Below are 53,105 nucleotides of genomic sequence, written 5' to 3'. Positions count from 1 at the left end.
TATTGCTAATTACTCTTTTGAGAGCTGAAAGCATATTTTTCCTTTCAAGAACTTCTTCGAGTAATCTACTAGTATCAAATGCTTCATCGTTTACGCTTTCCCTATTTGGTAAAACCATAGAATTACTTGGCACCTTTGATTTACCTTGAAGTTCCACTTCTACTTCCATCAACTGGTCTATATATTTAGTTTTCTGCTTTCTTTGTAATTTCTTTGATTTATCCAAAGTTGTAAACCTCCTAACGTTCAGTCCTTCATCCGCTATCGCGATTAGCGTATAAATGCTAAGATAACAATGTACAGAGTTGCTAATATTTTTATGTATAGTATAAAGTAATATTTACCAAAGTATTAACGGTGATGAAAATGTTATTTAAGACAACTATTAATACTGAAATAAATATTAAAGCAGTAAACGACTTACCTAAACTTAAAATTATGATAGAGGTAAATAATTTGGATAGACCTAATTTTAGTGCTATGGCAAGACAATTAGGAGTTGATAGAAGAACAGTTAAAAAGTACTATGATGGAAATATTAACAAGACAAGAAAACCTAAAAAGTCAAAGATAGATGACTTTTATGACATCATTTCGAACCTGCTTTCAGCAGAGACGGATCAAATCTTCTATTATAAAACACATCTATATAGATATTTGGTTCGAGAAAAGGGGTTACAGTGCTCTCGAAGCGATTTTAATTATTATATTTTAAAACATCAAGAATTTGCAGAATATTTTAAACCTAAAACTAAAAAGGATTCTGTAAAATCTGAAACACCATTTGGAAAACAAGCACAATTTGATTGGAAAGAAAAACTTAACTTTACATTCAAAAATGGTGAAAAATTTATCTTTAATGTAGGAAGCTTAGTTTTATCTGCTTCCAGATTTAAATACTGGGCAGTTTGTCCTTCAACATCTCAAGCATATTTATTTGATTTCTTAGTAAATGCCTTCGAAGAACTCGGAGGAGTTCCTAATGAAATAATTATAGATAATGCTTCAACTATGATGGATAAAGCTAGAACTGAACGTTCGGACGGAAAAATTAATCCTAAGTTTCAACAGTTGGCTGATGATTTTGGTTTTAATATCGTTCCTTGCGTTAGAGCAAGACCAAATACCAAGGCTAAAGTTGAAAACCCAATGAGAATTATAGATGAAATAATGACCTATAATGGTCTTTTGGCTGATGAAGAAGAATTATATGAAAAAATGAGAATTATAACAAATGAAGCTAATTCAAGGATATGTCAAGCGACAGGAGTCCCTCCTATATTGGTATTTAAAAAGGAAAAAGAACATCTTTTACCTTTACCAAATAGTAAAATATGCTCTTCTTACAAAAACACAACAATATCAACCAAAGTTAATTCAAATGCCTTATTTAAATATAAGGGAAATCTATATTCCGTTCCTAAAGATTTCATTGATAAAAATATTGTTGTAAAAGTTATAGATAATAATCTATATGTTTATTATGCTCATAAATTAATAACTTTACACACAATTTCGCATAAAAAACTAAATTATCATGAAAATCATCATTTAGAAATGCTAGGATTAACTTTTAAAAACTCATCAGATGAAGAATTAAAAGACTATGCAGCTAAACATTTAGAGGAGATGAGAAAATTCAATGAACAATTATCAACAGTTACAAAAGAATTTGAATAAACTTAAGCTAACACAAATTAGTCTACATTTAGATGATTATATTAACAAAATAAATGATCATAAAATTAGTGTTGTAGACGCTTTATATGAATTAACTACTAAGGAAGTTAAAGTCAAGGATTTTAACGCAGCGAATGCCATGGTTAAAGTGGCAGGATTTCCACACTTAAAGGAATTAAAAGACTTTGATTTTGACTTTCAGCCTAAAATAAATAAGCAACAATTTTTAGATTTTGAAAGTCTAAGATTTTTAGAAAATAACAATAATATTATATTAATCGGAAACAGTGGCGTGGGTAAAACCCACCTTGCGACTTCGATAGGAATTGCAGCAGCCAAAAAAAGAGTTAGCACGTATTTTATAAAGTGTCAAGATTTAATAGAACAGCTAAAGAAGGCATATTTAGAGAATAAACTAGATTCTAGGATAAAACATTTCAGTAAGTATAAACTTCTTATAATCGATGAAATAGGCTATCTTCCTATTGGTGAGCAAGAAGCTAAAATGTTTTTTCAGCTAATAGATAGACGTTATGAAAAGAAAAGTACAATTGTTACTAGCAATATACATTTAGCCGACTGGAATCAAATATTTGTGGATAATTTATTAGCAAGTGCTATTTTAGATAGACTCGTTCATCATTCTACTATTGTAACTATCTTAGGAAACTCTTATAGAACTGCGACTGCACTTTCTAAGATATCTGATAAAAATAACTGAGCAATTGTACATGAAAATATTAGCACAATTGTTCAAAAAAATCTTGACATTAATATTAGCGGAGTTACTATGACATCTGCCGACTTCTGATAGTTCAGCCACATATCACTATGTGGGTTGTAACCTTGAAATTTTATTCATTTGGTACATATCTATCAGACCTCCCCAGGTAAGAACACGTACTTTCACCGATTAGCACGTGCCCATGCTGGGCACACCAATAAAAAAGATACAGACCAACTTAATCTGTATCCTTTGTAAAAAAATCTCATTTCATACTATATAAAATTTTTATTTACAAATACTTCAAATCTATCAAATGCTTCTTTTAATATTTCATCCGAATAACAATATGAAATCCTCATGTATCCCTCCCCAAGTTTTCCAAAAGCACTTCCTGGTACAAATGCTACTTTTCCTTCATTTAGTAACCTTTCACAAAATTCTTCTGATGAAATATTAAATTTCTTTATTGATGGAAATATATAAAATGCACCTTTTGGTTCTGCCACATCTACATTCATCTTTCTAAGCCTTTCCATGCAATAATTTTTTCTTCTTTCAAAGGATTTTTTCATCTTTTCAACATCATCCATTGAATTCTTAAGTCCATTTAATGCACCATACTGTGATATTGATGGAGCACAAGAAACTCCATATTGATGAACCTTCATTATTTCTTTCATATATTTATCTACACATGCAACATATCCTATTCTAAGACCAGTCATAGAAAACATCTTAGAAAATCCACTCACATAAATAACCTTATCCTTTATTTCTTCACATTGTGCTACAGAATAATATTCATCAAATATAATTGATGCATACATTTCATCCGTTATTACTACTATATTATTTTCTTTTATAATCTCTATAAGTTCATCTCTTTGATTTCTACTTAATATTGCACCAGTAGGATTAGATGGAAATGAAAGCATTAAATATTTTATATCATCATTTTTAAGTTTTTCTTTTATAGAATTTATATTTAAAGAAAAATCTTCATTCAATTCATAATTTACTACATCTGCACCAATCATTACTGATATATTTTCATAAGCTGGATACGCGGGACTAGGTATAAGTATTTTATCTCCAGCGTTCATAAGTGCAAATAACACTGAATATAATCCTTCACTTCCTCCAACTGTAACACAAATCTCTTCTTTTATATAATTTATATTAAACGACTTTAAATAATTACATATTTCTTCTCTTAATTCATCTAATCCAGCATTTGAAGTATATGTAGTTTTACCTTCATTTATTGCCCTTATCATACTATCTGATACAGCCTTTGGCACATTAAAATCTGGCTGTCCTAAAGTAAGCGAAACAGCCCCATCTACTTTTTTTACTTTTTCTGCAAATCTTCTTATACCTGAAATCTGTATTTTTTCTAATCTGTTGTTCATCTAGATTACCCCCAATTCATATTCTTATAAAGGTATTATTATTTATATACAATGATATCATACTTATATTAGTAAATTAATAAAAATTTTTTACATGGTTTTATTCATTAGGTTAATGTATACTATTTTTTGATTTTTTCTCTTTTATTTATTATATTTTTTTATTATAATTAAGTAGTCTAAAATGAATATTGAAAGGGTGATATTAATGTCATATAATTTAACAGATCCTTATGAAATCGCTAGATTTATTAAGGAATCAAAAAAATCTACTCCTGTTAAAGTTTATATTAACGGAGATTTAAGCAACGCTGATATGAGCGACGTAGAATGGTACGGAACTAATGGTTTTTACATATTAATGGGAGAATCTGATTCTATAACTAAAATAGTTTTAGACAATAAACATCTTATAAAACATTTTAGAATTGAAAATGACAGAAGAAATTCTGCTATTCCAATGTTAGATTTATTAGAAGTTGATGCTAGAATAGAACCAGGTGCAATCATAAGAGATAAAGTTAAAATCGGTAAAAATGCCGTTGTAATGATGGGTGCAGTAATCAACATAGGTGCTGAAATAGGCGATGGAACTATGGTTGATATGAATGCTGTTGTAGGTGCAAGAGGACAACTTGGTAAAAATGTACATTTAGGTGCAGGTGCTGTTGTTGCTGGTGTATTAGAACCACCAAGCAAAGAACCATGTCAAATAGGTGATAATGCCCTTATTGGAGCTAATTCAGTAATTCTTGAAGGAGTTAAAGTAGGAAAAGGTGCTGTTGTTGCAGCTGGTTCTGTAGTAACTCAAGATGTTCCAGATGGTGTTGTTGTTGCTGGTTCTCCAGCAAAAATAATCAAAGAAGTTGACGATAAGACAAAAGATAAGACTCAGCTTTTAGATGATCTAAGAAAATAATTTATAAGAAATAAAGGTTTCGCATTATTAATATTGCGAAACCTTTTGATTTTCATATTCAAAGATATATTATTAACGATTAATTATTGACCATTATGATAATTATAGCCTTTTCTTAAAGTTATCATTCTTACTGTAATTAATCTAAGTAACGTTTAAAGAATATTATACTGCTCCTTCTTCACCATTACCTTCCTCTTTTTGTGATTTTTCCATCTTTGATATAGACACTTCATATGCAACTTTCTTTACGACTTCATTTTCTGATATCTTCTTTTGATATTCTCTACTTTGAAGTCTACCCCATACTTTAATGTTGTCTCCAACATTTAAAGTTTGGCAAAATCTTGAATTTCTTCCCCATGCAATAGTTGGAATGTAATCTGATTTATTATATGCTCTATTAACAGCAAGTAATACATCAGCAATTTCACGTCCAAAAGGAGTTGTTCTATAAATAGGCTCCTTACAGATGTAGCCATCCAAGAATATTTCATTTGGATTTTTGCTTCTTTCAACGCATGGTTCAATATTTCTAGCAAAAACAGTAAGTATAAGTTTATTAGATCCATCAATAAACTTATTGTAAGATCTTAATTGTCCTTCAACAATTACTTCTGATCCAACCTCAAGCTTCATATTGCTTAATAGCCTTTCTGAAACAGTAATATTAAGCGTATCTACTGAATCACTTAATCTCATTACGTCTAAATTAAAAGTATAAAAGCCTTCCCCATACATTTCATGGCTAAACTCCAATTCAGATGATACTTTACCTTCTAGGTAAATCTTGTTATTTAGCATTAAATTATCCATTGTAATCCCTCTCTCCATCGGAAATTATTTTAAAATAATAAAATATATGCTCCCACTAGCATATATTACCATTATAATACAAATACTAGGTTACTTTCAATAAATTTAATTATTTTTATGTTGAATTCCATCTTTATCCACCTTATACCTATCAAAATATATAACTTCACTGACTGTTTTAAATGTATAGCCCTGACTTTGAAGTTCAGGTATAATTTTTTCTAAATTTCCTGGTGTATATTTAGCATTGTTATGAAATAATAAAATTGCTCCAGGCTTTATACCTTTCATAATTCTGTCATACTCTGTTTTAGCTCCAAGTTCTTTCCAATCTACAGAATCTGAACTCCACTGAATTATACTATATCCCATACCTCTTACTGTCATAAATGAACTTTTATTATAATCACCACTAGGAAATCTAAAAACCTTAGATTTCTTCCCTATATACTTTTCGATTACATCATCTGTTTTCTTAACTTCTTCTCTCATTTTATCTTGAGTTATTTTTGTAAAATTAGGATGCATATAGCTATGATTCCCTATTTCATGACCTTTTTCATCTATTGCTTTTAATTTATTCACGTTATCTTCACTATAATTCACCAATCCTCCCATCACAAAAAATGTTCCTTTAGCATTATATTTATCTAAAATATTTAATATGCTTTCTAAATAATCTTTTTCAGCCCAATTCACATCAAAAGTGAGGCATATATCTTTACACTCTGTATCTACGCAATATATGGGAATCTCTTCTTCAATATTTCCTGCATTAACCTGTGATGGCTTTGTTAATCCCATTGAAACAAGAGATATTATTATTATGATAACTATATCGATTCCTATACGCTTAATCTTCCAGTTCACATTATTTCCTCCTAAATTTATTAATAATATAATATATATTTTCCTTATGAAATATACATTTCTAATAAATTAATCAATATTAATTTATTATTGTTAACTAATTAATTTTTAATATCCCGTTTTGTTATTATCTATATTCACTAAATAGTAATTTATGCTATAATAAAAAAAGAGTTTCATTAGTCATGGAGGTAATTATGTACGAAAATTCATCAGAATTAGCAGAAAATAAACTTTTAATGCTATATGTCTTAAAATCAATAAAAAATCCAATATCAAACACTCAGCTTACAGAAATAATTTTAGAAAACAATTTCATAAATTATTTCACTTTTCAACAGTACTTATCTGAATTAGAAGATTCAAAATTCGTTGAATATCATGAGGCTAATGATAAAAAAGTACTAATGTTGACAAAACAAGGGGAAAATGTACTTTCTATGTTCAAAGACAGGCTTTCACCTTCAAAAATATCAGTTGTTGACGAGTACATAAAAGAAAAAATCGAATCAATAAAAAAAGAACTCACTATTCATGCTGACTATACATTAGGTGATAATGACAGCTTTATAGTAGATTTAAAAGCTGTAGAAAATCAGACCTTATTGATGGAACTTAAGCTTTCTGTTCCTTCAACAAAGCAGGCTTCTTCTATCTGCAGTAAATGGAAAAACAATCCTTCAGATATTTATAATAAAGTTATCAATATATTAATAGACGAAAATTAAACTCAAAAAATTGCTTTAGTTTATTTTTTTCTAGAAGCATAGTATTATATTATTAATTTTCAATAAAAGTCATTGCATTTGGTTCTTTTCCAACTGTTATGGCTTTTATTTCTTTTTCTTTAAGGTTTATTACATTTATAATTCCATTTTGATAATCACCAGAATATATGATTTCATTTATTTTAAGTATACCTCTTGGCATTCCTCCTACAGGAATTTTCTTTATTTCTCTCCCCTTATTCAAGTCCAATATACTTATAGAACCACTACATAAATTAGATATATACAAATATCCATTATCCTCAAATAAATCTACTGGAGAATATCCAACTTTTATTTTTTGAATAAGCTCAAGATTATCTAAAGATATAATTCCTACATAGCCATTTTGGTCATATCCAAGATAACTCATACATACATACAAATAACGTCTATTATTAGAAACTGCAATTTTTAACGGAGTATTTTCTACTTCTATTTTTTGAATTATTTCATTTTTTTTAGCCTCTATTATGGATATACTATTATCACCCATATTGCTTACAAATAGCATATTTTTTTCTTTGTATAATATAATATCATGTGGAAATCTACCTGTAGGTATCTCAAAATCAATCCTTTCATTGTTTAAATTATATACAATTACAGAATCTGACTCTCCACAAGTCACATATAATACTTTATTTATTATGCTAATGTCATTAGGATGAGCTCCTATATATAAATTTTTGAGTTCTTTAAAATCCCATAAATTAATTAAGGATATACTGTTATTGTAATTATTTGCCACAATGATATTTTTATCATATAAAGCTAGACTATGGGGACCAAATGGCTCAGCCCCATTAGATAAATAAAGATTTTCCACCTTTTGATCATAGGTATTAATTCTACTAAGACTGTCAGAACCTGTATTACACAAAATTATATAACTCAATCCCATTTCCCCCCAATATAAACAATCCTATTTTTATTTCAATCTTATTTGTATTTATAATATATTCTTTTCCTCTTTTATTGGTACTACCAATTTGCTGTTATATCTTTATTTATTGACAATTTCCTACTATAATAAGTAGGAGTGTTATTTTTTATTAAGAGGAGAGAAATAAATATATGTTTACTTATAAGACAAATGGTGTATGTGCATCAACAATTAATTTAGATATAGTAGACAATGTAATTCAATCTATTGAATTTGTTGGCGGCTGTAATGGAAATCTTCAAGGCATAGGTCATCTAGTTCAAGGTATGAAGGTAGATGACGTAATAGAAAAACTTAATGGAATTCATTGTGGTAAAAGATCAACATCTTGTCCTGATCAACTTTCATTAGCTTTACTTGCATGGAAAGAAGAAAATAATAATTAAAAATAAGAGGTTTTATGTGTATTTAAAAAAATACACATAAAACCTCTTTATTATTTAAGATTATTGGATATATTGTTCTTTTGTTCTGGATAAAAGTTCTAGTACATTAGCTACTCCATCCTCAACATCTTTATAACTTAAATATAAAGATATACTTATATTATTCAAATCATCACTTATTTGCTTTATAACACCATATATATAACGTTCTGCATATATTAGATTATTTAAGATATCATCAATAGGTTTTGAAATATATCCAATAGCATATCCATTTTCTGTACACACAATTGTAGAAAATCCATTTTCCTCAATAAAATTTTGCATAATATACACAACATCATTTTCCTTAAGTGAATTCTTAACTTTAATTCTATTAAATGCCCCTTGACCTAAAACATTTATATTTAATAGAAATGCATCCTTAGGATGAATTTGAATAATTTCTGGTTGATCAATTACTAACTCTCTATTATCGTTACTTGAATAAGTATTTTCTTTAAGTAATGACTTTAATTTTCTTTTTATACTCGGAATACATTCTTGATCTATATATCTATAAATCAATTTTTTATCATTTTCATTTATAAAATTTTTCATTTTATTAAGATTTTTTATGCATTCATCTCTTAATTCAATTAAAGGACATTGTAATCCTCTCAAATTTATATGTTTATATTCATTAATGTCATCATTAAAATCTTCTATTTCACTATATGTTATTAATATATAAAGGCATATATAATCAATATCATCATATGTTAAATTTTCAAGCCTCATCTCTTTAGACTCCATTGTCATATCATCAATTGGAAGATTAGCAATTCCAAGTTTAAATGCAGTCTTTCTTATTGCTTTACTACCTGAACATAAACCATATTTATATAAAAGTGGGCTACAATAATTTCTTTTTAGTATATTTTCATATTCTTTCTTTTTAAGTTTATAACCTGTTTTTTCTATACATCCTATTAAAACATCAGTTTCTAATTCAGTATTACTTATTTCATCCTTTATTACATCATGCCAATACGGTTCGTTTACTATATCAGTACATAATTCAATTATTCTTTTATATTCTTCAAACTCATCTAATATTTGTATGTTTTTGTTTTCCTTATAATAATCTACTAGCATTCCATCAACTAAATATAATATTGATACTACTGCATATAAAGAATATATGCCACCACTAACTTCATTTATAATTTCTAAAATCTTATTACATACATCTACCTTATTATTAATTGCACCTAATCCATAATCAGATAAAACTGTACAAAAGGCTTTGGTAAACAATTCTATATTATGTGAATCCAATTTAACTCTATTTAAATATTCTAAAATATCAACTGATAAAATACTATACTCTATAATTTCAGGTATTGGATAATTATCAGTGCATCCATATTCAACAAGCCAATTTTCTATTTCATATGTTAATGCCTTTAAGTGAACAAGAGCAAAAAACTTCCCATAATATTCTGCATGTTTAGCGATTTCAAAAATCGTATCATTTTTGTTATTCATATGCGAATAATCATTAATTACATAAAATATAAAGCTATTATGAATAGAGAAAATATTTAATATTTCTTCTAAGTTATCCACTTCAAGTACTTGAGCCATAATTAAGGCCAACTTTACCACTTCTTCATTTTTGCTATTTAAAATCACATTATCTACAAATTGTTTAAGCAATTCTTTACTTTCATCATTATTTTCAATTACTGCACTTAATGTTTGCCTAATGCTCTCATAATAGTAAATAACACGGTTTGAACTTAAATATTCTTCAAGCTCTTCACAATGTTTTCCATTATGAATTACTTCTAATAAAATCTTTACTAATTTAGCCGCTGACTTATTTTGCTCAAATAATTTAAGAGGCTTAATCTTTCTAGTAAATACTCTATATTCATAGCTTCCAGCATTCTCAATGTCTTGAAAGCTGTAAAATTCCCCTTTATTCTTATTATAGAATTCTTTTAATTCTATATAATACGACTTTTCCATTTTATTTTCTGTCATATTGTTCCCGCCCCCTATCTTTTATACCATTTCATTTTACCATTATTTCAAAATTTTAACTAATATTTTTCTCATATCCCCTATCATATATAACGAACCACTTATTAGTATAAGATCATCTTCATCAGCTTCACTTATTGCTTTTGATACGGCCTCTTCATAGCTTTCTATAGCTATTACATTTTTATTATATTTAACTATTTTATTTTTTAATTCCTGGCTAAGTTGAGCTCTATCACTATGTGGAGTAAGAGCATATACTTTTTCTGCAAATGGAACTATTTCCTTTATCATTTCATCCACTTGTTTATCTGCCAAAATACCTAACAGAAGTATCATATTCTTATACTTAAAATACTTATTCACATTATATGTAAGTGATTTTATACCATCAATATTATGTGCTCCATCTATTACAATAAGAGGTTTCTTATTTAATACTTCAAGTCTACCTTTCCACTCAACATCTTCTAAAGATTTTTCAACTAATTTAACATTTAGTTTTTCATTCTGTCCTTCAAAAATAACCTCTATAGTATTTAATACCACTGCTAAGTTAAGCATTTGATGTGCTCCTAAAAGAGGAAGTTTAACTTTATAATCATTCTTCATTGTACTTACCTGTACTTCTTGATATATATCATCTCTATTTATATTTAAAAGCTTTACGCTGTTCTTCTGTACAAGTCTTATTCTTGAATTCATCTCTTCAGTTTTTTTCACAATAACATCCTGAACATTCTTTTCTTCAGGATAAACCACAACTGGTATACCTTCTTTTATTATTCCAGCTTTCTGCTCAGCAATTTCCTCTATAGTATCACCTAAAATATTCATATGATCATAACTTATAGATGTAATAACACTTACAATAGGAGTCAAAACATTTGTAGAATCTAAAGCTCCTCCAAGTCCTACTTCTACCACCCCATAATCAACTTTTTCTCTATAAAAATATAAAAACATTAGTGCTGTAAGAATTTCAAATTGAGTTGGATGATCATACCCTTCTTTTATAACTTTTTCTACAGCTTCTTTAACTTCCACCAATAATGATACTAGTTTTTCTTTAGGAATATTTTCACCATTAATCTGTATTCTCTCTTCAAATTCCTCAATATATGGAGAAGTGTACATGCCTACTTTGTAACCCATTCCTCTTAGAACTTTTGTTATCATTGCAGTTGTTGAACCCTTGCCATTTGTTCCTGCCACATGAATTAATTTAAGTTTTTTATCTGGATTCCCCAGTAATTCTAAAAGCCTAAATGTCCTCTTAAGTCCATAATTAGATCCAAATTTTCCTATACTGCTTATGTACTTCATTGCTTCTTCATAAATCATAATTCTTAACCTCTTTTTCGTAAATATTATTTATTATTAAGTAAATTCTATCTTAATTAGCTTTCTACTTCAACCAAAATATAGGTATTTAATATACAGCAAAAATCAACTTTGTTTATAGTCTAACTTGGCCAATTAAAAGCTCCCAATATCTTATATATCTCAAGAGCTTAATATTACTTAAATTAAGCATTCAATTTTTTTGATTACCCATGCATATGTATACAAAAAAAATTCCATACACATCTGTTTTTAAAAAATGTTGTTTTGTATATTATTCATACTTTGTGGCAATGCTCCAAACGAGGTGAATAAATTGATAGAAAATGATATTGATTATAAAAACTTAGAAAAGCTTATACCCCAATTACTAAAAGTTGATTTATATAAAGCTAAGAAATTTGAATGTTGTCCTCATTGCCAGAATACTGATTTTATTAAACACGGCAAATATAAAGGAATTCAAAGATATATGTGCAAAAAGTGTAGAAGAACATTTTCAAATACAACCAATTCTTTATGGTATTATTCAAAAAAAGTTCCTGAACTTTGGATTAAATATATAGAATTATTCTTACAGAGAAGAACTTTAAGAGCATGTGCTGCTGAATTAAAACTTAATTTATCAACAGCTTTTTACTGGCGCCATAAAATATTAAATATTCTAAAATCAGCTCATCATTATGGAATCAACCCAGAAAAATTATCAGGGAATATATCTGCCGACACAATATGTTTTCAAGAGGGAGCTTATAATTCTACAATAAATTTTAAACCTGACTACTATTTTCAACAAAAACTTATAGTTGCAGTAGCAGTCAGAGATTGCCAAGATACAATGCTAATAGTTCCCTTAAGCAGACACAGTTTTGATAAAATTCAATTTAAAAACAAAGTAATTAGTAGACTAGATGAAAAAGCATTAATTATCACTAATGGATGGAATCGTTTCTTAAGAGCTGTAAGTGAAAGGTATAATAATAAAACTAACAAGAGATGGAGAAGCAAATCTATAGTTATTGACGATAAAATCAACCATATTGGACACAAAGTATCAGCCTGGTTTTGTGATTTTTATGGAATAGCAACTAAATATTTAGAGAACTATTTATCCTATTTTATATTGTTTAATCTTGATTATTGCTTTAAGTCTATGGATATGTCCTACTCCCTAGTAAAATCTTTTGGATTTATAAAAACAAGTAATATTAAAAAATCTGAACTTGTCTTGTAATATATAAATTTTATAACATGTAATTTGTACATATTGACTCATCTTTAATTCCTATATATAACAACATTATTTAAAAACAGCTTTTGATACTATTTTTTAGTAATATATTACATGCGTGAAGCTAAATAATTATAAGAATTTCTTTCAAATATATTCTCTTATACACCATTTCAATAATTTTTATATAACTTAAATCCAGTATTTAAATATTCTATACCTTACTTAATAACATAATAAAAGAATTTGATCTTCTACCTTAAAAACCAAATCCTTTTATTTCTATTATTTATCTATTACCATATTTTCTTCTTCTTGAAAAATCATCAAGTAATAAAGATAATAAAATGCTTGCTAAGAGAATTATCATTATTATTAATACCGAATTCGTAACTGATATTTCTATTCCAAATAATAATATAAATAACTTTAATCCTGTAAACATAAGTATTACACCTACACCATATTTCATAAAAGTAAACTTGTCATTCATTTTTTCTAATATGTAATACATGCTTCTTAAGCCTAATATAGCAAAAATATTAGATGTATATACTATCATTGTATCTGTAGTTATAGAAAATATGGCAGGTATAGAATCTATTGCAAACAGTACATCTGAAAATTCTATTACAACAAGTACTGCCAAAAGTGGTGTTGCATATATTATTTTATTCTTATTTACAAAAAATCTGTTTCCATGAAGAACTGTTGTTACTGGTATAACCTTTCTTAATACTTTTACTGCAAAATTATCTTGAAATTCAATCTTCTCTTCTTTTTTAAATAACATTTTCAAACCACTATATAACAATATTATTCCAAACAATGAGAGTATAGAATGAAATTTATTTATTATACTTACTCCAAGCAAAATAAATATAAGCCTTAATACCATTGCTCCTAATACACCGTATAAGAGAACTCTTTCCTGATAATCCTCTTTTATGCCAAAGCTAGAAAATATCATTAGAAACAAAAATAAATTATCAAGACTAAGAGACATTTCCACTATATATCCACCAAAATATTCTATTGCTGATGTTTCTCCTTTTGTAATATAAATAAAAACATTAAACATTATGGATAATGATACCCAAAATATAAGATTAAATAAATACTTCTTCTCCTTCAAATTAACACCCCACTTATTCAGGTAACAAGTAACAGTTATAATTTCTTTTATAATAAGTAAAAAGTTTATATTTTATAGTTAGTATGCAATAACATACTAGAAACTAATTGAAAACATAATCTTTATTTTGTTTTACTTTTCTTTCTATATATATTATTATGAATTTACTATTATCCATGTTTTTATTATTTTTATATACATTTTATGAAAATCTATAGTAAAACCAAAGCACAAGAAAGTTAATTATCAAACCGATAGTTACTATTCTTGTGCTTATATATTATCTAATATTAATTAAAATTTAAGTCATTAATTTTCTTTACTTTCTACTGCTATTTCATTTTGATTATCAGCATAATACTGTGCCTGAGCACTCCACATTTTTGCATACAATCCATCATAGGCATTTACAAATTCTTCATGACTTCCACGCTGAACTACACTTCCATCATCAAATACTGCAATATCATCACAAAATCTACATGAAGATAATCTATGTGAAATATATATTGCAGTCTTATTTCCTATCATTTTATTAAATCCAGAATATACTTCATACTCTGCTATAGGAGTGTATCTGGTATAAAACGAAAAATTCCAAGAAAAAAATCCCCTTCACAGAATGTAGGCTGCAAATAAAGCCTATTCCTATAAAGGGGTAGAAAATTATTTTCTATATTATTTCAATTTAATTATTTTAGTTTAAAGCATCAATTCTAACTTTTACTGCTTCAAGCATTTCAACGTACTTAACTCTCTTTTCCTTTTCAGCGTTTACTACTGCTTCTGGAGCTTTAGCTACGAAACCTTGGTTTCCAAGCTTCTTATCGATTCTTTCGATTTCTCCTTCAAGCTTCTTAACTTCTTTATTTAATCTTTCAAGTTCCTTATCCTTATCAACTAAGTCTAATAGTGGCATGAATAATTCTCCACCTTTAACTACTAGAGATACTGCATTTGCAGGAACTACAGCTTTATCTTCGATAAATTCAACTTCTGAAGCTGAAGCAAGTTTTTCAATATAAGAAACTCCATTTGTAAATGCTTCTTTAGCATCTGAACTGATATAAGCTATAACTTTAGCTTTTCTTGATGGTGGTACATTCATTTCAGCTCTTACATTTCTTAATCCTTTAATTGCTTCAATAACGTATGCCATATCTTCTTCTGCTTTTGTATCAACTAAAGCTTCATCAAATTCTGGCCATGCAGCATTTACTATTGTTTCTTCATCAGTTAAGTGAGTGAAGATTTCTTCTGTAATAAATGGCATTGCTGGGTGTAATAATTTAAGTCCTGTAACAAGTACAGTATTTAATACATTGTAAACTACTCCCTTAGCCTTTTCATCTTCACCATAGAATACTGGTTTAATTAATTCTATATACCAGTCACAAAATTCTGTCCACATGAAGTCATAAACCTTTGACATAGCAATTCCAAGTTCATATTTTTCCATGTTTTCAGTAACTTCTTTAACTAATGTGTTCATTTTTGATAATATCCACTTATCAGCTAACGAATATTCTTTACAGTCTTTATATTTGTTCATTATGTCCTTATCAAGATTCATCATAACGAATCTTGAAGCATTCCAAATCTTATTAGCGAAGTTTCTTGATGCTTCAACTCTTTCAGGATAGTATCTCATATCATTTCCTGGAGCATTACCAGTAGCTATCATAAATCTTAATGCATCAGCACCATATTGATCTATAACCTCAAGTGGGTCTACACCATTTCCTAAAGACTTACTCATCTTTCTACCTTGGCTATCTCTTATAAGACCATGAATTAATACAGTATGGAATGGAGTTTCTCCCATGCAGTGTAATCCTGAGAATATCATTCTAGCAACCCAGAAGAAGATTATATCATGTCCTGTAACTAAAACGCTGTTTGGATAGAAGTAATCTAAATCTTCTGTCTTGTTTGGCCAACCTAATGTTGAGAAAGGCCATAATGCAGATGAGAACCATGTATCAAGTACATCTGGGTCTTGTTCTATATTAGTGCTTCCACATTTAGTACATTTTGTTGGAGCTTCTTCAAGTACCATCATTTCACCACAGTCTTGACAGTAGTAAACTGGTATTCTGTGTCCCCACCATAATTGTCTTGAAATACACCAATCTTGGATATTTTCCATCCAGTTGAAGTATGTTTTATCAAATCTTTCAGGAACAAATTTAGTCTTACCTTCTCTAACAACTTCTATAGCTGGTTTAGCTAATTCGTCCATCTTAACATACCATTGTTTTGATATGATTGGTTCTACAGTTGTTCCGCATCTATCGTGTGTACCTACATTATGAGCATGGTCTTTAATCTTAACTAATAGTCCAGCTTCTTCTAAGTCTTTAACTATAGCTTTTCTAGCTTCATATCTATCTAAACCTTGATATTTTCCACCATTTTCATTGATTATTCCCTTATCATCCATAACTCTGATGATTTCAAGATTGTGTCTCTTACCTACTTCAAAATCGTTAGGGTCATGAGCTGGAGTCATCTTAACTGCACCAGTACCAAATTCTAAGTCAACGTAATCGTCGCCAACTATTGGAATTTCTCTACCTACTAATGGTAAAATTACAGTTTTACCTATAAGGTGTTTATATCTTTCATCGTTAGGGTTAACAGCTACACCACTATCTCCAAGTAATGTTTCTGGTCTTGTTGTTGCAATTTCTAAGTATCCACTTCCATCAGCTAATGGATAGTTAATATGCCAGAAATGTCCTGCTTGTTCTTCATATTCGATTTCCGCATCAGATAAAGCAGTTTGACAATGTGTACACCAGTTAGTTATTCTGCTTCCTTGATATATTAATCCTTCATTATATAATTTAACAAATACATGCTTAACTGCTGCACTTAAGTTTTCATCCATAGTAAATGCTTCTCTTGTAAAATCAGCAGATACTCCAAGCTTCTTAACTTGGTTTCTTATAGTAGCTCTGTACTTGTCACTCCATTCATATACTTTTTCAAGGAATGCTTCTCTTCCCATTTCCTTTTTGTCATAACCTTCATCTGCAAGCTTATTAGCAACCTTAACTTCTGTTGCAATTGAAGCATGGTCTTCACCTGGAAGCCATAATGTGCAGTAGCCTTGCATTCTCTTGAATCTTATAAGCATATCTTGTAAAGTATCATCAAATGCATGACCTAAGTGAAGCTGTCCTGTTATATTTGGAGGTGGCATCACTATAGTAAATGGCTTTTTACTTCTATCTACTTTTGGTGTAAAGTACCCTTTTTCCTCCCAATGTTTATATATTCTGTCTTCAAATTCTTTTGGATCATATGTTGTTGAAATGTTTTTTATCTCTGACATTGTTTATCCTCCTATATTAAATAAAAAAAGAGTCTTCAATCCGTAAAAGGACGAAGACTCGCGTTACCACCTTTATTTCCACGTAGCACATATAATTGCTCTAATGGACTCTTAATTCAAATAACGGTTTAGAAAAACCGTCTTTAGCTACTATTAAATTCACTAAAGAAACTCAAAAGCTACCTTCAGAACTTTCCATATAAGGGTTTCCAGCTACTCCCTCTCTCTTTCTTTACTCAAACAAAAACAAATAAGTTTGAATTAGTTTATACTTATTTAAAGCATAAATCTTTTAATACTTTCAGTTCTTACTCCTCTTTATCAATGTTTTTAAAATATTAATTTACTTTATAATATATTAACAACTTTTATTTGTCAATATTAATTTATTACTTCTAATTCCATATTATATTCAAACAGTTTCATTAATTTACAATATTCTTAATGTAACAAGAATAAGTGATAAGATTACAAGCCCTACAAAATTATATATACTAAATATTTTAATATACTCTTTGCTTCTTTCAGGGTTTTCATTGACATAAAGTTTATATGAAATAACACTAGCAAGAGATGCTATTAATGTTCCTAACCCTCCTACATTAACCCCAAGAAGTAATTCTTTGTAATAATTTGTGAATCCAGACAAAAGCATTGTTGCTGGTACATTACTTATGAATTGGCTTGCAATAAGTCCACTATAATATGTGCTTTTAGGTGTTGATAATAAACCTTCTAATAAATTTTTTATATATGACATATTAGATATATTACCAATAAAAATAAAAAATCCTGCAAATGTAAGTAGTAATGAATAATCTACTCTCTTAAACAATCCTTTATCCAATAAAAAAACACCAACTAATGTAACTATAAATGCTATTCTATAATCTAAAACTTTAAATACTGAACAAAGTATAATTACTAATATCACTGAATATATAAGTGCTTTATTTTTTTCTTTTATAGTATTTTTCTCAAGACTTATAACATTTATATTTTTATTTTTCATTATATATATCACCAACATAAGCAATACACACGAAATAACAGTAAGTGGCAGTGTTATTTTTAAAAACTCATATGGTGAAAGATTATAAAAACTATATATAAATAAGTTTTGAGGATTTCCCATAGGAGTTAGTGCACTTCCTAAATTTGCCCCTATAGTCTGCAAAATAACTAATTTCATTACGTCTATATTTAACTTTCTTCCTACAATCAATGTAATAGGCACAAATGTAATAAGTGCTACATCATTTGTAACAATCATTGCACCCACAAATGTTATAAATACTAATGTATAAGTCACTCCTCTAATACTAGTGCACCTCTGAACAAGATGAGCTGCTACATAATCTAATATCTTAAGTTCTTTAAACGCAGCTACAATTATCATAAGATTAAATAAAAGTATAATAACTTTAAAATCTATATATTCTAATTTGGGTACTGAAATAAATGATGTTATAAGTGCTAGAAGGAGTGCTATTACCATTACGCACTCCTTTTTTAAATATTCTATAATTCTCTCTCTTTTTAATAAATGCTCCTGTATTCCTGTCTCCATACCAATGAACAGTAAATGTTCAATTCACCTTCCCTACTTTTTATTCTTATCTATGTAAACTTATTTTTCTACCTATTACAATGCATTTAGAATCTTTTCCATGGCCTATTTCACTTGTTTTTACAATAGGCATAGATTCATTATCAACTATATTTTTTACTATTTCAACTATATCTGGAGTATATTTTTCTCTTTCCATCTCTGTATAGCTTCCAAGTATTATACCCTTTATCTTTTTAAATACTCCCATTTGCTTATATTGATTCAAATAAGTTATCATTTTATATACATTTCCACTAAAGCTTTCTAAAAATAATATTTTATCACTGAAATCTGGTATATATTCAGTTCCTGCCAATTTTAAAAAGCAACGTATATTTCCTCCAATAACAATTCCCTCAATACAGTTTCCTTGTATCCATTCATAATTAAAATCCACAAGTTCATTACCATGACCCATGATAGTACTAAAGAAATTCTCTTTTTGAACTTTTTTATACTCATCAATTATATTTCTAATCTGATACAAATAAGTTTCCATACCAGTCTTAGAATTAAGAGCATTAAGAACAACTGATAAATCACTATATCCGAAGAAAGGTTTCTTGTTTTTCTTTATTATGCTGTAATCTAGATATTCTAGAATTTCATTGCATAAATCTCCACCTGAAACATCAAATATAGCTTTTATTTTATCATCCTTAAAGAAATTCATTAAAGCTTCAGCCTTTTTTCTTCCTTCATCCTTAGGAAATGATTTATCTATATAAATTTTACTGCTTAGCTTTACATTAAGTCCTAATGATTCTAATTCAGATTTTAATAATTCTATTTTTCCACTAGAACTATCTATTAATCCATTAGAACATGCAACTATTCCTACTGTATCACCTTTATTTAGTAATTTCATTTTTCCCCTCCGTTTATTAGTAAAATAATATCACATCTATTTATATATTATTTTCTTCATATAATCAATTGGCATGATTACTTATTCTTAATAAATCATCCAAATAAATTCCCTAAATATCTTAAATCCTTTTAACTTAGTGAAAAGCATGATTCATCCATTACTTTTAACTCATTATCTATTATAGGAATAAAATCCATTAATCTTATCACATCATTTTCCACGTCAACTCCTGGTGCAATTTCAATAAGATGAAGTCCATCTTCAAATAATTTAAATACACATCTCTCTGTTATATACAACACATCTTTGCTATTTTGTGAGGCAAATTCACCACTAAAGGTCACTTGAGATACATTATTTACAAACTTTATATTTTTACCTTCAGATATAATTTCAAGCTTTCCATCCTGTACATTTATATCTAAACCACCAGCAGTAAATGTTCCACAAAATACAGTTCTTTTTGAATTTTGAGTAATGTTTATAAATCCACCACATCCAGGTATTTTATTTCCAAACCTGCTTACATTTATATTTCCATGCTTATCACACTCTGCCATTCCTAAAAAACTTATATCAAGACCTCCTCCATCATAAAAATCAAATTGTGTCAGCTGATCTATTATACATTCAGGATTATATGATGAACCAAATTTTATTCCACTTTGAGGTATTCCCCCTATGGCTCCAGGCTCTACTGTAAGAGTTATAAACTGATTAAAATTATTTTTCTTTGCTTCTTTTGCAACCTCTTCTGGAACTCCTATTCCAATATTTACAACATCACCTTTTTTAAGTTCCATAAATGCTCGCTTTCCTATAATTTCTCTTGCACTTATTTTATTATTTCTATTAATAATATTTACACTGTTATTCTTTTCTTTAGATTGTTCTCCTTTAATTCGTGGAGTCCCGCACAGGCCTTCGTCATACTTTAATCCAAGGATCTGACTCTTTTCATTATCATCAACTTTTACAACATAATCTACATAAATTCTTGGTATTTTAACTTTATTACATGGCATTTTATCCTCTTCTAAAATATCATCTACCTGTACTATTACAATTCCACCACAATTTTTAACTGCTTGTGCTATAACAAACGCTTCTGAATAAGTTGCTTCATGTTCCATAGAGATGTTACCACTTTTATCACTAAAAGTTCCTTTTATAAATGCAACATCTATATTTTCATTCTTAAACAAAAGAAATTCTTCACTATTTATGTTTACAAGTTCTACATAATCCTCTCTAGTTATATCATTTGCTTTTCCTCCTTCATTTCTGGGATCAACAAATGTTCCAAGTCCAACTCTGCTTAACGTATATCCAGACTTTCTAGCAATATCTCTAAATATATTACACATTACTCCTTGGGGAAGATTATATGCCTGTACTTTATTATTAAGTATTAAATTACCCAGTTTAGGTGCAAGATTAAAATGAGCTCCAACCACCCTTTTTATAAGCCCCTCATATGCTATATGATTAAGCCCCTTTTCCTTTCCATCTCCCTGTCCAGCTGCAAACATAAGTGTAATATCTCTTGGCTCATTTTCTTTTATATATCTTAATCCTAATTCTTTCAAAAGATCTTCTGGTACTGCTACTCCTGCAAAACCTGAAACGGCAAGAGTGTCACAGGACTTTATTAATTTAACAGCATCTTTAGAATCAATTATTTTCATAGATAACTCCTTAAAAATTACTATTTACTATAAATTTGTTCTACCAATGCTTATTATTTTCTGCTCTTCTTGTTATTTTATTAACACTCAAATGTATGCTTTTACTAATTCTTATTAAAAATTTCTCTTAAAGAAAAAACGAATGAAAGTATTTTACTTAATCATTCGTTTCATTATTTTTAACACTACTTCGTATTAGGCATTTTAATTGTCATATGATTCTTGTGATCATGATGATGGTCATGGTCATGACTGCATACAACATTTTTATCTTGTAATTGCCCATTTATATATGAAGAAATTATATCATCTATATTTCCAGAAGCACCTCTTATAACTTCAAGATTCTGACTCTTAAGGCCATCTATTGCTCCTTGTCCTATACCTCCTGTAATTACCACAGATACACCTTCATCTTTTAACAATGCAGCTAATCCACCATGATTATGCTGTAAAGCTTCAGCACTAACCACCTTTTTATCTGTAACCTTATTATCTTCAACAGTTACTATTTCAAAGCTTTTACTCTTCCCAAAATGTTGATTTATTTCATTTTCATTTTTAGGTAATGCTATTTTCATAATATCCTCCTTATATACTGATATATTTATAGTATTTAAACTCACCTTAAATACTAATAGCACTACTATTTTACCACATAATTATTATTTTTATAATATTTTACTCTCACCTAAGTAATTATTTCTTTATGTGTTCTTTAAGCTCTTCTGAATTTAATCTCTGTGGTTCTTTAAACTGATTTAGTACAAGAACTTTATAATATATTTCAGCCACATCTTCAACATACCTAGCCTTTGTCACCACATCATCTATATTTTCACTTATTATTACAATCCCATGACGTTCTAATAAACATGCATCATTCTTAATTAGAGGTTCTATAACACTTTTAGCTAATTCTATAGTCTGCGCTTTTTCATATGGTGCTACATATATATATCCTCCATAGTGCCTTGAATCTGATACTATAGGAGGAATAACCTTATTTGCTACCGCAAAAATAGTAGCATAAAGAGAATGAGTGTACATAACAGCTCGTATATTTTCCTTATTCTTATATATTTCTAAATGAAGTAATTTTTCTCTACTTGGCTGCATTTCTTTGTGAACTTCAATTTCATTTCCTTCACTATCCAGTATACATATACTTTCTGGCTTTAAATCTTCTCTACTTACTTGGGAAGGTGTTATTAGAATATATCCAGTACTTTTATCCCTTAAACTAAAACTTCCTGTTTTTTCTTTACATAGACCATACTTCTCTGCATCTTTTGCTATCTTAACTAATTTAATTCTAAGATTATCTAACAAATCAATCACTCCTATACTTATTCATATTTATATTTTTAAATTATTATTCTTATTTGTAATATATAAGTTCATGTAATCATTGTTAATTTTTTATCAAATATATCTGCAGTTTTCTTATAAAAAACAAAATATATTTAATAATAATATATTCAACCCAAACTAAATTGTTACAAAAAAATCCCACAGAAATCTGTGAGATTTATATATTTATATATTCATTAATCAAATAAATTTGTACAACTTAGTCAATATCCCTTTTACTATATAAATTTGAACATATTATATATGAAATTACAGTTAATAATATTCCAATTATTAAGACTGAAACCTGCATACTATGAAGTGATATATTTATAATTGAATTTGGTGCTTGTGGTATTATTTTCACTATTGTCTTTGAAAAACATACTGGAAGTACAAATAGAAATACTAAAATTAGTCTTGCTTTATTAAATCCAAATACAAGGGCAATTGGAGAAACTATTACTACAACTACAATTCCTATTATATATATTGATAAATTTACTGCTTCTAATGGTATTGTTTCAGAAGTAACCATATTGAACGCTTTTAAAATAATAAATATAAAATCAGCAAACAATACTGAAATAAATATATTAATTACACCATAAATATATTTAGATAAAATATATTTCTTTGGTTCAACAGGAAGAGAATACACTAAATAATTTACTTTACTCTTATTTTCATATGCAAGAGTACTATAATTTAAAAGCATTAATAAAAGCGCTGCACCAAATGGAAGCATAGAACCATCATTGTTTGTTACTGTGATAAAAACAGCCAGTAAAATCATTACTGCGCCTGATTTTTTTAATGCTAAAACTGAAGTATAGTGAAGCTTTATTAAATTAATCATATTATCCATATTCTCTACTCTCCTTATCCTACATAATAAATTAAAATATCATCTAATGAACATTTTTCATAAACTGCTTCATTTCCAAAAATCTCACGAGCTTTTAATTTATCATCCATAAGACCTTCATATCCAAATCTATTTTCTTTTAATGAAACAAATTGACTTTTTATATTCTCATCATACAAATCTTTTTTAAATTTTACCAATATATGATTTTCTAATATTTCGTCCTTTTCACCTTGTAAAAATATCTTTCCATCATTTATAAACACAATATAATCTGCACATTTTTCAATATCCGTTGTTATATGAGATGAATAAAACACCGTTACTTCTTCATTAACCATATGATTATTTATAATATCTAATATTTCATTTCTAACAATTGGATCAAGATTAGCTGTAGGTTCATCCATAATCAATAATTTAGGATGATGTGAAAATGCCATAACAAGCTGAAATTGCTTTTGTTGTCCTTTTGATAAATCCTTAAATGATTTATTTTCATCAAGGTTAAATTTATTCATATATTTTTTGTATACTTTCTCATCCCAATTAGAGTAAAATCTGCAAATACCATTCTTTATATACTTTAGTTTATTTTCTTCAAGAAATCCTGAAATATCACCTATATATCCAATATTATTTTTAATGTTACCATTATTGACTACGCTTTCACCAAATACTTTCACTTCACCACCATCTGGTTTTAACATACCCATTATCAAATTTATAGTAGTGGTTTTTCCACTCCCATTCCTCCCAATGAATCCAGTGATAAATCCTGTTTTCACATCTAGCTTATCTATATCAAGAGAAAAATCTGCATAATTCTTTTTCAAATTTCTTAGTTTAATTGCTTCCATAATTAAATTAAACCTCCTCATAAATATTCTTTAAAATCTCAATACATTCATTAAGTCCTAATCCAAGTGATTTGGCCGTGACTATTACTTCTTCAAATCTACTTTCCATTTCCCACATTGCCGCTTCCTTTAATCTTTCAGAACTTGCTCCTGCAACAAAGGTTCCTTTACCTACCACAGTTTCAATAAACCCTTCTTTTTCGAGTTCTTCATAAGCTCTCTTTGTAGTGATTATGCTTACTTTTAATTCTTTTGCAAGCATTCTGATTGACGGAAGCATTTCACCTGATTTTAAGCTGCCATTCAATATTTGATTTTTAATTTGATTTTCTATCTGCTCATATAACTTAACTGGTGAATCATTACTAATTAAAATATCCAATTGTATACCTCCGTATCTAAATGTGTATATCATCTATACACACATATTATCACCATTTTTTATTTTTGTAAATATATTACACGTAAAATTATTTCATTTTTCAGATTTATATTTTTATAAACTTTTAACTTATCTCAATTACCTCAAAACTTAACTTGAACAAAATAAATCCCATAAAAATACTTCATCATTTTTATGGGATAGATACTTTTTATAATTTTACATTCTACAATAAGCTTTATCTTCTGTAACTTCAACTTCAACTTCGTTTATAAATACTTTTCTATTATTTAAATTAAACATTTCAAAAATAACTGAATCATACTTTTTAAAACCACCATCATATCTAATTGATATTTCAATATCTACTTTTTCTTGTTTCTCATTAATATCTATTTTGTAGATATTATAAACTCCATTTTTATATTCAAAGCTTTCCCCATCATCAACATAATGTTCATATGATGATTCAGCTTCTTCAGCGCCTAAAAATAGCTGTATAAATAATTTTTCATTTGGCTTCTCATTAACAAAATTCTGAATTTCATAATTAGGAATAATACTTCCCTGTTTTACATATATAGGACATGTGTCTAATGGAGTTTGCCTTACTATATACTGTCCACCTTTATATTCTTCTTTTGTCCAATAATCAACCCATGAATTTCCTTCTGGAAGATATACCAGTCTTGCTTTTACTCCTTGTTCAACTACAGGAGCAACTAAAATATTCTCTCCACACAAAAACTCATCATTTATTTCATAAGTGTTTATATCATCTTGATAATTAAATAATAATGGTCTTATCATAGGTGCACCAGTTATTGCAGCCTTGTACATAGTATCATATATATATGGCATAAATTGATATCTTAGTTTAATATATTTTTTATTTATTTCTTCTGTTTCTTCATCAAATGCCCATGGTTCCTGATCTCTTGTTCCCATAGCAGAATGATTTCTAAAAAGTGGTGTAAATGCTCCAACTTGAACCCATCTGCTTAAAAGTTCACTACTACAGTCATGTCCAAATCCACCTACATCAGTTCCGCAGAAGGCCATACCACTTAATCCTAAGTTCATAAGCATTGGTAAAGACATTCTTAAATGCTCCCAAGTACTTTGATTATCACCTGTCCAAACAGTAGAATACTTCTGAGTTCCAGCATAACATGCTCTTGTAACTATAAATGGTCTCTTATTTGTATATTTTTTTATTCCTTCATAAGTAGCCTTTGCCATAAAATGACCATAGATATTATGAGCTTCCTTATGACAAACTTTTACTCCATCATTATCAAACATAACATCATCTGGTAGGGGGCCTTTAAAACTTGCTGGTTCATTCATATCATTCCATATTCCACTTACCCCTAAATCTATCATAATTTTTTGATTTTCTGCCCACCATGCTCTTGTTTTTGAGTTTAAGAAATCTGGATATACTGATTTTCCAGGCCATACTTCATTTGTATATATAATTCCGTCTTTGTCTGTTGCATAATACCCATGTTTAAGCCCTTCATCATAAATCTTATATCCTTGATCTACTTTAACACCAGGGTCTATTATTGTTACCACCTTAAATCCCATATTATTCAATTCTTTAATCATTTCTTCTGGATTCTCAAACTTTTTATTATCCCAAGTAAATACTCTATATCCATCCATATAATCAATATCAAGATATATTGTGTCACAAGGTATATCTTTTTCTCTGAAATTATGTGCAATTTCCATAACTCTTTCATAATTTCCATAAGACCATCTACATTGCTGATAGCCAAGTGTCCATTTTTGTGGCAGTGGCATTCTTCCAGTAATAAATGTATATCCTTCTACTACTTTTTTAATTTCTGGTCCATATATAAAGTAATAATCAAGATTTCCATCTACTGCTGAAAAATAATAATATTCAGAATTATCTCTTCCCATATCAAAATGCGTTTCAAAATGATTATCAAAGAAAATACCAAATGACTTCTTATCTTTAACTCCTATGAAAAATGGAATTGATTTATAAAGTCTGTCAAAGGTTTCTCCATGTGGCTGAGGATTATCAGTATTCCAATTTACATAGTGATATCCTTTTTTATTTAACGGACCAGTTTTTTCTCCAAAACCATAAAAGAACATATCATCTTCCATAGCTTTTATTATCTTAACCTTATCTTCCACATGGTCTTTTACATCATGCCCCTCTTCTTTTGCAAGTTCATAATCACCATATCTTCGTGCAAACGCTTTTTCTTTACCTCTATAGTCTGCACATAAAAGCTCACCATTTATATTATAAATATCAATTTTCATATTATCGTTTACATTTATGATTAAAAATTTAGTTCTTATAACTATCTTTTCTTCTAATCTCTCTACTTTTACAGTAAAATTAGTATTTTTATTATTAATACTTTCTACTGCTTTAGAATTTCTTTCTTCCCTAAAACAAGGTACAAAAAAGTTTATAATATCATCTCTTATTATAGTTATAAATAATTCTACATTTTCAAATTCTACATTTATAATGTTATTTTCTAAAGTAAAATTTTTTATAACTCCAGCATTATCAAAATTAGTTTTTTTACTGTTCATATAAGTACTTCTCCTTCAAAATAAAATTTATATATTAAAGCGTTTGCATAAAAAATTATCAAGGTTCAAATAAAGAGGGGTACAACTCTACCTGATCCTTGAAATTCATAAGGGTTCAAATAAAATTTACAATGATATTTTCTTACTATCATTATAATATTATTATATAATGGTAATATATATAATTCTAACAAAATATAGCTTATTTATAATACAATACTGCTATTTGGAGGTAGTAATGATGAATAATCTCTTAAATCTTAAAGAAAATACGCACCACGGTGACTTTATACTTCCATTTACAACATATCATTGTGAATTTTCAGATTCATTTAGTTTTGTTCCTATTCACTGGCATAAAGAAATGGAAATTACATTAATTAAAAAAGGACAAGGAATCCACAAAATAGATTTAAATCCATTAAATGTTGAAGAAGGTGATATCGTTTTTGTAAAACCATCTCTCCTCCATTCTATTGAACAAACTGCTAACAAAGATATTATGATATGGAGTACTATGGTTTTTAATTTAAATATGTTAAATTCAGCCCTTACAGATGGATGTCTTATAAAGTTTTTCGCTCCAATATTCAACAGCCAAAATGAACTTCCTATGATTATAAGAAAAGATTCTCCTGGGTATGATGATGTTCTTCTAACTATAAAAAGAATATTTGAATGCTATGATAAAAAAATATATGGTTTTGAATTAGAATTAAAATCTCTTCTATATCATTTATTTTATATTATCTACTCCAACAAGCTTGTTAAAGAGAAAAAAGTCTCTACAATCACTAAAGAAGTAAGTGATACAATTAAATTAATCTTGAAATTTATACATGAGAATTATGAAAAAGACCTTTCTGTTGAAGAAATAGCACTAAAATGTAACTTTAGTGAGTATCATTTTATGAGATTTTTTAAGAAACACATAGGTATGACATGCATAGAATACATAAATAATTACAGACTTGAAACAGCATCATCTCTATTGAGTAATACCAACAAATCTATATTAGATATTTCATTTAAAGTAGGATTTAACAATGTCTCTTATTTTAATAAGCTATTTAAAAAGAAATACAACATCACTCCCAAAGAATTCAGAAAATCAAAAAGAATGTGTAAATAATTACACATTCTTTCTAATTACCAGACCATCGAACCACTTGGCCCTAAATAATAACCATCTATATAAGTATTTGAAGCCATTTCTCCACTTTCATATAAATAGTACCATGTTCCATTATCATTAATCCAGCCAGTCTGCATTATGCCACTAGAATTCATATAATACCACTTTCCATTTACCAGCTTCCATCCCATTTGTGGTACTCCATCATTTAGAAGCATCCAGCTTTTATCTGCCATTCTAGCCCAGCATAGTCCACTATTCCCCCAAGTAGTCTGAACTACATTTTCAGGAAGTTGATTAATCTGTTCAAAAGCTATAGTAGTCTCTTCATCCTTTTTCTCTTCCTTAACTATAGGTTCTATACTAGAAAAAGTATTTTTATATGAATTAACTCTATAATTACTTTTATCTTTGTCAATCCAAGACCATCCCGGCTGAAGGTTATCAAGCTCTTCTTTTCCATATCCTTCTGATGAACTTGCTGCCAATGCACATGTACCCTGCATTATTAATCCTGCAAAAACTAAAGATACTACCTTTAATTTATCTATTTTCACTTTATCTAATCCTCCTAATATTTCATAGAATTATAACTTCATTAGTAGATTATTTTATTATCGTTATAATTCTATAAATCTTAAGAAAAATCAACCTAAATTTCAAAAGTTGTCTTATCAATTCTATTATATTGAGGTTTTATTTCTTGTATTTCATCTGCAAGCTTAAATAAAGCATCATCTTTCTGTTTACATTCAAGCATTATATCAAAATCCCTATCTAACTTTTTAGCTATTTCTAAAAATTTAACAAAATCATATGGATTTATATAATCTGCATGTTTTCTATCTCTCTCGTGCTCTCTTGGACTAGAAAAATGAATTTTAGGTGGAAGTTCTTCATTATTCCAAGTATTAAAAATTGATTCAAGCATATCTTCTAATGACTCCCCATTATTATTACAGTTGTGGTGATGGACATCAAGAACCATTGGAATCCTTAGGGTTTCACATAAATTAAGTACTTCTTTAGCTGTATACGTTTTATCATCATTTTCAATAATAATTCTTGAAGTAATTTCATATGGATACTCATTAAAATTCTTTATAAATCTCTTTATTCCTTCTTCTTTTCCTCCAGTTGCACCACCTACATGTATAACCATCTTTCCTTCATTATAATTCATATCTTGAAACCATTCTGTCTGGCATATTAAATTGGTTTTTGTATTGAGAACCACTCTAGGATTAGTACTATTTATTACATTGAATTCATCTGGATGAGTATCAACTCTCATATTATATTTCTTTATTATATTTCCAATATAACTAAAATCCTTTTGAAAAATCTCTCTATGCCCCCAATAACCTACTTCTGGATGAGTCACTAAGGGAACTAGAGCAGATGTAATTCTATAAAAATGTATATCATTTTCTCCATTATACTCTAAAATTTTTCCCAAATCCGTTAAATTTGATAATGCTACCGATTTTAATTTTTCAGCTTTTTTTTCTGGTGTATTTAATTTACTATAATTTGCATATGTCAAAGTGCTTGAACCAGTTACTTTCTTACCAAGTCTCTTAGATATTGCTACATAACCAAGTCTTATTCTCATTTATTTCACCTGTTTCTTTTGGTTTAATATTATTTTTCTCACTTTACTGCAAATACATACTTGTATTTTAAATATATAATTAATATAAATATAAAGTGTTAAAAACAATAGAAATTTAAATTAATTATTAATACAGTAAATGTTATTATTTCTCCAGACAATCTAGCATGAAAATAAAAATATCGTATTTATCTACAACTAATAAATACGATAATATACTTCTTTAATTAATATAATCATTGATTTTGTTTGTTTTGAACCATGCCTATTGGATTTCTAGTTTGTATCCATACTTCACCTGGCCCTTTAAACTTACATACTATACCTTCTCCTCCTGTTATAGACGTAAATAATCCAGAGGCTGTTTCTATAGTATAATTCATTCTACTGTCCCATAAAACTAAATGATTAGTATCAACTATATATTCTTCATCAATTGAGAGAAATTTTTTGTGTATAGCTCCATAAGCACTTATAAACAGAGTTCCTTCACCACTTGCCTCCATTTGAATAAGACCTTCACCAGATAGTAAACCATTAATACCTCCAGATTTTGTATTTATTTCTATTTCAGAAGTAGAAGCTAAAAAACTTGACCTTCCGAGTCTGTAAGTCTTGGTCCCATCCATATCTATTATTTCTATATCACCTAAATACTCAGGTGCAAGTAATAATTCTCCCTGACTTTCTGCAATAAATTTCTGAACAAATAAGCTTTCTCCTGAAAACAACCTTCCTATGGTTTTTCCGAGACCTCCAGTTTTCGCTTGTATTTTAAAAACATTACTCATAGCAACCATAGCTTTAGCTTCAACTATATAACACTCTCCCTTCTGGGCATTAATTTTTAGTACCTTATTTGTATTTCCGTATAGCAACTCATATTTAGTGTTCATACATTTCTCGATCCCCTTTATATTTTCTTATCTCTTCATTTCTTAATGTATATAGTAAATTATATAAAAACTATCCTTTCTATTATGTATACATTTGTATTTATTAAAATATTCTATGTAAGAGAAAAAAGCTTCACAAATTTATGAAGCTTTTCTAACACTTTTTTATCTCTATATTTCGGCTAACTTTTCTATATTTTTAATATTCTCTTTAATTGTAAAGATAATATTTTCATCAATTCTTAACTTAGTTATATCATTGTTTGTCTTTACCATGTTTAAAGATAAATTATTAGGTGATAATTCTCTATATTTTGTAGGTGCAATATTTACAGAAAATTTTTTATTGCTTGCGCCTGTAATTTTTACTGGAATACTTTCTTCAATATCTTTTTTAATAATAATATCAATTATATTATCCTTATTCCCTCCACATTTAGATATTGAATTGTCAGGAATCTTAGCAATAGCTGCTGGACCAGTAATTGTCATCCATCCACCACTAAGGTTTAATTTAATAAGCACTTCCAATTCGTATTTTTCCTCTATTCTTTTTAATAAATTTCCCAACTCATAAACTGTCAATTGTAAATCCATTTTTCTACTCCTATTTATCTATGATTTATAAAATCGTATAACATAATAATTATAATACTAAAATCCAGTATGGTCTACCTTTACAATATAACCAAAAGCAGATAGTATATTATATAAATACCATCTGCTTTTTCTCTACTTTAACCGAAAGTATGAGGTGTGAACTCATTATCCTTTGCTTTTGGTTCTCCAAATACAGCCTTTACACTTTCAGCTTGTGGATTATGATGTATGCCCTTCTTTTTATCTATGTTTTTACCTTTCATTTTATTTCCCATTAATATCACCTCATAATCAAATTATGCATATTAAGAAAATAGTATTATAAATGATCCTTTTCTTTATGTGGTGGAGCTCCAATCTTCTTTCCATCAATTATTCCCAAATCACTATTACCTTTTGGATCCATTTTTCTTCGTTCTGCATTTGACCTTGGTCTTTCTTTCATTCTAGATTTATTATTATCCATTTTAAACACCTCATTAGTATGATGTACAACTAATGAGGTGTTTATTCAAATTTTTAATTGCTAATTTTTTATTAATCTAGTATCATTTATTTCATTTTTCAATAATTTATTTCCTAATCGAGAAATTACCCCTTTTGAATAAATTTGTACATAATCACCTTCGTACTTAACTGACTGTCCGCTAGTAAGTTCATTTACAATTTTGCTTTCAGAATCATTTACAAATATTCTTCCTGTATAATCTATAGAAATATCTTCTTTATTAACAGGTTTAGACAAAGTAAGATTCTTCCACTGACTCTTTGGATCATTTAGTACACAATAATAAATCTTTGTAATCTTTCCATCTACTTCTTCACCAAAATATACATTATCATTTATATCAGTACCTAATATTCTAGTTATATTTACATTAGGTATTTGTATATTATCATTACTATTTAATACAGTTGCATAATTTCCCATTTCCATTACACATTTTGTTGTCGTTGGTGGTACTATTATATCTCCTATATCCTTATTCTTTCTTACTAACTCAAGCTGATTCATTATATTTAAATAATATAAATCACTCTTTCCTGAAGGTTTTTTAATCTTAATATATAAACTACTTGTTGCTGTTGAGAAAATTACGTTTTCCACTTTTTCTTCATCACTAGTTATATTTATTTTTATTTCAGATATATCAAAGTCAGTAAGACTTCTTGTTTCATTCTTTTTAGCATAATATGTTATTGGCTCAAAGTATGAACCTCGTCCACTTTTAACCTTCTTTATTATTATCATATTATCTTCATTTGTAAGCCATTCATAATACGCTATTGTTTCATTGCTTTTTGTTGCAACTTCCTTTTCTGTTCCATCATTACTATCTAAAACCTTTAATTTATCATCCTGTAGATAAGCAATATATCTGCCATCATCTGATAAACTAATATCTCCAACATTAGCACTTAACTGAACTTCTTCTTTTTTTGAAGTTTCTTCTTCTACATTTTCATCAACTTTTTCTACAGTAATTTCAGCATTAGTATCAAGATATACATTCTCTACATACATGAATATACCCTGCTGAATAATTATTGCAACTAATGTACATACGATTATCCTTATAAAAGTTTTCATTAATGATTAATCCTTTCTTTCATATTCTTTTAAAATGAAAATTTTAATTTATCTTTTTCATATATTAATTTCAATATTACTCAACATAAAAAGCTGTGGCAACGCTACGTTCACCATTCCATGCATTAGGAGAATTAATTACCTCTCCTTTATAATACATAGTAGAAGAATATCCTCCATCCAATGCTCCAGCATTTATAGCTCCTCTGTCCATCATAATTTCTTGAACATCGTATAGTGTAGCTCCTACCTTATTTATTTTTCTACCATCTATAACTAAGAATATCACTGTCCCATCAGCTTTCTGACCTACAGCTGTTCTTGGATTAAAACCTTCTGACATCTTGTCCTTAACTTGTCTTTTACCATTTATAATTATATTAGGCTTTCTAAAACACATCGCCTCTTTTACATTCAATGCTTGCAATTCCTTTAATGAATGGTCTCCTACAATAAGTTTTCCTTCCGCAGTAAATGCAACAACATTTTCTACCTTATTCATGTCAACATTAGATGTAGGATAAATTATTCTACCTTCTGAAATAACAAATCCTCCTGGCTCTGCTCCAGTTCCTGCATAAACAGTACCATCACTTGATTTATCTATAAAGGCACCTCCATTTATTGCTGCAACTGCATTATGTTCCTCAGCCATTTCACTTGTCTTTTGTCCTAATTTACCTAAATACTTAGTCATAGCAACTTTTATACTTAATGGATTTTTTATCTCAAGTATATATGCATCATATTTTTCAGTACGCACATTATATCTGGAAATTTCTGTACTACTATTATATTTTATATCTATTTTATCTGTATCAAGTTTTTCTTCAGGTTCACTTGCCAATGCTGTTACATTATTTTCAATGCCAAGTAATTCATTTATAGTATCCTGTGAAAAGTTATCTGTAACTAAGTAAGCGTGCCTAGTTGCCAATAGTGTCTGCAAAAATGCTTTTCTAGTATTTTCATAAGGTCCAAAAAATAAAACCAAAGGTGTTGTTACTCCTAGAAAAACAGCTATGTACAATAAATAACCTATATATCTTAAGGGTTTAAACTTCTTCTTCTTTTTTTCTTTCTGTCTTTTTTCCTTCTTTTTTGTTTTCATCAATTCCTCCACTTTCTCTAATATTCTCAAATACTACCATAATAAAAATCATAATTTAAATAGGTCGTTTTACTAATTGTATAGGTTTAAACGGCTTCAATTAAATATTATAACATAATTATTAAAATTATAATATTATTTATAATTAAATCACATTTTTGTATCATATATCGATTTAATAATAAAAACCTAAAAATTTGCAAAAATAAAGCCATGCTTTAAATAGCATGACTTTATTTTATTATTTATATTTAGTTACCTAAGAAATATACTTTTTCTTCTTTTTTCCTCTTTTCTTCTTTTCCAATAGCAACTTCAGCTTCTTTATAATTTATTCCTGCTTCTTCCTTCTTTAAATTCTTAAATGCTACTGAAAGCATAAGCTTAATTCTATTTAACTGGTTAACATTTGATGCACCTGGATCGTAGTCTATTGCTACAATGTTTGAACCTGGGTATCTTTCCTTAAGAGTCTTAATTACACCCTTTCCAGTAATATGATTAGGAAGACATGCAAAAGGTTGTAAACATATTACATTAGGCGCACCACTTTCTATTAGTTCCACCATTTCTGCTGTTAGGAACCACCCTTCTCCAGTTTGGTTTCCTAAAGAAACAATAGATTCTACCATTTTTTGTAGTTCTTTAATATGCTTTGGTCTATGGAATCTATTACTTTCATCAAGAGCCTTTTTCATTACGCTTCTATATGTTTCCATAATAGCTACAGCAGCATTTCCAACATATTTACCCATTTTACCTTTTCCTAGATATTGAGTCTTAAACTCTTCATCTGAAGCTGAATAGAAGAAGAAATCTAATAAATCTGGTACTACAGCTTCTGCTCCTTCTCTTTCAAGAATTCCTACTATATCATTATTTGCAGTTGGATGGAATTTAACTAATATTTCACCTACTATACCTACTCTAGGTTTTTTAATATCAAGTAATGGTAAATTATCAAAGTCTCTAACTATTTCTCTGACATTTTTATTAAATTCTCTCTTACTTCCGCTTATAATAGATGCTTTAACTTTTTCATTCCATTTTTCATATAATGCATTTGCACTTCCTTTTACTTTTTCATATGGTCTTGTTCTATAAAGTACTCTCATAAACAAGTCCCCATATACTAGTGCCATAATGCTCTTATTTATTAACTTTAGTGTTATCTTAAATCCTGGCTGTTTATTCATACCAAAAGCATTTAATGAAATAATTGGAATTTGACTAAATCCAGCCTGTTTAAGAGCAAGTTTTAAAAATCCTATATAATTTGTTGCTCTACATCCACCACCTGTTTGGCTGATTATTACAGATGTATTATTTAAATCATATTTTCCTGATTTTAATGCTTCTATAATCTGCCCTACTACTATAATAGATGGATAACATGCATCATTATTAACATATTTTAATCCTTCTTCAACAGCAGACTTGTCACTTGCTGGAAGTACTACTATATTATACCCAGCTTCTCTTGCAGCAACTTCTACAAGATTAAAATGAATTGGTGACATTTGTGGTGTAAGAATAGTATGAGTCTTTTTCATTTCTTCTGTAAATACTGGTATATTATATTCTATTTTTTCCTTAACAGGAACATAATGATTTCTTTCTCTCTCTTCCATAGCAGCTTTAAGAGATCTTATTCTTATTTTTGCTGCTCCAAGATTGTTTCCTTCATCTATTTTTAATACTGTATATAACTTACCTTTTTCAGCAAGTATTTCAGATACTTGATCTGTTGTAACTGAATCAAGTCCACAACCAAATGAATTTAATTGTATTATATCTACACAAGGTTCATTTGCTACAAATTGTGCTGTTCTATATAATCTTGAATGATATACCCATTGATCAACTACTCTTAATTTATGTTCAAGATTAGCTAAATGAGATACACTATCTTCTGTAAGAACTGCCATTCCAAATGATGTAATAATATCTGGAATTCCATGATTAATTTCTGGATCTATATGATAAGGTCTTCCACTTAATACTATTCCTTTTTTGTTATTCTTTCTTAAATATTCAAGAACCTCTTCACCTTTTTGTCTAATATCATTCTTATAAGCTTCTCTTTCAGCATAAGCTGCTTCTACTGCTTCTTTAGCTTCTTTAGATGAAACATTAAAATCTTTAAATATTTCTACAACTCTCTTAACAAGTTCTTTTTCGTTATCTAAAGATACAAAAGGTTGTATAAAGTTAATATTATTCTCTTTTAAAGCATCTACATTATTCCTTATTACTTCAGGATAAGATATTACCATAGGACAGTTATAGTTATTATCAGCATCTGCATATTCCTTCTTTTCATACACTACACATGGATAGAATATATTCTTTATTCCACTATCAATAAGTTTTACAATATGTCCATGAGTAAGCTTAGCTGGATAACATGCTGATTCTGATGGAATTGTATCTAATCCTAATTCATATACTTTCTTGCTTGAAGCTCCTGATAATTTTACTGAGAACCCTAACTTAGTAAGTAATGTAAACCAGAAAGGATAATTTTCATACATATTTAATACTCTAGGTATTCCTATTACCCCTCTTTTAGCTTCTTCTTCTTTTAATGATTTATAGCCAAATGTTCTCTTATATTTATATTGGTATAGGTTTGGAACTTTATCTTCCTTCTTTATTTCTATACCACTTCCTCTTTCACATCTGTTTCCAGATATAAGTTGTTCTCCTGTAGAAAATTTATTTATTGTAAGAAGACAATTATTCCCACACTTTCCACATCTGTCAAATGAAGATTCCATATTAAAATCAGTAATTTTATCTTCAGGAAGTAATGTTGAAATATGATTTTCTTCACATCTTTCCTTGGCAATAATAGCACATCCAAATGCCCCCATAAGTCCGCATATATCAGGTCTTATTACATTCTTTCCTGATATTTTCTCAAAGCTTCTTAAAACTGCTTCATTATAGAAAGTACCACCTTGAACTATTACATTTTCTCCAATATCTTTTTCATCTCTTAATTTAATTACCTTAAATAGTGCATTCTTTATTACAGAATATGATAAACCTGCAGAGATATCAGATACTTGTGCACCTTCTTTTTGAGATTGCTTAACTCTTGAGTTCATGAATACTGTACATCTTGATCCTAAATCTACAGGAGCTTTTGATTTTAATGCTTCTTTTGCAAAATCTTCTATCTTCATATCAAGAGATTTAGCAAAACTTTCGATAAAGGATCCACATCCAGCAGAACATGCTTCATTAAGCATTATGCTGTCAATAGCACCATTCTTAATCTTTAGGCATTTCATATCTTGACCACCAATATCAAGTATAAAGTCTACTCCTGGTAAGAAATAATCTGCAGCTTTATAGTGTGCTATAGTTTCAATTTCACCTATATCTACATGTATAGCTTTCTTAATTAATGCTTCTCCATATCCTGTTACTGCTGAGTTTCTTATGGTTACTCCTTCTGGTAACTTCTTATATAAGTCCTTCATAATATTAACAACTTTATTTAATGGACTTCCTTCATTACTTCCATATTGAGAATATAATAATTTACCATCAGAACTTATAAGTGCAACCTTTGTTGTTGTTGAACCTGCATCTATTCCAAGATATGCATCACCTTTATATGTAGAAAGTTCTTGTCTTTCAACTACTTCCTTATCATGTCTTTCTTTAAACTCTCTATAATCTTCTTCATCTTCAAATAATGCTTCTAAACTGTCAACATTCTTTTCTTTTAATTGTGATAGATTATTAGTTTTTTCAACTATTTCCTTTAATGAAATAGTATTGCTATCTTCTTCTGATAATAATGCAGCCCCAATAGCTACAAATAATTGTGAATTTTCAGGTATAATGACTTCATCCTTAGTTAGGTTTAATGTTTCTATAAATCTTCTTCTAAGTTCAGATAAGAAAAATAATGGACCTCCAAGTAATGCTACATTTCCTGTGATTGGTTTACCACAGGCAAGACCTCCTATTGTCTGATTAACAACTGCTTGGAAAACTGAAGCAGCAATATCTTCTTTTCTTGCTCCTTCATTTATTAATGGCTGTACATCAGTTTTTGCAAAAACTCCACATCTTGAAGCTATAGGGTAAATAACCTTATAGTCTTTTGCATATTCATTTAAACCAGATGCATCTGTATTTAATAATGATGCCATCTGATCTATGAACGCACCAGTTCCTCCCGCACAACTCCCATTCATTCTCTGCTCAATTCCACCTCTAAAGTAAGTGATCTTGGCATCTTCTCCACCCAATTCAATAACTACATCTGTTTGAGGTATTAATGTTTCAACAGTTTTTGAGCAAGCTATTACTTCTTGAACAAAATTTATGTTTAACCACTTAGATATAGATAATCCACCAGACCCTGTTATATTTATAGTGCAGATGATATTACCCATTGCATCAAAACAATCTGTAATTAAATTTATTATTGTGCTTTTAATATCAGAAAAATGTCTTTGATATTTACTATAAACTAAGTTATTTTCTTCATCAAGCACTGCTATTTTTACTGTTGTTGATCCAACATCTACACCAACTTTATAATTTATCATTTTTGTCTATTCACCTACTCTACTTTCTTCCAAATACATTATTTGTCTTATTGAATTTTATGATTTCATTGTACCTAATCAACTTAGATAGACCAAAAATCAAAGTGTTAGATTTCACAATATTTTATAACCTATTAAACATTTTAGTTATTTTATATGTATAGTAATCAATAAAATTGGAAACAATTATAATATCCATAAAATATCCGCATAAATATGGAGGATTATAATATGAATTACTTTAGCGAAGGCAATAAATTTTATAATATGAAAGATTACACCCAAGCAATATATTATTATAAAAAGGCTATACTTAATAACTCAAATAAAGCATGTTCTTACTATAATATAGGTGTTTGTTTAATAAAATTAAAAAAATTTGATGATGCTATTGATATGCTCTGCAATGCTCTTTCTCTACAAAAAGAAAGTAAATATTATTTTAATTTAGCTTATTGTTATACTATGAAAGAGCGTTTTGACAAAGCACTTAGACTATTTAACCTTGCTTGGTCCATTGATCCAGATGATAAAGAATGTGAAAAGGCAGTCAATCTCATTATTTCAAAGTTACACAAAGTTAAATAGTCAATACTTATAATTTTAAAATATTTTTATTAATAACTGCCCAAACCTTTATGGAATATTTTACCAAATAGAATGGTAATATTTTTTACCATTCTCCTGCTACAGTATTAGCTTTGTGTTCAGAAAACAAGTCTGAATCAAAGTAATTGCCTGCACCATAGAATGTGGTATCAACATTTACCCATTTATCTTCTTCTTTTAAATACACTTGATTCCAAGCATGCCCAACATATTTACTACCATCAAATGCCTCGCCACTTATAAGCTTCACCTTAATTCCAGCTGCCCTAGCCATTGCTACATAAAGACATGCTTTATCAAAGCATATACCATATCTAGTATTGTAAGCACAAACAGCTCCACTTTCAGGGAATTCACTACTGTTATCTTTTGATAAAATAACATTTGCTTTTTCATCATCATATCTTATATTTGCCCCTACCCACTTATATATGGCTTCTGCTTTTTCCCTGTCACTTTGAGCATTTCTAGTAATCTCCATAGATTTCATATCTATTTCTTTATTTGACTTGATTCCCTGTTCAACTGTTGTCCCATTATAAATAATTATTTTTTTTAAATACTCATTTGAAACAGAATCATTTTTTACACAGTCTATCAAGCGCCCTGTAACATCTGCACATAAATCATAGCTTATTGGTATAGAATTAATTATTACAGACGGAAATATTAATACAAAAATTAAAATACCAACCTGTAACACTCCTGATATTAAACCAATTATAAAAAGAAACTTTTTATTTATTTTCAATTATTGGCCCCCTAAATGATTAATTCAGAAATACCGTTTATCAAACCTTATATATATTTTATTAATCTACATATATAATAACTACTAAACATTTATATAAACATTATATCAGAAACACTGAAATATTGTAATACATAAATATTGTAACCCATATTATAAATATTCATCTGTGACATTTGTTACACGTTTGACTACATCTTTGATAAGTTCATAATTATATCCTTTTGACATAAGAAACCTATATAATTTTCCATTTATTTTATATACATCGCTTTCACTCTTTTTTATACTATTATATTTCTTCTTAGCTAAATTTAGTGCTGTATTTTTTTCATCATCACTATCTATGTCAGATAATTTTTCTTCTATAAGATTACGTTCTATACCTTTTCTTATAAGGTCGTATTTTATTTTCTGTCTTCCTCTCGATGAGAGTTTATCATTTACATATGCATTTACATATGCTTCATCATTAATAAATTTGTATTCCTTTAAAAACTCTATTGTTTTTTCAATTTGATCATCTGTATATTCTTTTTCTTTAAGCTTATCTCGCATTTCTTTTTCTGTTTTAAAGCTTCTCTCAACTATTCTAAGAGCAGTATTCTTACACTTTAGATAACCTTCTTTATCTGCTATATCTCTCAATCTATCAACATCAATTTCCATTTTAGACTTTAATCCTTCTTTATAAACAAGTTCCATTGATATTGAAAATGCATATTCATTATCTAAATATATATTTACTCTATCTTTATTTCTCTTCTGCACTTCAATTTTAGTTATTACTGCCATATCCACCTGTACCTTCTTACTGTATTTTATACTTTTTCTTTTTATCTCTCTGGCTTAAGTATATGAATTGTCGGCTTCTTTAATACTTCTTTAGCTACCTTATTTATTTTATCAACATATAAAGTATTCAACCTATCCATATCTTTTAAAAATTCATATATATCTTCACCTTCTAAATCCTGATGAAGCATATAATTACAAAGCTCTGCTGAATCTTCAAGTGTTGAAATAACTGCTGTTTTATGAACCTTTTTCATTATATTAAGATCTTTTTCGCCTATCTGTATTTTACCGTCTATTATATTTTTCAATGTTGTATTTATTGCATTTTCTGCTTCTTCAATATTTTCTTCACTTACTGCTGTATAAATATATAAAGTCTTTATATTATTTGTTATTTCAAGATGAGTATATATATCATAAGCAAGACCTCTATTTTCACGAACTTCTCTAAATAAAAGAGAGTTTGCACTTTCACCTAATCTATGATTTAAAATTCTAAGAGGAAGTTCGTCATCTTTAGTTAAATTATTAAAAGTATATAAGTAAACAATAGTACTTTGTTCTAAATCTTTTTTATAACTTACTTTTTTTATTTCTTTATTATCTTCCTTGATTATTGGTAAATTTTCAGGCTTTTCTCCCTTCCACATTCCAAAGTTTTTTTCTACAAGCTTTATAGCATCCTCATGGCTTAATGGAGACACCATTGTAATAAGAGAATTTTTAGGTGTGTAATGTTTCTTATAATATTCTAATATTTCATCTTTAGTAAAACTTGATACATTTTCTTCGATTCCTGTTACTTCATATTTTAATCCACTTTTTTCAAATGCAATTTTGTTAACATTCTTAAAACTAAAATCTTCAATATCATCTTTACTCGTTTTAATTTCTGAAAGTATAACGCCTCTTTCTTTTTCTATTTCATCTTTATCAAAAGCTGGATTTATTATCATATCCCCTAATAATTCAACTGCATTTTCAAACTCTTCTGCAAGGCAATTTATAGTGTATACAGTAGCATCATAATCTGTATAAGCATTATACTCTCCACCTAAGGCTTCTAATTCTTCATTAAGCTGCTCATCATTTCTAGTATGAGTGCCTTTAAATAGTACATGCTCAATAAAATGACTGATTCCTTTCTGTTTTTCTGTTTCATATAATGCTCCTACTTTAACTCCTATATTTATAGCAGCTATCTGTGTGTCTCTATTTATAGTTATTACTTCTAATCCATTTTCTAAAGTATGTTTCTTAACATCAAAATTTAACTTAACCATTTGCTTTTCTCCTAATTTTTATTCTTCATTTCATCTTATATTAATAATACTTTATATTGTTATAAAAATACAGTCAAAAACACTTATCTAATTTAATTAAATTGCAATAAATTGTATTTTAAACAAAAAAATATAAAATACTAGTGTTCATTAAAATATACTCAAAAATTTTTCCTAATATTTCACATAAAGTATCTCTTAAAAAATTATATTATCATTTCTAATCAAAAAATCACACAAGCATAATGATAATTTATCAATTTCATCACAGTCTATAGATTCCGGAGTATCGTAATAATTATGAATATATAAATTTGCTTTATCTTGACCTATATATATATTAGGAATTCCAGCATTTTCAAAACTTTCATGATCACTTGTCCCACTATTATGTGCTATATTAGAAAATTTATAGTTATTCTCGTTAAAGCATAACTGCATGCGTTGTGTAAGATTTTTAGATATTTCACTGCTATTTTCTAAGGAAATCAATCCTGCCTTTCTACCGCACACACAATCAATATTTATATTATATAAACTTTTATACCTCCCTTTTATATGCTCAACAAAATACTTACTTCCCTGAAGTCCAGTCTCTTCTCCATTAAAGCATGCAAATATAATATTTTTTCTTAGGCTTCCATACTTTTTTATTTCTTCTACTAATCGAATTAATACAGCTATACCAGAAGCATTATCTAATGCCCCTTTAATTATTCTAGAATTAATACTTCCTATGGTATCAAAATGAGCAGATATTACTACTGCTTCATCTTTATTTGTTCCCTCTAAAATACCTATAACATTTTTTACATTTTTATTTGTTTTTTCTCCCTCTTCCATTTCTTCTGATTCCTTTAATAATACCTCCTGATAATATTCTTCATAATAAGTATTCTTACAATAAGTAGAAAGCCCCATATCTTCGAATATATCTTTTATATATTCTGCAGCCTTTTCATTTCCTCTTGAACCAACTCTTCTTCCCTCATAAGTATTTAAACATAAATTATCGATTATACTTTCACTCAACCTGCTTCTATTATTTTTTCTCGAATATATAATCTTATCAAATTTAACTCCTTTTTTTATTCCTAACATAAAAATAATCAGCAGAATAATATTTAATATACCTATAATATAATTTTTCAATAAATATTCCCCCTTCATGCCCTGCTTTTGTTAATACATTCAAATTTGCCTCTAGTGAATATATTTAATAAATGCTAAAATATATTCAAGAATAGATATAATTTATGATAAAAGGAGTTACATAAATGAGAAAATCAATTTTAATTGTAGAAGATGAATTGAGAATAAGATTTTTATTAAGAGATTATTTAATAAAAGATAATTTTAACGTCTTTGAAGCTTCTAACGGTCAAGAAGGTCTTTTAATGATTAGCAGTCATAAAATAGACTTAGTTCTTTTAGATATAATGATGCCTGTTATGGATGGACTTACAATGCTTGAAAAACTTCGTGAAGTTTCTACTGTCCCTGTAATTCTTCTTACAGCCAAAGGCGAAGAGGAAGATAAACTTCAAGGATATGATTATGGTGCAGATGATTATATTACTAAACCATTTAGTCCAAAAGTCCTTATGGCAAAAGTAAAAGCACTATTAAAAAGAACAAGAAATGATATTGATTCAAGTTACCAAGAATTCAATGGACTTACTATAAATAAATTATCTCATGAAGTCAAAGTAGATGGAAAAGAAATATCCTTATCTCCAAAAGAATATGAGCTGCTTACTTATCTTATTACAAATGAAGGTATAGCATTAAGCCGTGATAATATTCTTGATAATGTATGGGGGCTTGACTATTATGGCGATATAAGAACAGTTGATACTAATGTCAAAAGGCTTAGAGAAAAACTAATGGATAAATCTAATTTAATAGTTACTGTTCGTGGAAGTGGATATAAATTTGAAAACAAATAATCTTTTTGATTTATTTTAAGAGGAGCTGATTAATATATAATGAAATATAGTTTATCAAAAAAACTATTTGCAATAACATTAGGGCTAATGCTGATTATAATGCTTTTAACTTACTTTAGCCAGGCTTTTCTATTTGAAAAGTTCTATGTATATAAAAGAATTAATTCTCTTGTTAATGAAGTAGATAAATTCCATGATTTATATGCCCTTCATGTAGACGAAAATACTAATCTAATGAAAGTATTAGAAAAATTTGAAGATGATAATAACGCACAGATTGCAATTACTTCACTAAATGGTCAGCCCATATATCTTTCAAAAAAATTTGATCCCAATAGTGATAGTTCAGCAAAGCTTGCAAGTTTTTATGCTGATTTAATTGGTAATACTGACTTGATTAATGATGTTATCAAGAATTCTAATACAAGATATGTTAAGTTTTATAGCGAGGATAGTAATTCTCATAAAATAGGTGTAATAAGTCCTATGTCCATACGTGGAAAAAATGATAGTTTGATTTTCTGTGTTGCTTCAATACAGTCTATTACAGAAGCTTCAGAAGTAATAAATGAATTTTTATTTTACCTGCTTTTAGGTTTAATAGGAATATCCGTAATACTTGCTTTAATATACTCAAATTTCATATCAAAACCTCTTGTTACCATAACAAAGGTAGCTAATGAAATGGCAAATATGAATTTTTCAGTAATATGTCGTACAAATCGTAAAGATGAAATTGGAATTCTTGCACATTCACTTAACTCATTATCAAAAAATCTTCACGATTCACTTTTAGACCTTCAACATAAAAATCAAAAGCTTGAAGAAGATATAGAAAAAGAACGTAAGCTTGAGCAAATGAGAAAAGAATTTACAGATAATGTGAGTCACGAATTAAAAACACCTATAGGTATAATAGAAGGTTATGCTGAAGGTATAAAGGATGGTATTGTAACTGGAGAAGATGCACATCTTTATCTTGAAACAATTATAGATGAAGCTAAAAAAATGAGTGTTTTAGTAACAAACATGCTTGAGCTTTCCAAGCTTGAAGCAGGTACTGTAAAGCCTAACTTTGAATCTTTTAACATTAACAGATTGATTAATAAAGTATTAAAAATTCACAAGCCTGATTTTGAAGAGCACAAATTTAATGTCAACTTTACTTCTACTAATGAATATAGCTATGTATATGCAGATCCATTCCAGATGGAGCAGGTTTTTACTAATCTTATTACTAATGCAATAAAATATACTCCTCCTGGTAATGATATAAATATAAGGATTGACGAGGAATTCGATCGTTTCAGATTATCTGTACAAAATATGGGAACTACTATTCCAGAAGAAGAAATCAACAAATTATTTGATAAATTCTATAGAATTGATAAATCAAGAGAACGTACTCAAAGAAACAGTACAGGGATAGGATTATCAATAGTAAAAAATATATTGCGTCTTCATAACAGTGAATTTCACATACACAATATAGATAATGGCGTAGAATTTTATTTTTATCTTTCTAAAATTGTTCATAATGATGATGAAGACAATGAAGATGACCAATAAATTAAAGAAGCAGATTACGTACTATAGTAATCTGCCTTTTTATTTATTTCTTATATATATCAATCAAATATAATTTCTATATAAATCCACCATCAGCTCTTATAATCTGACCCGTAATATATGATGAATCATCACTGGCTAAGAATACAGCAAGCTTTCCTATCTCTTCAGGTGTTCCAAAACGTCCTAAAGGAATTTCTTCCTCTAATGATTTTCTATCCTCTTCACTGAATACTTCATTCATTTTAGTATCAATTACACCAGGAGCTATCCCATTTACTCTTATATTAGACATTGCTAATTCTTTTGCTAGAGATTTAGTAAATAAATTAAGTCCACCTTTTGTAGTTGAATATAAAACTTCACATGAAGCACCTACATCTCCCCACATTGATGATATATTTATTATATTTCCAGATCTCTTAGGTACCATATGCTGAAGTGCATATTTAGTTAAATAAACTGGTCCCATAAGATTTGTATTTATAATCCTTGATATATCCTCTTCTTCTGCATCCATAAACAAGCCAATAGTACTTATTCCTGCATTATTAACAAGGATATCTACCTTTCCCATTGTATTTATGATTTCATCAATCATTGATTTACATCCTTCTAATGAGCTTATATCCTGTTTTATTATTACTCCATAACCATTAACCTTCTTAACTTGTTCTAATGTTTCTTTTGCACCTTCATTATCCTTAGAATAGTTTATCACAATACTTGCACCCTCTTTTGCAAGCTCAACAGCTATAGCTCTTCCAATTCCTCTTGAAGCACCTGTAACAAGTGCAACTTTTCCTATTAACTTTCCCATCAATGTATATCAGCTAAATAATAGCTAAAGTTCACATCCTTCCTTAAATTTAAATAACCCCGTTATAAAGTTTCTGAAAAAACTCTTAGGACATTTTTATAAAATACTTTTTCTATTTCATCATCAGTAAAATCAGCATTTTTTAAGCCATCATATAATTTATAAAACTGCGATGCATTTTCTATTTCAACTTCATTTAGTATACCATCAAAATCGCTTCCAAGGCAAAGAACATCTATTCCGCCAACATTTTTAATATGCTTGGCATGACAAACTATTTCTTCTATAGATGCAATACTATCTTTTCCTAAAAAATCCGAACAAAAATTAAGGCCCATTACTCCACCTTTATCTGCCAAAAGTTTTATCATATCATCATTTAAATTTCTAGGATGATTAGTTACTGCCCTAGCATTAGAGTGTGATGCTATAAATGGCTTTTTGCAGATTTTTATTAAATCATAAAATCCACCATCAGATAAATGGGATACATCAGGAATTATTCCAAGTCTTTCACATTCACTAATAACTTCAATGCCCTTTTCAGTTAATCCTTCATTTTTATACTTAAATTCGAAATTAGGATATCCCAACTTATTTTTATAATTCCATGTAACAGTCAATATTCTGATACCAAAGTCATAAACTTTTTTTAGATTTTCTATCTTTCCTTCAAGAACTTCACCTTCTTCAATAGAAAGGAAAGCTGCTATCTTCCCTTCCTTATGAACCTTATTCATTTCAGCAACATTTTTTACAATTTGAATTTCGTTACTGTTTTTGCTTACTTCCTTAATAAAATTATCATATATCTGAATGAATTCATCAAAAGAACTAGTATTAAGCTTCTGGTCTACAAATATTGCAAATACCTGTGCAAGACAATTTCCACTTTTTAATTTGTCTATATCAACTTTGCATATACTTTTCTTCAAATTTAACTTTTCATAATACATTCTTCCAGCTGTATCACAATGTAAATCAATAAAATTCATTTAATCCTCCTTAAAATAATCACTTAGATTTTCTGGTCCTGCACTTACACTTTTATTAATATATAAGTGATTTTCTTCATTTACATCTATTTCCCATTTCACTAATTCTATTTTCCCACATTTTATTTCAATTGATGTAATAGCTGATGGAAATACACAACATCCATCATTAAAATACAATCCTTCTCCTGGTTTTGGCATTCTGTCATTATGAGTATGACCACATATCATCATCTTTTTTTCTTTCAATGCATATTGACTAAGTATGTCATCTATCTTATCACCTTTATCATAATTTTTAGCAGGACTAGTTGGTGCTTTAAAACCTCCAACACCTTCTAAAACCCTCCAAATATATCGCATAAGAAACCTACTTACTCTCCATAAATTACAGTTTAAAAAATCAACCTGATGTCCATGAAATGCATATATTTCTTTATTTAAAGGCTTATAGTTTAAAACTACACCTTCATAAAATTTAATATTCTCATAAAGATGAATCATCTTATCACCAAAGCTTTCACATATATTCTGACATGCAGCTTTCTGCTTTTTAACAAAATTATCATGAGATTTTATTATATCATGATTCCCATATACAAGATAAAGTCTATCCTTATTATTAAATTTATTCAATATTTCAAATATATCTTTATACGAATATGCTATATCGAGACAATTCTTATTTTTCCAAAGTTCATCTCCATCACCAAGTTCTATTAATGTATATCCATTATTATAATAAAAACTCAAAGCAGCCTTATATATATTTTCATTCATTCTCAAAGAATCAGAATACCCTCCATCTCCCCTATGAACATCACTTATAAATACAATTTTTGAAGTATCATCGAAATTAATATATTTCCCTTCATTTTTTATTCTTTTTAAAAATTTATTACTTACTCTACACTTATTTTTCATATAATATCTACCCATATATAATAATTCATTTTATTATATGAATACTCTTTTATATATTTGAATATTATATATCTTTTATATACTCCAAAATAAAGCACTTCAGGATATTAAAATTCCTAAAGTGCTTTACTTTAATTTCTAGTAATTATTCATATAAAGGATATTTTTTGCATAATGCTTCAACTCTTGCTCTAAGTGAAGATAAATCTCCATCTTTATTAGCAATTACTTCATTCATTATATCTGCTATCTCTTCCATATCTTCTTTCTTAAACCCTCTAGTAGTTATAGCAGCTGTTCCAATTCTAATACCTGAAGTTACAAATGGACTTCTTGTTTCATTTGGTACAGTATTCTTATTTGCAGTAATTCCAACTGAATCTAATAAACTTTCAGCTTCTTTTCCTGTAATATCCTTATTATTTAAATCTACTAAGAATACATGATTATCAGTTCCTCCAGAAACAATATTAAATCCTCTTTTCTTTAACTGATCAGCTAATTCCTTACAGTTTTCAACTACTGACTTAGCGTATTCCTTAAATTCTGGACTTAATGCTTCTTTAAAGCATACAGCTTTTGCTGCAATAATATGTTCTAATGGACCACCTTGAATTCCTGGGAATATATTTTTATTTAATAACTTAGCATATTTTTCTTTGCAAAGTATTAATCCACCTCTTGGTCCTCTTAATGTCTTATGAGTTGTAGTTGTAACAAAATCACAGTAAGGTACTGGTGATGGATGCACTCCTGCAGCAACAAGGCCTGCAATATGAGCCATATCTACCATTAATAATGCATTTACCTCATCTGCTATTTCTCTTAATTTAGCAAAATCAATTATTCTAGAATATGCACTTGCTCCAGCAACAATTAATTTAGGCTTACATTCTAATGCAATCTTTCTTATATTTTCGTAATCCAACATTTCAGTTTCTTTATCTACTCCATAAGGTACGAAATTATAAAGTCTTCCTGAAAAGTTTACTGGTGAACCATGAGTTAAGTGTCCTCCATTACTTAAATCCATTCCCATAACAGTATCTCCTGGTTCAAGAACTGAAAAGTATACTGCCATATTAGCCTGAGAACCTGAGTGAGGTTGCACATTTGCATGTTCAGCTCCAAACAATTCTTTAGCTCTATCTATAGCAATCTGTTCTATTTCATCTACTACATGACATCCTCCATAATATCTTTTACCCGGATATCCCTCTGCATATTTATTAGTTAAATAGGATCCCATAGCCTCCATAACAGCCGGACTTACTATATTCTCTGATGCTATTAATTCAATCCCATTTCTTTGTCTGTTTAATTCTTTTTCGATTAAATCATAAATTTCTTTGTCTTCTCTTTTGATGTTTTCAAAATCCATTTCACTTCACCCCAATGTTATAATTAATATTAAGCATAAATTAATTTGTAAAGAGTATAATACTTAATTTATTGAATACTATAACTCTATATAAATATTAATATTAAGCTTACTATATAACAAATTATATTATTTATAGCAATACTAATCAACTTTTTTGTGTTATTTTCTTATTTAACCATAAAAACCCCGAAGCATTAAGCCATTAGCCAATGAATATATATAATTAATAAAATTTTTAATAACTTTTAGTAAATTCATTATAGCTCAGCCTTTATTTTATTATATTACTAGACTTGTGCATTAAATAGGAAAAATTTAAGCTACTAGTCCTAATTTGGAAATGGTAGACTCTAGACTAATCCCGTTATCTGCACATTCATGTGCAAAAGCAACTATTTTTACCAAATAGTTGTTTCGGAAGTGTATTATTACATCTCCAATATTCTTTAATTTATACAATTTACCATATTTAACTCTGAAAGGTTCAAGGAAAGTGTACGTTAAAAATATCATACTCCAATACCTATGTATTGATTCTAGAGATTGAATTTGAAATTCATCAAAACCTAAAGCAGTTTTATGATACCTGTAACTCACTTCAATATCCCAGCGCTTTTCGTAATATGAGATTATTGTTTTGCTATCAAGTGATATATCAGTGCTTATAATAAATGATGGCTTATCGGATAAATCCTTTTTAGTCCAACTTATAAGGACTACAGCATTTTCTATATCGTTAAGTTTTCCTTCATATCTATATACATAGTACTTGTTGTTACTAGCGGTAACTAATCTAGTTTCATTAGGTCTGATATAGGAAGAAAACTTTTTAACATTTGTTTTAATTCCAGCTGGATATATCACTCTGTTAGATTTTATTCTACCAATAGTATGATAACCATTTATTAAACCGTGAAGCAAAATTTTTGCTGAAGTGTACCATGAATCAACCAGCAAATAGTTAGTTTTAGTTGCTGGAGTGAATTCACTTATTAGCTCAATTGCAAGCTCATTTTTATCCAAAAATTTTTTAGAAAACTTTTTACTAGATTCCTTTCGGTGATATTGTTTAAAATTCACATGTATAGAATAATCATTAATATTATAGTGAGATGTAACCAAACAGTGAGACCACTTTGATTTGTTTCCATCTGCATGAGAATTGTGAAAATCCAAACCTTCTATTTTTTTAGTTGAAGTATTTTTCCTACTTAAAGTATCATCAATAATCAGGAATCCAACATCATTGTCTTCACAAGTATTAGAAATTTCAGTGATTGCGTGAAATATGCGTTCTTCCGTAACATATTCATGATTCCATGAATATGAACTTAGAAATCTTGAACCAGTACTTCTGTGCCGATTAGATGTAAGCTTGCTATAAGCTGAAGAAATTGTTTTATTACCTTCGGTTACGATTATTCCAGATGCTAAATTTATCATATGGTTCTTTATCGCAGAAGAATATGGCAGATTTAACTCTAAAATATAGTTGCTAATAAATTGATTTTGGTTTAATATTGTTGTCAGCATATAAATCTCCTTAGGTTTTGGTTTAGCAACAATAATCTAGCATGTTTGAGGTTTATATGCTACTTTTTTATTCAAAATTTTAATGGAAAAGTATCAATTAAAATCCAATGGTAAATTTTCTTAAATTAATGCACAAGTCAAGTATATTAATTACATATTTAAAAGCTAAAATAACCTATAATTTGCCCTATAACAACAAAATAAATTATGTTATAATTCAGATAATACATATATTATGATTTGAGGAAATGACAATGGATTTAAACAAATTACTAAATGTTTCAACTCTCGCTGGTAAAATTCTTTTAGAAAGCGGAGCTGAAACATATCGAGTTGAAGAAACAATAGTGAGAATATGCTTATCATTCGGTGCAGATAATGCTGAAAGCTTTGTTATTCCAACTGGAATAATGGTATCCGTAACAAAAGATGATGATGTTCGTACTCTTGTAGTAAGAATTACAAATCGTGGTGTTGACTTAAATAAAATTGAAAAAATTAATACTCTATCTAGACGTCTTCAATATGAAAATTTAAGTTTGGATAATGTAAATGATCAACTTATTGAAATTTCTAAACTTCATCGTTATAAGACACTGACAACTTTAGTATGTTCAGCTATTGCTGCTGGCTGCTTTTCTGTTATGTTTAATGGAGGCATCAAAGATTTCTTTGCAGCATGCATTATAGGAGCCTGTATCAAAGTCATGTCTGCAACATGCCAAAAACTAAATATAAATGACTTTTTTGTAAATTCACTTGGTGGCGGCCTTGCTGCATTTTTAGCCTTTATTTTTATGGAATTCAATATTTGTGATAACCTTGATACAACTATTATAGGATCAATAATGCTTCTTGTTCCTGGTCTTACCATGACAAATGCCATAAGAGATACTATTGCAGGGGATATTTTATCTGGAATAACAAAAATAGCCGAAGCCATACTTGTAGCCATATCTATTGCCGTGGGTACAGGTACTGTATTAAGCTTACTTATTAGCAATTTTTCAATTCACTAAATACAAATGGTTAATTATATTTTAAAGAGATATTATTATGGAGGCTTTTAACTGTTAAAAATAATCTATAAAAATATATAAAAATATATTTCTATTTATGATATAATCTTATTGAGGTG

General features: G+C 28.5%; 46 protein-coding genes, 2 pseudogenes and 1 other annotated feature. Of the genes and pseudogenes, 11 read left to right on the top strand and 37 right to left on the bottom strand.

Features of this window, described 5'->3' with window-relative positions:
• Positions 1–226 (bottom strand): annotated as a pseudogene (locus tag HF850_RS09195) (group II intron reverse transcriptase/maturase); the annotation flags it as partial.
• Between the two features lie 140 nt (positions 227–366).
• Between HF850_RS09195 and istA the strand changes: the two are divergent.
• Together istA and istB are read left to right on the top strand one after the other, a co-directional pair.
• Positions 367–1,680 carry an IS21 family transposase gene (gene istA, locus HF850_RS09190; RefSeq protein WP_169105143.1) on the top strand — a complete coding sequence of 438 codons (1,314 nt, stop codon included), beginning with the start codon at positions 367–369 and terminating at the stop codon, positions 1,678–1,680.
• Positions 1,643–2,401 carry an IS21-like element helper ATPase IstB gene (gene istB, locus HF850_RS09185; protein ID WP_169105142.1) on the top strand — a complete coding sequence of 253 codons (759 nt, stop codon included), beginning with the start codon at positions 1,643–1,645 and terminating at the stop codon, positions 2,399–2,401. Before istA ends, istB begins: the two co-directional genes overlap by 38 nt.
• A gap of 278 nt (positions 2,402–2,679) precedes the next feature.
• Here the strand turns inward: istB and HF850_RS09180 are convergent, their stop codons facing one another.
• Complete coding sequence (locus tag HF850_RS09180; RefSeq protein WP_169105141.1) at positions 2,680–3,819, bottom strand: aminotransferase class I/II-fold pyridoxal phosphate-dependent enzyme; 1,140 nt, start codon at positions 3,817–3,819, stop codon at positions 2,680–2,682.
• 208 nt (positions 3,820–4,027) lie between these two features.
• Between HF850_RS09180 and dapD the strand changes: the two genes are divergently transcribed.
• Positions 4,028–4,738: a 2,3,4,5-tetrahydropyridine-2,6-dicarboxylate N-acetyltransferase gene (gene dapD / locus HF850_RS09175; RefSeq protein WP_169105140.1), complete on the top strand. Its 711-nt coding sequence runs from the start codon at positions 4,028–4,030 to the stop codon at positions 4,736–4,738.
• Between the two features lie 165 nt (positions 4,739–4,903).
• On the opposite strand, the gene HF850_RS09170 is transcribed toward dapD, so the two are convergent.
• Complete coding sequence (locus HF850_RS09170; RefSeq protein WP_169105139.1) at positions 4,904–5,554, bottom strand: single-stranded DNA-binding protein; 651 nt, start codon at positions 5,552–5,554, stop codon at positions 4,904–4,906.
• A gap of 105 nt (positions 5,555–5,659) precedes the next feature.
• Positions 5,660–6,424, bottom strand: a complete 765-nt coding sequence (locus tag HF850_RS09165; RefSeq protein WP_169105138.1) for a polysaccharide deacetylase family protein — start codon at positions 6,422–6,424, stop codon at positions 5,660–5,662.
• Between the two features lie 197 nt (positions 6,425–6,621).
• On the opposite strand from HF850_RS09165, the gene HF850_RS09160 reads away from it, so the two are divergent.
• Positions 6,622–7,152 (top strand): DUF4364 family protein, encoded by a 531-nt coding sequence (locus tag HF850_RS09160; protein ID WP_169105137.1) that lies wholly within the window; start codon positions 6,622–6,624, stop codon positions 7,150–7,152.
• A 52-nt stretch (positions 7,153–7,204) separates the two neighbouring features.
• On the opposite strand, the gene HF850_RS09155 is transcribed toward HF850_RS09160, so the two are convergent.
• Entirely contained in the window at positions 7,205–8,095 is an 891-nt protein-coding gene (locus HF850_RS09155; protein ID WP_347564422.1) for a YncE family protein, read from the bottom strand.
• 173 nt (positions 8,096–8,268) lie between these two features.
• On the opposite strand from HF850_RS09155, the gene HF850_RS09150 reads away from it, so the two are divergent.
• Entirely contained in the window at positions 8,269–8,523 is a 255-nt protein-coding gene (locus HF850_RS09150; protein ID WP_169105135.1) for a TIGR03905 family TSCPD domain-containing protein, read from the top strand.
• Positions 8,524–8,583: 60 nt separating this feature from the next.
• On the opposite strand, the gene HF850_RS09145 is transcribed toward HF850_RS09150, so the two are convergent.
• Positions 8,584–10,554 (bottom strand): DNA-binding protein, encoded by a 1,971-nt coding sequence (locus tag HF850_RS09145; RefSeq protein ID WP_169105134.1) that lies wholly within the window; start codon positions 10,552–10,554, stop codon positions 8,584–8,586.
• Positions 10,555–10,596: 42 nt separating this feature from the next.
• Positions 10,597–11,898, bottom strand: a complete 1,302-nt coding sequence (locus tag HF850_RS09140) for a folylpolyglutamate synthase/dihydrofolate synthase family protein (RefSeq protein ID WP_169105133.1) — start codon at positions 11,896–11,898, stop codon at positions 10,597–10,599.
• A 316-nt stretch (positions 11,899–12,214) separates the two neighbouring features.
• Here HF850_RS09140 and HF850_RS09135 point away from each other — a divergent pair, with 316 nt between their 5' ends.
• Complete coding sequence (locus tag HF850_RS09135) at positions 12,215–13,132, top strand: IS1 family transposase (protein WP_169105132.1); 918 nt, start codon at positions 12,215–12,217, stop codon at positions 13,130–13,132.
• A 286-nt stretch (positions 13,133–13,418) separates the two neighbouring features.
• On the opposite strand, the gene HF850_RS09130 is transcribed toward HF850_RS09135, so the two are convergent.
• The 12 genes from HF850_RS09130 to HF850_RS09075 form a co-directional block, all read right to left on the bottom strand.
• The gene (locus HF850_RS09130; protein ID WP_169105147.1) at positions 13,419–14,285 is read right to left on the bottom strand and encodes a TerC/Alx family metal homeostasis membrane protein; all 867 of its coding nucleotides are present in this window, start codon (positions 14,283–14,285) and stop codon (positions 13,419–13,421) included.
• A 288-nt stretch (positions 14,286–14,573) separates the two neighbouring features.
• On the bottom strand, positions 14,574–14,795 hold the full coding sequence (locus tag HF850_RS09125; protein ID WP_169105131.1) for a hypothetical protein: 222 nt from the start codon (positions 14,793–14,795) through the stop codon (positions 14,574–14,576).
• A 166-nt stretch (positions 14,796–14,961) separates the two neighbouring features.
• A complete protein-coding gene (locus HF850_RS09120) occupies positions 14,962–17,604 on the bottom strand; it encodes a valine--tRNA ligase (RefSeq protein WP_169105130.1) in 2,643 nt (880 codons plus the stop codon).
• A gap of 43 nt (positions 17,605–17,647) precedes the next feature.
• Positions 17,648–17,938 (bottom strand) — a binding site (T-box leader).
• Positions 17,939–18,034: 96 nt separating this feature from the next.
• Entirely contained in the window at positions 18,035–19,174 is a 1,140-nt protein-coding gene (locus HF850_RS09115) for an SLC13 family permease (protein WP_169105129.1), read from the bottom strand.
• A gap of 46 nt (positions 19,175–19,220) precedes the next feature.
• Positions 19,221–20,084 carry a S66 peptidase family protein gene (locus HF850_RS09110; protein WP_169105128.1) on the bottom strand — a complete coding sequence of 288 codons (864 nt, stop codon included), beginning with the start codon at positions 20,082–20,084 and terminating at the stop codon, positions 19,221–19,223.
• A 131-nt stretch (positions 20,085–20,215) separates the two neighbouring features.
• A complete protein-coding gene (locus tag HF850_RS09105) occupies positions 20,216–21,775 on the bottom strand; it encodes a malonate decarboxylase subunit alpha (protein WP_169105127.1) in 1,560 nt (519 codons plus the stop codon).
• A gap of 185 nt (positions 21,776–21,960) precedes the next feature.
• Positions 21,961–22,356: a NifB/NifX family molybdenum-iron cluster-binding protein gene (locus HF850_RS09100; protein ID WP_169105126.1), complete on the bottom strand. Its 396-nt coding sequence runs from the start codon at positions 22,354–22,356 to the stop codon at positions 21,961–21,963.
• 118 nt (positions 22,357–22,474) lie between these two features.
• Complete coding sequence (locus HF850_RS09095; protein WP_169105125.1) at positions 22,475–23,107, bottom strand: class II aldolase/adducin family protein; 633 nt, start codon at positions 23,105–23,107, stop codon at positions 22,475–22,477.
• A gap of 241 nt (positions 23,108–23,348) precedes the next feature.
• Complete coding sequence (locus HF850_RS09090; RefSeq protein ID WP_169105124.1) at positions 23,349–23,996, bottom strand: ABC-2 transporter permease; 648 nt, start codon at positions 23,994–23,996, stop codon at positions 23,349–23,351.
• Positions 23,997–24,010: 14 nt separating this feature from the next.
• The gene (locus HF850_RS09085) at positions 24,011–24,856 is read right to left on the bottom strand and encodes an ABC transporter ATP-binding protein (protein ID WP_169105123.1); all 846 of its coding nucleotides are present in this window, start codon (positions 24,854–24,856) and stop codon (positions 24,011–24,013) included.
• Between the two features lie 7 nt (positions 24,857–24,863).
• Positions 24,864–25,238: a GntR family transcriptional regulator gene (locus tag HF850_RS09080; RefSeq protein ID WP_169105122.1), complete on the bottom strand. Its 375-nt coding sequence runs from the start codon at positions 25,236–25,238 to the stop codon at positions 24,864–24,866.
• Between the two features lie 219 nt (positions 25,239–25,457).
• Positions 25,458–27,830, bottom strand: coding sequence for a glycoside hydrolase family 31 protein (locus tag HF850_RS09075; RefSeq protein ID WP_169105121.1), 2,373 nt, complete (start codon positions 27,828–27,830; stop codon positions 25,458–25,460).
• Between the two features lie 238 nt (positions 27,831–28,068).
• On the opposite strand from HF850_RS09075, the gene HF850_RS09070 reads away from it, so the two are divergent.
• Positions 28,069–28,962, top strand: coding sequence for a helix-turn-helix domain-containing protein (locus HF850_RS09070; RefSeq protein ID WP_243159449.1), 894 nt, complete (start codon positions 28,069–28,071; stop codon positions 28,960–28,962).
• A 17-nt stretch (positions 28,963–28,979) separates the two neighbouring features.
• Here HF850_RS09070 and HF850_RS16150 read toward each other — a convergent pair whose 3' ends face one another.
• The 9 genes from HF850_RS16150 to HF850_RS09025 form a co-directional block, all read right to left on the bottom strand.
• Complete coding sequence (locus HF850_RS16150; RefSeq protein ID WP_347564421.1) at positions 28,980–29,522, bottom strand: cell wall-binding protein; 543 nt, start codon at positions 29,520–29,522, stop codon at positions 28,980–28,982.
• Between the two features lie 95 nt (positions 29,523–29,617).
• On the bottom strand, positions 29,618–30,580 hold the full coding sequence (uvsE, locus tag HF850_RS09060; protein WP_169105120.1) for a UV DNA damage repair endonuclease UvsE: 963 nt from the start codon (positions 30,578–30,580) through the stop codon (positions 29,618–29,620).
• 236 nt (positions 30,581–30,816) lie between these two features.
• Entirely contained in the window at positions 30,817–31,476 is a 660-nt protein-coding gene (locus HF850_RS09055; RefSeq protein WP_169105119.1) for a TIGR00266 family protein, read from the bottom strand.
• Positions 31,477–31,647: 171 nt separating this feature from the next.
• Positions 31,648–32,073, bottom strand: coding sequence for a UDP-N-acetylglucosamine pyrophosphorylase (locus HF850_RS09050; protein ID WP_169105118.1), 426 nt, complete (start codon positions 32,071–32,073; stop codon positions 31,648–31,650).
• Positions 32,074–32,213: 140 nt separating this feature from the next.
• Positions 32,214–32,351, bottom strand: coding sequence for a CPC_1213 family protein (locus HF850_RS09045; protein ID WP_169105117.1), 138 nt, complete (start codon positions 32,349–32,351; stop codon positions 32,214–32,216).
• A 44-nt stretch (positions 32,352–32,395) separates the two neighbouring features.
• Positions 32,396–32,542, bottom strand: a complete 147-nt coding sequence (locus HF850_RS09040) for a hypothetical protein (RefSeq protein WP_169105116.1) — start codon at positions 32,540–32,542, stop codon at positions 32,396–32,398.
• A 60-nt stretch (positions 32,543–32,602) separates the two neighbouring features.
• Positions 32,603–33,667: a hypothetical protein gene (locus tag HF850_RS09035; RefSeq protein ID WP_169105115.1), complete on the bottom strand. Its 1,065-nt coding sequence runs from the start codon at positions 33,665–33,667 to the stop codon at positions 32,603–32,605.
• A gap of 76 nt (positions 33,668–33,743) precedes the next feature.
• Positions 33,744–34,709: a phosphodiester glycosidase family protein gene (locus HF850_RS09030; protein ID WP_347564423.1), complete on the bottom strand. Its 966-nt coding sequence runs from the start codon at positions 34,707–34,709 to the stop codon at positions 33,744–33,746.
• Between the two features lie 320 nt (positions 34,710–35,029).
• Positions 35,030–39,352: a 2-hydroxyacyl-CoA dehydratase gene (locus HF850_RS09025; RefSeq protein WP_169105113.1), complete on the bottom strand. Its 4,323-nt coding sequence runs from the start codon at positions 39,350–39,352 to the stop codon at positions 35,030–35,032.
• Positions 39,353–39,583: 231 nt separating this feature from the next.
• Between HF850_RS09025 and HF850_RS09020 the strand changes: the two genes are divergently transcribed.
• A complete protein-coding gene (locus HF850_RS09020) occupies positions 39,584–39,940 on the top strand; it encodes a tetratricopeptide repeat protein (RefSeq protein WP_169105112.1) in 357 nt (118 codons plus the stop codon).
• An 85-nt stretch (positions 39,941–40,025) separates the two neighbouring features.
• Here HF850_RS09020 and HF850_RS09015 read toward each other — a convergent pair whose 3' ends face one another.
• The 4 genes from HF850_RS09015 to HF850_RS09000 form a co-directional block, all read right to left on the bottom strand.
• Positions 40,026–40,712 carry a transglutaminase-like domain-containing protein gene (locus HF850_RS09015; protein WP_169105111.1) on the bottom strand — a complete coding sequence of 229 codons (687 nt, stop codon included), beginning with the start codon at positions 40,710–40,712 and terminating at the stop codon, positions 40,026–40,028.
• 153 nt (positions 40,713–40,865) lie between these two features.
• Positions 40,866–41,507, bottom strand: coding sequence for a recombination regulator RecX (recX, locus tag HF850_RS09010; RefSeq protein ID WP_169105110.1), 642 nt, complete (start codon positions 41,505–41,507; stop codon positions 40,866–40,868).
• A gap of 41 nt (positions 41,508–41,548) precedes the next feature.
• Positions 41,549–42,793: a pitrilysin family protein gene (locus tag HF850_RS09005; protein WP_169105109.1), complete on the bottom strand. Its 1,245-nt coding sequence runs from the start codon at positions 42,791–42,793 to the stop codon at positions 41,549–41,551.
• Between the two features lie 198 nt (positions 42,794–42,991).
• Positions 42,992–43,945: a M28 family metallopeptidase gene (locus HF850_RS09000; RefSeq protein WP_169105108.1), complete on the bottom strand. Its 954-nt coding sequence runs from the start codon at positions 43,943–43,945 to the stop codon at positions 42,992–42,994.
• 125 nt (positions 43,946–44,070) lie between these two features.
• Here HF850_RS09000 and HF850_RS08995 point away from each other — a divergent pair, with 125 nt between their 5' ends.
• Both HF850_RS08995 and HF850_RS08990 read left to right on the top strand, forming a co-directional pair.
• The gene (locus HF850_RS08995; RefSeq protein WP_169105107.1) at positions 44,071–44,742 is read left to right on the top strand and encodes a response regulator transcription factor; all 672 of its coding nucleotides are present in this window, start codon (positions 44,071–44,073) and stop codon (positions 44,740–44,742) included.
• Positions 44,743–44,781: 39 nt separating this feature from the next.
• Positions 44,782–46,311 carry a HAMP domain-containing sensor histidine kinase gene (locus tag HF850_RS08990; protein WP_169105106.1) on the top strand — a complete coding sequence of 510 codons (1,530 nt, stop codon included), beginning with the start codon at positions 44,782–44,784 and terminating at the stop codon, positions 46,309–46,311.
• Positions 46,312–46,387: 76 nt separating this feature from the next.
• Here the strand turns inward: HF850_RS08990 and HF850_RS08985 are convergent, their stop codons facing one another.
• The 5 genes and pseudogenes from HF850_RS08985 to HF850_RS08965 all read right to left on the bottom strand — a co-directional run bounded on the left by HF850_RS08985 (position 46,388) and on the right by HF850_RS08965 (position 52,010).
• Entirely contained in the window at positions 46,388–47,131 is a 744-nt protein-coding gene (locus HF850_RS08985; protein ID WP_169105144.1) for an SDR family oxidoreductase, read from the bottom strand.
• A 62-nt stretch (positions 47,132–47,193) separates the two neighbouring features.
• The gene (locus HF850_RS08980; protein ID WP_169105105.1) at positions 47,194–48,126 is read right to left on the bottom strand and encodes a dipeptidase; all 933 of its coding nucleotides are present in this window, start codon (positions 48,124–48,126) and stop codon (positions 47,194–47,196) included.
• A complete protein-coding gene (locus tag HF850_RS08975) occupies positions 48,127–49,050 on the bottom strand; it encodes a metallophosphoesterase (RefSeq protein ID WP_169105104.1) in 924 nt (307 codons plus the stop codon). It abuts the gene before it with no gap.
• A 145-nt stretch (positions 49,051–49,195) separates the two neighbouring features.
• Positions 49,196–50,431: a serine hydroxymethyltransferase gene (glyA, locus tag HF850_RS08970; RefSeq protein ID WP_169105103.1), complete on the bottom strand. Its 1,236-nt coding sequence runs from the start codon at positions 50,429–50,431 to the stop codon at positions 49,196–49,198.
• 318 nt (positions 50,432–50,749) lie between these two features.
• Positions 50,750–52,010 (bottom strand): annotated as a pseudogene (locus HF850_RS08965) (IS701 family transposase).
• Positions 52,011–52,221: 211 nt separating this feature from the next.
• On the opposite strand from HF850_RS08965, the gene HF850_RS08960 reads away from it, so the two are divergent.
• Positions 52,222–52,986: a threonine/serine exporter family protein gene (locus HF850_RS08960; RefSeq protein WP_169105101.1), complete on the top strand. Its 765-nt coding sequence runs from the start codon at positions 52,222–52,224 to the stop codon at positions 52,984–52,986.
• The last annotated feature ends 119 nt before the right edge of the window (positions 52,987–53,105 follow it).

The sequence above is a fragment of the Clostridium sp. SM-530-WT-3G genome (genome assembly GCF_012843905.1).
GTDB lineage: Bacteria > Bacillota > Clostridia > Clostridiales > Clostridiaceae > Clostridium.
The sequence above is the reverse complement of the archived record's forward strand: the minus strand, read 5'-3'. Positions and strand labels throughout refer to the sequence as shown.

Bases quoted from the DNA above. Each gene is read 5' to 3' on its own strand.
- HF850_RS09125 (WP_169105131.1), bottom strand. From the start codon at position 14,795: ATGATAGGAAATAAGACTGCAATATATATTTCACATAGATTATCTTCA.
- HF850_RS09105 (WP_169105127.1), bottom strand. From the start codon at position 21,775: ATGAAAATAATTGATTCTAAAGATGCTGTTAAATTAATAAAGTCCTGT.
- HF850_RS09035 (WP_169105115.1), bottom strand. From the start codon at position 33,667: ATGAAAACTTTTATAAGGATAATCGTATGTACATTAGTTGCAATAATT.
- HF850_RS09145 (WP_169105134.1), bottom strand. From the start codon at position 10,554: ATGACAGAAAATAAAATGGAAAAGTCGTATTATATAGAATTAAAAGAA.
- istA (WP_169105143.1), top strand. From the start codon at position 367: ATGTTATTTAAGACAACTATTAATACTGAAATAAATATTAAAGCAGTA.
- glyA (WP_169105103.1), bottom strand. From the start codon at position 50,431: ATGGATTTTGAAAACATCAAAAGAGAAGACAAAGAAATTTATGATTTA.
- HF850_RS08995 (WP_169105107.1), top strand. From the start codon at position 44,071: ATGAGAAAATCAATTTTAATTGTAGAAGATGAATTGAGAATAAGATTT.
- HF850_RS09140 (WP_169105133.1), bottom strand. From the start codon at position 11,898: ATGATTTATGAAGAAGCAATGAAGTACATAAGCAGTATAGGAAAATTT.
- dapD (WP_169105140.1), top strand. From the start codon at position 4,028: ATGTCATATAATTTAACAGATCCTTATGAAATCGCTAGATTTATTAAG.
- HF850_RS09085 (WP_169105123.1), bottom strand. From the start codon at position 24,856: ATGGAAGCAATTAAACTAAGAAATTTGAAAAAGAATTATGCAGATTTT.
- HF850_RS09070 (WP_243159449.1), top strand. From the start codon at position 28,069: ATGATGAATAATCTCTTAAATCTTAAAGAAAATACGCACCACGGTGAC.
- istB (WP_169105142.1), top strand. From the start codon at position 1,643: ATGAACAATTATCAACAGTTACAAAAGAATTTGAATAAACTTAAGCTA.
- HF850_RS09020 (WP_169105112.1), top strand. From the start codon at position 39,584: ATGAATTACTTTAGCGAAGGCAATAAATTTTATAATATGAAAGATTAC.
- HF850_RS08980 (WP_169105105.1), bottom strand. From the start codon at position 48,126: ATGAATTTTATTGATTTACATTGTGATACAGCTGGAAGAATGTATTAT.
- HF850_RS09075 (WP_169105121.1), bottom strand. From the start codon at position 27,830: ATGAACAGTAAAAAAACTAATTTTGATAATGCTGGAGTTATAAAAAAT.
- HF850_RS09110 (WP_169105128.1), bottom strand. From the start codon at position 20,084: ATGAAATTACTAAATAAAGGTGATACAGTAGGAATAGTTGCATGTTCT.
- HF850_RS09025 (WP_169105113.1), bottom strand. From the start codon at position 39,352: ATGATAAATTATAAAGTTGGTGTAGATGTTGGATCAACAACAGTAAAA.
- HF850_RS09155 (WP_347564422.1), bottom strand. From the start codon at position 8,095: ATGGGATTGAGTTATATAATTTTGTGTAATACAGGTTCTGACAGTCTT.
- HF850_RS08985 (WP_169105144.1), bottom strand. From the start codon at position 47,131: ATGGGAAAGTTAATAGGAAAAGTTGCACTTGTTACAGGTGCTTCAAGA.
- HF850_RS09100 (WP_169105126.1), bottom strand. From the start codon at position 22,356: ATGAAAATAGCATTACCTAAAAATGAAAATGAAATAAATCAACATTTT.
- HF850_RS09180 (WP_169105141.1), bottom strand. From the start codon at position 3,819: ATGAACAACAGATTAGAAAAAATACAGATTTCAGGTATAAGAAGATTT.
- HF850_RS09005 (WP_169105109.1), bottom strand. From the start codon at position 42,793: ATGGTTAAGTTAAATTTTGATGTTAAGAAACATACTTTAGAAAATGGA.
- recX (WP_169105110.1), bottom strand. From the start codon at position 41,507: ATGGCAGTAATAACTAAAATTGAAGTGCAGAAGAGAAATAAAGATAGA.
- HF850_RS09090 (WP_169105124.1), bottom strand. From the start codon at position 23,996: ATGGATAATATGATTAATTTAATAAAGCTTCACTATACTTCAGTTTTA.
- HF850_RS09115 (WP_169105129.1), bottom strand. From the start codon at position 19,174: ATGGAGACAGGAATACAGGAGCATTTATTAAAAAGAGAGAGAATTATA.
- HF850_RS09055 (WP_169105119.1), bottom strand. From the start codon at position 31,476: ATGAACACTAAATATGAGTTGCTATACGGAAATACAAATAAGGTACTA.
- HF850_RS08960 (WP_169105101.1), top strand. From the start codon at position 52,222: ATGGATTTAAACAAATTACTAAATGTTTCAACTCTCGCTGGTAAAATT.
- HF850_RS09160 (WP_169105137.1), top strand. From the start codon at position 6,622: ATGTACGAAAATTCATCAGAATTAGCAGAAAATAAACTTTTAATGCTA.
- HF850_RS09045 (WP_169105117.1), bottom strand. From the start codon at position 32,351: ATGGGAAATAAAATGAAAGGTAAAAACATAGATAAAAAGAAGGGCATA.
- HF850_RS09050 (WP_169105118.1), bottom strand. From the start codon at position 32,073: ATGGATTTACAATTGACAGTTTATGAGTTGGGAAATTTATTAAAAAGA.
- HF850_RS09170 (WP_169105139.1), bottom strand. From the start codon at position 5,554: ATGGATAATTTAATGCTAAATAACAAGATTTACCTAGAAGGTAAAGTA.
- uvsE (WP_169105120.1), bottom strand. From the start codon at position 30,580: ATGAGAATAAGACTTGGTTATGTAGCAATATCTAAGAGACTTGGTAAG.
- HF850_RS09120 (WP_169105130.1), bottom strand. From the start codon at position 17,604: ATGTCAGAGATAAAAAACATTTCAACAACATATGATCCAAAAGAATTT.
- HF850_RS09040 (WP_169105116.1), bottom strand. From the start codon at position 32,542: ATGGATAATAATAAATCTAGAATGAAAGAAAGACCAAGGTCAAATGCA.
- HF850_RS09150 (WP_169105135.1), top strand. From the start codon at position 8,269: ATGTTTACTTATAAGACAAATGGTGTATGTGCATCAACAATTAATTTA.
- HF850_RS08975 (WP_169105104.1), bottom strand. From the start codon at position 49,050: ATGAAAAATAAGTGTAGAGTAAGTAATAAATTTTTAAAAAGAATAAAA.
- HF850_RS08990 (WP_169105106.1), top strand. From the start codon at position 44,782: ATGAAATATAGTTTATCAAAAAAACTATTTGCAATAACATTAGGGCTA.